Here is a 57671-nt window from a genome sequence, read left to right on the forward strand (position 1 = left end):
TTTGACGACGCCAACGTCGAAAGTAATAACAACCAATCAGATCAAATTTCTGAAAACAATAGCCGCGAGCAGGATAAGCCAAGGATTAAAGACGTGAGAAATCCGGTAATCACAGAAGAAAATTTTGTGAAAGATGCTGAAAATGCTGTTCCTCCCTTAGCCTGGAAAGACCAGAAAAAAGCCTACGATGATGCCTGGGAAAATAACAGGAATCAGCAGCTTGATGATATTTAACTAAAAAAAATCCACTGTGAAGTGGATTTTTCTGATTTAAAAAACATTCTTTTTTTCTAAACCTCAAATATTTTTACAGGTTTTTTGTCAAAACCGATAGCTACCAATGTAAAATCTCCTGCAACAGCTTTTTCTCTTTTATCTTCGTACATTTCTTCGGTAAAAACTTCGATATTAACTTTGAGGCTGGAGTTTCCCACATATTTAACTCTTCCAATCAGTTCCACTAGCGTATCTGCGGGAATAGGTTTTTTAAAATCGATCCGGTCGCAGCTCACTGTCACAAAAGATTTTCTTGCAAAACGGGTCGCTGTCATAAATGCAACTTCGTCCATCATTTCCATTACCGTTCCGCCAAACATGGTGTTGTGATGGTTGGTAATATTCGGAAAAACTACCTTAAATACACGGGTTTCAGAATTTTTAATTTTCTCTTCGTAATTCATTGTTATTATTTAATCATTAAAAAATAGAATTGAACAGAAAAAAACGGATGTACCGTCAATAGAATTTCTGCTTCAAATCGCGAAAGCATTTTAAATTTCAAAGCAGGGATCTGACTTACCGTTTGGTGCGGATTACAGTTGCGCGACAGTTCATGAGTTTCACATGATTCACCTGGCGGATTGAAATAATGCTGCGAATATAGATTTTTTTTTGGCTCTAATAATATTAAACAGCGTATTACAGTCAAAAAAACATGTTCTAATTTGAACGTTTCAGGGACTTACTGAATTATTTTGGCTGTGGAATCATTTTTGCGGTAATTCAGAATCAAAAATATTTATTATGATACCCGAAAAAAACACCCACGAACAGAATGAAAAACTGAAAGAAATGAATTATAATCCGGAAGAAGATATTTTCAATAAAGAAGATCATCTCCCGTTAGACGGTGATGGAAATCCTGTTTTAAATGAATCTCCAAAGAATCTGGACGAAGACCTGGACGTTCCGGGATCTGCTGATGATGATCAGATGGAGGAAATCGGTTCGGAGGACGAGGAAAACAATTATTACAGCCGAAGCGATAATTCGGACAATCATGAGGAAACCAACGACGATGTTTTATAATAAAACATTGAGCTTCCTTTTTGTCTGAGTGTCTTATTTAATATCTAATTCTCTTCTTTGTGGAAGAGAATTTTTTTTATGCCATTTTTCTTAGGATTATATTTTCCATTTTCAATATCTTTAAAACTTAAATCATAAACTTAGAACTTTGAATACTGACAAGACCTTTCAAGAGCAAATTCAACAGGGAATTCCTAATGACCTTCCCCAGCCAAAACCATACGAACCTCAAATAAATCATGCTCCGAAGAGAAAGGAAATCCTTTCCGACGACGAAAAAAAACTCGCTCTAAAAAATGCTTTGCGGTATTTCGAGCCAAAATTTCATGCCGAATTGCTGCCGGAATTCCGTGAAGAACTTGAAATCTACGGACGGATTTACATGTACCGTTTCCGTCCGGATTATGAAATTAAAGCACGCCCGATTTCCGATTATCCCGGAAAATCGGAGCAGGCAAAATCGATTATGCTGATGATTCAGAACAATCTGGATTATGCGGTTGCCCAACATCCCCATGAGCTCATTACTTACGGCGGTAACGGTGCGGTTTTTCAGAACTGGGCACAATATCTTCTGACGATGAAATATCTGTCGGAAATGACCGATGAACAGACTTTAACAATGTATTCCGGACATCCGATGGGGCTTTTTCCGTCCCACAAAGACGCGCCAAGAGTGGTGGTGACCAACGGAATGGTAATCCCCAATTATTCTAAACCCGATGACTGGGAAAAATTCAACGCGCTGGGTGTTTCGCAATACGGGCAAATGACCGCCGGAAGCTATATGTACATTGGGCCGCAGGGAATTGTTCACGGTACTACCATTACAGTTTTGAATGCTTTCAGGAAAATTAAAAAAGAACCGAAAGGGGGACTTTTCGTGACCTCCGGGTTGGGTGGAATGTCCGGAGCGCAGCCAAAAGCAGGGAATATTGCTGGCTGTATCACGGTTTGTGCGGAAGTAAATCCAAAAATTACGCGAATCCGTCATGAGCAGAAATGGATTGATGAAATCCATGAAAACATTGATCTTCTCGTTGAAAGAGTAAGATCTGCACAGGCAAATAGGGAGACGGTTTCTCTGGCTTATTTGGGAAATGTGGTTGAAGTATGGGAGAAATTTGATGAAGAAAATTTAAGAATAGATATTGGCTCCGATCAGACTTCACTTCATAATCCATGGGCTGGAGGTTATTATCCGGCAGGTATTCCGTTTGAAGAATCCAATAAAATGATGGCGGAAAATCCTGAACTGTTTAAAGAAAAAGTTCAGGAAAGCTTAAGAAGACATGCTGCAGCCATTAATAAACATACAGCAAAAGGAACCTATTTTTTCGATTACGGAAATGCATTTCTTCTGGAAGCAAGCCGTGCCGGAGCTGATATTATGGCAGAAAACGGCATTGATTTCCGATACCCAAGTTACGTGCAGGATATTATGGGACCGATGTGTTTTGATTACGGTTTCGGGCCTTTCCGTTGGGTTTGTACAAGCGGAAAACCTGAAGATTTGCAGAAAACCGATGAAATTGCAAGGGGAGTTTTAGAAGAATTAATGAAAAATTCACCTGTTGAAATTCAGCAGCAAATGGGCGATAATATTCAATGGATTAAAGGAGCACAGGAAAATAAACTGGTGGTTGGCTCTCAGGCAAGAATTCTTTATGCAGACGCCGAAGGAAGAATGAAAATCGCTGAAGCATTTAATAATGCCATCAAGAATGGAGAAATCGGTGAAATTGTTTTAGGCAGGGATCATCACGATGTTTCCGGAACCGATTCTCCTTACCGCGAAACATCCAATATCTATGACGGATCCAGATTTACAGCAGATATGGCTATACAAAATGTAATCGGCGACAGTTTCCGCGGTGCGACATGGGTTTCCATTCACAATGGCGGCGGCGTCGGTTGGGGCGAAGTAATTAATGGAGGTTTCGGGATGCTGCTCGATGGAAGTGAAGATGCAGACAGAAGATTAAAATCGATGCTTTTCTGGGACGTAAACAACGGAATTTCCCGACGAAGCTGGGCAAGAAACGAAGGTGCAGTTTTCGCGATTAAAAGAGCCATGGAAATAGAACCGAATCTGAAGGTGACCCTGCCGAATTTGGTAGATGACAGCCTTCTTTCATAAACAAAATTTATTCAATAGATAAAACACCCCAAAACCGGGGTGTTTTTTTTTGTATTAAAATTTCATCAATTATATTAATAGTATATTTCTATACCAAAATATTTTGTTTAGTATGAAAATTGTCTAATTTTACTTAAACAAAAAACATCCTATTATGAAAAATTTATTAAAAATGTCCGCTCTGGTATTGCTGTTCGGTTTTTTGATGACCGGATGCGACGACAACAGAAATGATATGGAAACCCCAAAGACGATTTACGAACTGGCAACAGCTGACTCCGATCTGTCGAATCTGAAAGCTGCCATCGATAAAGCTGGTCTTGCAGCTACGTTGAATGCCGGAGGTACTTTCACTGTATTTGCACCATCAAATGCAGCATTCGCGCAGTTTCTTACCGAAAACGGTTTTGCAAGTCTCAATGATGTTCCCGTTGCCGCTTTAAAAGAAATTCTTCTTAATCATGTGCTTTCAGCAAAAGTAATGGCCGCTGATGTTAAAACAGGTTATGTTTCCACACTGGCAAAGGGAAGTGCTTCTTCCACAAGAAATTTAAGCATGTACATCAACGCAGATTCCGGAGTGAAAATTAACGGAATTTCTACGGTAATTAAAACGGATATTAATGCCAGCAACGGTGTGATTCACAAAGTGGATAAGGTAATCGGTCTGCCAACCATAGTTACGCACGCTTTGGCAAATCCTAATTTCAGCACCTTGGTTACAGCGCTGACGAGAAGTGATATGCCTAATTTTGCAGGAATTTTAAGCGGTACTGCAAGTTCACCTTTCACGGTTTTCGCGCCAACTAATGCTGCTTTTGGTGCTTTACTAACAGAATTAAACCTTCCGAATCTTGCCGCGATTCCGAAAACAACACTTGAAAATACCCTTAAATATCACGTCGTTGCCGGTGCAAACGTAGCTTCCACAGACATTACAAATAATATGACAGTAACTACGTTCCAGGGTGGCACTTTTAAAATAACTACTGCCGGCGGAGTGAAAATCACAGATGCCAATAACCGTGTAGCAAACGTTATCGCTACAGATGTACAGTGCAGCAACGGAATTATCCACGCAATCGATAAAGTAATTTTACCATAGTTTTATTTTTTATAGTTAAATGTTTTGATAGGCGTCCCTGAAATAAGGGGCGCTTATTGTAAATTGCAGAAAATTTCCACTCAATGAAGTTAAAATTAGCTACTCTATTCATTTTCATTACATTATATATTTCAGCACAGGTTGGAAGCATTAACATCAACGTCTATGACGAATTTTCAAAAAAACCGGTTTCTGCTGAGGCTAAAATCGTCGGAAATCCTGAAAAAACTTATTCCGGAACTGGAAATATTCTTATTTCAGAGATCAGTTCCGGGACTTACACATTTGAAATCTCAGCAGAAGGGTATAATTCCGCTCTTCTGAACGATATTAATGTCGTACCTAACCAGAATCTAACTTTCTCTTTAGGTTTAACAAAAGCTGCCGCGGAAATTCAGGAAGTAACGATCACCAGAAAAGCGTATAAAACGACAGCCGAAAGTCCTTTGTCCCTGAGAAATATCACCAGTGAGGAAGTGCAGAAAAATGCAGGATCCAACCGTGATGTTTCCAAAGCGATTCTGAGTTTTCCCGGAGTTGGAAGTACCGCAACTTTCAGGAATGATCTTTTCATCCGTGGCGGAAGTTCGGCCGAAAATAAATTTTATATCGACGGAATCGAGGTTCCGGTCATTAATCACTTTCAGACTCAGGGCGCAAGTGGCGGTCCCCGCGGAATTATCACCGTAGATTTTATTAAAGATGTTGATTTCTACAGCGGAGCTTTTCCTGCAAAAAGAAATGGCGTTCTTTCTTCTCTTTTTGAATTTAATCTGAAACAGGCAAGGAAAGACAAACTCGGTTACAAGGCGGTGATCGGATTGGATGACATGCAGCTGATGGCGGACGGTCCGCTTTCAAAAGACCAGTCGTGGAGCGGTTTGTTCAGTGTCAGAAAATCCAATCTTCAGCTGCTTTTCAAAGCGATTGATCTGCCTTTTTTACCGAGCTACTATGATGCAACTTTTAAAGTTTCCAAAAAATTTACTTCCGGAGATGAATTTTATTTCTTAGGAATTGGTGCGATTGATCAGTTTAAATTTAATGATAATGCAAAACCTACTTTTTCAAACTTAACGTTAATAGAAAGACTTCCCAATTCTCCGCAGTGGAATTATACGGTAGGAGCGGGTTACCGACGTTTGGCAGAAAACGGAAACTGGCTTTTCACCTGGAGCCGGAATATGCTCGACAATCAGTCACTGAAATATTACCGCAATATCGAAACGCCTGCTAATCTGCTTTTCGATTATAAATCTCAGGAAAGCGAAAACAAGGTGCGCATTGACAGAAATTTTGCATTGGGTGATTATCAGTTCAGCGGCGGAACCAATATTAATTTCGCTAACTACTATAATAATTCCACCGTTAAAAATGTCACTCAAAATACGGTGAATTTTGATCAGTTTCTGTCAGATTTAAATGTTATTCAATACGGTTTCTATCTTCAGACAGCAAAAAAATTCATAGATGATAGGTTGCAGCTTTCTGCCGGAATCCGTCTTGATGCGAGCGATTATTCTGAAAAAACAGGGAATCCGCTGGAGCAGTTTTCTCCAAGATTTTCTTTGAGTTATAAACTGACCGATCAGTTGGCGCTGAATTTCAACACCGGAATTTTCTATCAGCTTCCGGCTTATACAGCGCTCGGATTTGTGGAAAACGGAAATTTAGTAAATAAAAATACACTTCAATATATTAAAAATTCCCATTTGGTGGGCGGTGTAGAGTATAACGGGAAAAATAATCTCCGTCTTACCGTTGAGGGTTATTACAAGAAATACAGGAATTACCCGTTCTCGCTTCGTAACCAAATTTCCCTTGCGAACATTGGCGGCGATTTTGGAGTGGTGGGAAGTGAACCTTTGGATTCACGAGGTTTTGGTGAAACTTATGGCATCGAATTTTTAGCCCAAAAACGTACTGTAAGTGATTTCTACGGAATTATGGCCTACACGTTCGGTCATTCGAAATTCTCGAATTCGGTCGGAAATCTTCTGCCCTCAAGTTGGGATTCAAGACATATTCTGACTTTAACCGCGGGAAAATATTTCAAGAAAAACTGGAATGTGGGTGCGAGATTCCGCATGCAGTCGGGACTTCCGGAAACGCCTTATGACCTGCAGCGAAGCGCTTTGGTGAATATCTGGAATATCGCAAACGGACCTGTTCAGAACTATAATTTACTCAACACGGCCAGAGGAAATCTTTCACACCAGCTGGATCTAAGAGCTGAAAAAAAATGGATTTTCAAAAAATGGCAGTTTACCGCATATATCGATCTGGTGAATGCTTACGGATCTAAAAGCCCAAGCAATTTGCCGGTTGTTAATCTGCAGCGCGACGGACAGAATAACGGTGTAATCGCCAATCCTAATGCACCGCAAAACGAACAGTATTACCTTCTGGAGACCGGGGAAAACGACCGTTCGACGCCGTTGCCGTATTTCGGATTTATATTTGAATTTTAATTACTTCAAAAACAAAAAGTTATCAACCACAAAGTCACAAAGATTTTGTGGTTTTTTTTTTACTCCGCACTTAGTCCTTTAAAATTTTTAGGTAGAGTTGATTCAGAAGAACTTTCAATATCCTTCATAATCCAGTCGAGCTGAAGGTCTTTTTTCTCCAAAACCTGCTGTGTGGTGAGAAGAATTTCTTTGTCTGGAAGCACGCCTTTTTTGGTACCGGTAAAATTAATATTAGGCTGAATCAGCATTAAACCGATTGGCAAATAAAGTTTGGAACTGGGCAATCTTTTGATGGAGTAGCGGCCTGCAACTGTTCCGTCGTTAGCCCCACCGGTTTCTTCACCCACAAGGAAAGCCCGTTTGTCATCTTTCAGTTTCGACGGCAGAATAGAAGCCGCAGAAAAACTGCTCCCGTTGATTAAGATGTAAATTTTTCCTTTAAAGCCGTTTTCCTTAGGTTTTTTTAGGCCGAAAATTCCGTTGTTTTTTAAATAAAACTTATCATTCACTTTTTTTACAGAAAGCGCAGATCCCACAAGATAAAACGGATAACCAACAATTGCAATCGGGTAAGTAAGTACTGAAAATTCAGAAAAATAATCTGCCTGAAATATCGATGAACGTGAGGTGATTTCAATGTCATTGATAAATTTAAACCGCTCAGAAACTAAATAGGAATACAGGTTATTGATTTCCGAAAGGGAACCGCCAAGATTATCGCGGATGTCTAAAATTAAATATTTTGCCGGTGAGTTTTTCAGCGCCGCAAAACTTTCTTTATAAAATTTTCTGGAATAGGTCCCGGAAAAAGTCTTGATTTTCATGTATGCCACGGTGCTGTCCTTCGTTGGAAACTGCAGATCACGGTTGAAACTTTTGGTTACAATATTATAATCTTTCGTTTTTCCTTTTTCACTTTTCGTTATTTTTTTAGTGGCTGCTTCTTCCTCTTTCTTTTCTTTTTTTGTGATTTTTTCCCGGTTCAGGTAAAATGTTTTTACTTCATTCTGGAATTTTGCTTCTATTTTCACGCTGTCGAGAATACCGAATTCAGCGGTGAAATAAGAAGGCCATCTTCTTGCGAGGATATATTTTTGAAAAGTCTGGTTTTCGCCGTCGCTGTTGACGTATGGTTTATATTTTTGCAGAAGCTCTTTCACCGGAATATCCTTAATGGTAAGTATTTCTGTCCCCACATTCATATTGGGAATTTTGTCGGGATTGTCTTTTACAAAAATCCGGTCGCCATCCAGCACGAAATTGTATCGGCTGAGCAAGCCTTTCTGGTTTTTAAGATTTTTGATTTCTTTCCGTGTCAGACGTTTTTCCAAAGGCACAATGCGCAAATGTCCTTCTTTGATATCTGCGATAACCGGAGCCAGTTTCTGATAAAATTCATTTGGTTTTAAAGGTTTGGTAATGGTCGTTTTTAAGCTGTCAAATTTATAATTCAAACGGTCTTTAGAAATATACCAATAGAGATTCGGGTGAAGTTCCTGAAGTTTTTTGTTCGCAAAATCCACATCCTGACGGAGTTTTTCAGGAGCGATAGAAATTTCGTGTTTTTCGTTATATTTTTTTACGGAAACACACGAAGTGAGTATCACAAGGAGAAAAAGGAGGGCAGGAGTCTTCAATTCAGATAATTTTGATAAAAATAAATATTTTAAATGAGATTTAAACTTAAATCATTTCACAAAAAAAACTCTGCAAATATTGCAGAGTCTGTTTAAATTATTCAGAATTTTTTATCCTAAAACCGTTACGGAATTTTGAAGCATTTCATAAATGGCATCTTTTCCATTTTCTGGTTTTACATTGACAGCGCGGGTTCCGTTGAAATGTAAACAGGTCACATATCCAAGCTGAGCAGCATCTAGGCAGGTAAATTTTACGCAGTAATCTAATGCTAAACCTACAATTTCAAGCAGTTTAATGTCATGGTATTTTAAAAAGTCATCAAGACCGGTTTTTACAAAATGGTTATTGTCCTGAAAACCACTGTAACTGTCAACATCTGTATTTTTTCCTTTCTGAACGATGTGCGTTACTTTATCCCGGTTCAGGTCTTTAGGAAATTCAGCTCCAAAAGTTCCCTGCACACAATGATCCGGCCACATAAACTGAGGAACTCCGTTTAAAATAATGGTTTCGCCGACCTTTTTTCCGTTGTTGGAGGCAAAGCTTTTATGGTTGGCAGGATGCCAGTCCTGGGTGAGCACGATCTGGTCATATTCATTTTCTTTCATCAGGAGGTTGATGTAAGGAATAACCTCATTGGCTCCGGGAACGGCAAGTGCACCGCCTTCGCAAAAATCGTTTTGTACATCAACTATAATCAGGGCTTTTTTCATATTTTCACTTCTAATTTTATAATAACTTTAAGAAATCAATCAAACGGGAGTTTGATATTATGTTGTAAATTTACGAAACTGAAACGCAAAATTTCAGCCAAAACTATTAATCAGCCAAATCGTCAAAACCGTAAAATATAATGGACAACTTAGAATATAAAAAGTATCCGATCGGGAAATTTCAGTATCCTGAAAAAATTTCAGATGTGGAGTTGGACGGTCATATCGAAGTCGTGAAAGATTTCCCCGGAAAGTTAAAATGTTTAGTGGAAAAGTGGAGCGATGATATGCTTGATACCCAATACCGGGAAGGAGGATGGACGGTTCGGCAACTGATTAACCATCTCTCAGACAGCCATATGCAAAGCGTTGGAAGGTTTAAAATGGCCTTAACAGAAGATAATCCCACCATAAAACCTTACGATGAAACAAAATGGGCCGAGCTGCAGGACAGCAGAAGTGAGCCGATAAAAGCAGCGCTGCTCATCCTGGAAGGTCTGCACTGCAGATGGATTCATTTGCTGAAAACAATGACCAATAAAGAGTTTGACAGAACCTATTTCCATCCGGACTATAACAAAAAAATCAATCTCAGAGAAAACCTGGCCTTTTACGCGTGGCATTGTGATCATCATTATGCGCATATCGAAAACCTGAAAAAGGAAAAGGGTTGGTAAAAAGAAAGTCGCTTTTAAATCCGGATGATCTGGATGAAATTAAAGAAAGAATTTTAAGCATTAATGAAGGTTCTGAAAGAAAGTGGGGGAAAATGACCGCTGCCCAGATGCTGCGCCACTGCGACCGTATTTTACAGGTGGGTTGCGGAAAAATAATTCTTCCCAAAACCCCTTTTTTTGTGAAAAAAGCTGGAGTAATAGCAAAAATAGAAATGAAAATCTTCAATAACGGGATTCCCCGGAATATGCCGACTTTCAAAGAATTGGTCATTAATGAAAACTGTAATTTAGAAAAAGCCAGGTATGAGCTTCTGTCCTCGTTAGATGAGTTTGTAGAGAATTGTGAGAAAAATAACGTAGTTTTGGACCATGTACTTTTTGGTCAGATGACAAAATATGACTGGGGTTTCCTGCAGTATAAGCATCTTGATCATCACTTAAAACAATTTGGATTATGAGTTTTTTTAATAAATTTTTTGGCGGAAGTGAAGAAGAGAAATCTTCATCCACATTCTGGAATTATATTGAATCTGAAGAAGATTTGAACAAAGCAATCGAAGAATCGTCAGAGAAAAGAGTGGCTATTTTTAAACATTCTACGAGATGTTTTATCAGTAAGACGGTTTTGAAAAATTTTGAAAGAGAAGTACAGAGTTCAGATAAAAATGTGTCCTATTATTTTCTGGATTTGCTTGCATACCGGCATATTTCCAACAAAATTGCCGATGATTTCGGGGTGCAGCATCAAAGCCCGCAGCTGATTGTTCTCGAAAACGGAATTGCGGTAAATAATGCTTCCCATCAAGGCATTTCAGTATCTTTGACCTAATATTTGTATTTATTTTAATGGAAAATATTGAAACTTATTTATCGGAAATTTTAGAAATTCCGAAAGAAGCGGTTACCAAATGCAGCAGTTTTTATGAGACCAGGAAAGTCGCAAAAAACGAATTTCTTTTGCAGGAAGGAGAAGTATGTAACGGAACTTACTTTGTAGAAAAAGGTTTGCTGAGAATGTATTCGATTGACAAGAACGGGAAAGAACACATTATACAGTTCGCACCGGAAAAATGGCTGATGTCGGACAGAAGTTCCCTTTATTTCAATGAGAAATCGAAATACTATATTGAAGCGGTAGAAGAATCTGAAATATTGCTTCTTAAAAGTGATTTCTTCACGAACATTAATATGGAATTTCCCAACACTGCTGAAAATAATGATTTGCTTCTTCAGAAACACATTAGAAATCTACAGAACCGCGTAAATTCCCTATTGGCGGAAACGGCCGAGGAAAGATATATGAATTTTATCAAAATGTACCCCGATATTCTGTTTCGTGTTCCGCAGTGGATGGTGGCCTCTTATCTCGGTATTACACCGGAAAGTTTAAGCAGGGTTCGGAAAGAACTGGCGAGAAAAAATTTTCAGACATCTTGATAATAAAAAATATTTCATTTTTTTTGTTTTCTGTATTGCAACCATTGTACAATCATTGAAATTGCAACGAATATTTGAAACAGATATAAACAAATAGTGGCAAAATCGAATTCAAAGCTCGGTTCTCCATCTATTATAAAAACCATTATAATAATCATTGCTATGGACGGGAAAAAAATGGTAAAAAACAGAAAAGGATAATTTTTTTTATTCCAATAAAAAAAAGGAATACGGCCTCCCATAAAATGTCCAGGATTCAAACTGTTTTGATGCCAATCATCAAAGTCTTTTTGAAAATTGTCGTCAACTTCCACTTCATTTTCATCTAATTTCAAATCTTCAATGATTTGTAATATTTTGTTCCTTTCAAATTCATCTGAGGAGATGCTTAAATTTTCCAAGTCGATAGCATGCAAAATATTATGTTCTTTTAAAATTGAATGAACAAATTCTAGGTTAGAGACGAATTTAAAATTTTTAATAACTTTCATAAATTATAAATAAAAAAAGCAGGCTTTTTAAAAACCTGCTCTAATTTATAAATATTTTCTTAAAAAATTATTTCCCTAAATAAGATTTCAAAATCTTACTTCTGGTATTGTGTTTCAGTCTTTTGATGGCTTTTTCCTTAATCTGACGGACTCTTTCTCTCGTCAGGTCAAAAGTTTCACCGATCTCTTCCAAAGTCATCGGATGCTTGCCGTTCAGTCCGAAATATAAACGAACCAAATCCGCTTCTCTTGGAGTTAAAGTCTGCAATGCTCTTTCAATTTCAATCTGAAGAGATTCCAGCATCAGATCCTTATCCGGACTTGGTGATTCACCGGAACGCAAAACGTCATACAAGTTAGAATCCTCACCTTCTACAAGCGGCGCATCCATCGACAGGTGTCTTCCGGAGTTTTTCATTGATTCTTTAATATCGTCTTCGCTCATGTCCAAAACTTCAGCCAACTCTTCCGGGGAAGGCGGTCTTTCGTTTTCCTGCTCAAGGTGTGCGTAAGCTTTGTTGATTTTATTGATTGAACCAATTTTGTTAAGCGGCAATCTTACAATTCTCGACTGTTCTGCCAAAGCCTGTAAAATCGACTGACGGATCCACCAAACGGCGTAGGAAATGAATTTAAAACCTCTGGTTTCATCATATCTTTTCGCAGCTTTCATCAGACCTAAGTTACCTTCGTTAATCAAATCGGGTAAAGAAAGTCCCTGGTTTTGGTATTGTTTCGAAACTGAAACCACGAAACGCAAGTTCGCTTTGATGAGTTTTTCCAGGGCAACCCTGTCTCCTGCACGAATTTTCTGTGCTAAATCTACTTCTTCATCGGCGGTAATCAAATCCACTTTTCCGATCTCCTGTAGATACTTGTCAAGCGATGCAGTTTCTCTGTTGGTAACCTGCTTTGTAATCTTTAATTGTCTCATTATAAAATTCTGTCCACTTTAGGACTGCATTATATTATACGACAGCGAAATGCAAAAGGTTACAAAAAGAACAAAATAAAACGATAACTTTAGTTTTGGGCGACATTTTCCGTCTTCCGCTCCTGCTTTTTTACAGAATTTCCCCCTGCTTTTCCAGCACCTGAAAATTCTGTAAAAAGAGCTCCGCTCAAGCCGGGTCGCGGGTTTCGCGGTTTCGAAGACGGTTGTTTAAGGAAAATTCTTGGATACAAAGACAAAATTTTCTTTAATTTACAAATCAAGATTCTATCGCGCGCGCTTCGTACGCATTGCTTTTACCTTAGTTACCGATTCATCCTGCACGAAATTTTCATATTCTTCACTTTCGATCGGAAAAAGAGCAACTTTACCTTCCGCATTGTGATGAACCCCGAAACCGTATCTTTTCGTTAAGGCCGAAGATCTGAAACACGCCTGACCTTTAGAGAAAAATTCCTTTCTTGCCTCTTTTCTTTCACCTTCAGCAATATCGTTTTTCTGAGCATAACATTCAAACATCACATCGTCTGAAGTATATTGATAAGGATTCTGAGAAACCATTTCAAACTGAATATCCGCTAAAGTTCTGTTTCTTTTTACCGGCGGAATTTCGCTTTTCAACACCGGTGAATCTTCTGCAGTTTCTATAAAGGTATCTTTGTAATTCGTTGTATGAATTTTCATATTTAAAAGTTTTAAATTGGGTGTAAATGTATAAAAAACCTTAACGATTTAAAATTTGCCTGTCGTAAAATTTATGGTAACGGATGTATTTTAATTATTTAAAAATCAAAAAGATAAAGACAAAAAAAACTCATTCTGATGATTTCAGAATGAGTTTGAATAAATTAATTTAAGAGCGTCAATTATTTAATAATTAATTTATTAGATGTTTTTTTACCTTCCGACTGATGCACCAGAATATAAACTCCCGATTTAGCTTTTACAGATACTGTATTTTTACCTTTTGCCACAATCCCGGAGTAAATAACTCTTCCCGACATATCCGAAATCACAATATTCCCGGATTTTTCTGAGTCAAAAACGAAAGTTCCGTTGCTAGGGTTAGGGTAGATGCTGCTTTTGGAAAGTGCAGCATCGCTGGCTGACAATGGTAAAGCACACATATACGGTGCATAAGTTACGGTTCCTAAAGTTGCATTGTCCACGCTGTGTGAAATTACAGCCTCTACCATCGCATCGTCTGAAAGTTCACCTTCTCTCCAGCAGTTATTGGTTGCGCTGATCGGATTCGCTGTGTTATTATACAGTGCGTAAAGCTGTCCTCCGTTTCCATTATTAAAGAAGATATTTTCTCCCGTACTTCCTAATGTGCCACCGCCAAGGTCAGCACGTGCAGTACCGATTATCGTAATTCCCCAGAGGCTGCCTCTGATCTTATTTCTTTCCACTTTAATCGCCATTACCTGACTTCCGCTTCCTGAAAGCGAAATTCCGCTTCCGCCACTTGCCGGAACAGGTTCCGTATTATTGTCTGTAAGCGTATTATTTGAGATCGATCCGGAGGAATTATTTCCGGTCACTGTGATTCCGTATCTATTATCTTTGATGATGTTGTCTTCAATCTGTGGATGATTTTCAACTCCCAATAATGTTGAAACGGACACTCCGCCCACTTTGGTTAAAGTTCTGTCACCGATAATTGTATTGTTTATTATTTTGGTAATTCCAGTTCCGCTTGGTCCCATGTTAACCTGCGGACGGTTGGAGTTTCCTTTCGTATTGCCATAAAGATAATTCCCTGTAAACTCCAGAGCCACTCCCTGATTTGCACCTGATGCAACTGCAGGCAAGTCGTTTTCAATGAACTGTGAGTTTTTTACAACAGGGTTACCGGTAGAAAAATTAAGTGCCGCTCCTGTAACCAACCCGGATTTAAAATATCTTACAATAGAATTGTCCATTAGGAAATTTCCGGTTAAAGCCTGTATGCCGCCGCCATATTCAAATGTCGTGTTTCTGATGGTTACAGTAGATGTTGATTCGAGTCTGATTCCTTTAAAAATAACAGCAGGATCAGTCGCTGTAATTAACACATTTCCAGCATTGGTATCATAAATCCCAGCGATTGTAAGCTGCTTGCCGCCGTCTATTTTCAGCGTTGCATCTTCATTCATTAAAAGCGTGTCGCCATTGCTGATGGTAATATCAGCCTTCATCTGATAACTTGTTCCGTTATTTACCAATACTGTGGGTGCCGCAACTGAGAGCGATGCAAGATTATACGTAACACCAGTCCCCGGACTTACAAATTGTGAAAAAACGAGTGTTGAGGACAAGGATAGAAAAAGAAAAGAAAGTTTTTTCATTATAAATTAATTTTTTTCAAATATAAGGTTTATTACGTGCGGAATAAGAGATTTGAATGTTAAAAAATCAGTTTTAAATCTTTATTTTTGACTAAAATTGCTGTATTATGAAGTTTTCACCTATTATCATCGGAACTATGCGCTGGGGAATTTGGGGTGCCAATCATTCTGCGAAAGGAGTTCAGAATCTCATTGAAACTTCTTTTGAAGAAGGTTTAACAACTTTTGATCATGCTGATATCTATGGAAATTACACCACAGAAAAACTATTCGGTGATGCTTTTTCAGAAATGAAAATTGACAGGGCAAAAGTGCAGTTTATTTCTAAATGCGGCATCGAAATGCCTTGTGAGAACAGAAATTTCAAAATTAAATCCTACAATTATTCCAAAGAACATATCTCGAATTCTGTAGATAAAAGTTTAGAAAATCTGAAAACAGATTATCTTGATCTTTTGCTGCTTCACCGTCCTTCACCGTTTATGAATCCTGAAGAAATCGGGGAGACCTTTAATCTATTGAGAGATCAGAAAAAAGTCAGGCATTTTGGGGTTTCGAATTTTTCGCCTTCCCAGTTTGATCTTATCAATGATGCATTTCCTTTGGTGACCAATCAGGTGGAAATTTCGGTCAGTCAAACGGGCGCTTTTTATGACGGGACGCTTGATCAGATGATGCTGAAAAAACTGCAGCCAATGGCCTGGTCTGTCATGGGAAATTATTTTACTGAGAAATCTGAACAGAATACAAGAATCAAATCAGTTTTAGAGGAAATCTGCTCAAAATATGATGCAGAAGAAAACCAAATTCTTTTAGCGTTCATTTTGAAGCATCCATCCAAAATACTCCCTGTTATCGGGACTTCACGAAGAGATGTGATTAAAAAATTCAAACAGAGTTTATCGATAAATTTGGATCGGGAAGATTGGTTTAAACTGCTTGAAGCAGCAGAAGGAGAGGAAGTTAGATGAAAATAATAAGAAAAAAAATTGTTTTTTAAATTTATGTTGTATCTTGCACCCGTTTTTATATCCGAAATCAATCTTTGTTCATCAATTGTTGAGTTTCATTTATAATTTCAACAAGTATTAATTTTTTAATTTTTTTTATGATGAACATTTTTGTTTCAAACATCAATTACTCTACAAGAGAAGAGTCATTGCAAGATCTTTTTTCAGAATTTGGCGAAGTATCTTCTGCTAAAATTATCACAGACAGAGAAACCGGTAGATCTAGAGGATTCGGTTTCGTAGAAATGAGCGACGAAGACGGTAAAAACGCTATCGAAGCTTTAAACGGAAAAGAATTGGACGGTAAAGAACTTAACGTTTCTGAAGCTAAACCAAGAGAAGACAAACCAAGAAGAAGTTTCGACAATAACCGTGGTGGCGGTTACGGTGGAGGAAATCGTGGAGGCGGAAGCGGATACGGTGGAGGAAATCGTGGCGGTTCAAACTGGTAAGATTTGTCTACAAATAGTTAAGCGGCTTTTAAGCCGCTTTTTTTATTTAATCAATATCAGTACTGATTCCGAATTGATTAAAAACTGGTCTTTCGTATCAGCAGTTTTGCTCAAGATCACCGAATCAAACATCATCTTGAATTCATAATTTCCTATTACTTTTGTTATGAATAAATCATCAACCTTTATCTCTCCGTTATTTGGGTAATTTTCAAATAATTTCTTTAAATCCGGAACCAAATTTATTTTCTGTCCGTTAAAAATTAAATTTAATTCAGATTTAAACATGCTTACCGGCATTTTTAATTCAACGGTATTATTGTCGAATTCAAAACTGTTGTATTTATAGTTATAAGCTTTAAAAAGGTATTTATAACCGGAAATATCCGCATCAAATTTCTTGGCAATTAACGTGACGTTTTTTTGTACAGGACTGAGTTCTTTTTTAGAAATATCATATTGTACGTTTTTAAACTGATTTCTGAAATCGCTTCTAATTCCCCAAAAGTTGGCTTCATTTAAATTTTTCGCAATCAGTTTCTTGTTTTTTGCCGGAAGTAGATTCAGTAAAAATTCTTTTTCATTCCGTTTGGCCAGAAATTCAAACTTGTTGGAAACTTCGTCTGCAACGGTATCCGATACTTTCTTATTAAATGAAATCTTTCCGTTTTCGAGTAAATTATTTTGGATCAGAATATTGTGCAATTCTGTTTTCTGACTTCTTTTGGCGACAGAAAAAGTATTCAGATAAGGAAAAATTAAAGAAAATAATCCAAAAGCAAAAAGACTCATCGGCACAAATTTGATGGTCGGTTTTTTCGCAAAAACAAAATAGAGAACAACGGCTGTAAGCCATAATGCAATGAGCAGAACAAAATATCTTGGTTCGGTGTAGCCGTATTCTAAGATTCTGGTAAAAATCGCGGTGAACAATAAAACAATCAGCGGAATCAGCGTATAATAGAATATTCTGGAGAACATTTTCACCCAGGATTTCGTGGAATTTTCCTTTAAAGGATGAACAAGTAAAAGTGCTAAAATTCCGACCACAGAATAAGCTAAGATTAAATATGAAACCCAGCCTCTCGGAAGTTCCCAGTTGATCAGGATTTTCGCGGAATAAAAGTAGAGAATAACCGCGTAAATAATTAAAAGCGGAATAAGAATGTATTGGGTGAAAAATTTAAGAATCAAAGGATAAGAGCCATCTTTTTCCAGATCATGAAGTCCGTTTTCACTGAAAAGTAAAAAAATCATGCAGCTCCCGAAAACGGAGAGTAAATAAAAGGTTTCTGCGTAATATTTCTGGTTGAAATTAAAGTCAAAAAGTTTATCTACTGCCAGAATTGCAAGTTCGACTCCGCCCGTTAAAACTCCTGTAAATATTGCGGTTAAGACTACATTGATGAATAAGTTTTTATTGTACTGCCAAAAATTCAGTTCTCTGTTTTTACCAAAGAAAGCAGCGAATGACACCAGAAGATGCGATAAAATAAAAGTGGGAACGAGGATAAAAGCATATTTCTCGGTGAAATCCTTTTCTTTTTCGGGAAGTAAAAGATAAAAGAAAATCAAAAAAATAGTCCCAAGTATTTCGAGTAAAAATGCTTTTCCGATCCTTTGAGAAAGCATTTTCAGAGCAAACATCAGTGATAATCCCAAGCAGCATACCAAGGAGAACCTGATAAAGACAAAATAATTACCATTGGAATTGAAGTTACCGTGTGCAAAACACATCAGCGAAATGGCTGCCAAAAAAGCCATCAGAAGAACCATTGGATATTCGCGGACAATAAAGCCTGTTTTTCCTGAAATTTCTCTAAATTTTTTGAGCATAGTACTGTTTTTAGATCTCTGATTTCAATTTGGAACTCAATAATAACGGTTTAAAACCAAGGAAAGGAACATGAATCCATGCTCATTGAAAAGCTTACTTCTTTTTCTTCTTCTCCTTTTTCTTGCTCTTTTTCTTCGTTTTTTTATCTGAAGTAATTTCTTCAATAAAATCGCTGATTGGGTTTTCGGCTTTTGGTGTTTTTAATTCCAGAAGACGGTTAACATCTGAAGTTTTCAGCAGCTTTTCGTCCAGTAAAGTCTTTACCAGATCAGTTCCCGAATTATGAAAATACTGCTCAACGAAACTCCTCAGCCGGAATTTTTTGTAATCTTCGAAAGGGATCGCAACGGTATATTTAAAGATTCTGCCTTCTTTTTCTGTGGTTAAAAACTCTTTTTCCACCAGGATTTTTATAAAGGTGGAAACGGTATTCTGATGCGGTTTGGGCTCCGGATATTCTTCCATAACCTCCTTCATATAAGCGGAATTCAGTTTCCAAAGAATGTTCATTAAAAGTTCTTCGGCATGCGTAAGCTGGTTTATTTTCATAGGTTTAGTGCTGCATTTGGATATTGGTATAAAGATAAATAAAAGATACGATACCTGCGATTACCGCACCGGAAATCACTTCTTTCAAAGTATGTCTTTTGAGTATGATTCTTGTAATTCCTACCAAAACAGCAATTCCAAACCAAATGATTCCCATCACCGGATTAATAGAAAAGAACAGCGCCGAAACAAAGATGTTGAATGCTGTATGCATGGAACTTTTAACAAAATAATTGCTGATCTGCATCACCAGCAGTAAAATCATGAGAAATATCATAAGGATATCAACCGTTCCGTTTTTTAGATAATCATACAGAAGATATGCGCCTATTGCGCCGGCAATAAAAAAATAAAGGCTCTTTCTCTGGTTGCGGTTGGAGACATACATATTGGTGTAATTGCCTTTTTTAACATTCCAGAAAATCCAGAGAGAAATTGGCAGCATCGTCAGCAAAAGTATTGGCATGAAACGCATTGCAGCTTCTTTTGCCGTGTAATTCTCCAGACTTGAATAAAGAAAATAAAGAAAAAGCGAAACGAGCGGATTGAAAAAATTTGAAATGAATTTTGAAATTCCGTTCAGCAACGGAGTGTCGGTTTTGAACATAAAAGTAATTATAGTTTTCAAAAATAGTTTTTTAATCTGTTTATAACTAATATTTATCATCTTATGCTAACCGTAAAGACAAAGATTTTTATTATTTTTGCTGAATATTTCGATTAAACATGAAAGAATTTTCAAAAGAAGTGTACCTGCAATGGTATGAAGAAATGACAATGTGGAGAAGGTTTGAAGATAAATGCCGTTCTCTTTACCTCAAACAGAAAATCAGAGGGTTTTTACATTTATACAACGGCCAGGAAGCAATTCCCGCAGGCTTCGCTCATGCAATGGATCTTACCAAAGACAGCATGATCACAGCTTACAGATGCCACATACATCCTATGGCAATGGGAGTGGATCCGAAAAGAATTATGGCAGAACTTTGCGGTAAGGCTACGGGTACATCCGGCGGAATGGGAGGTTCTATGCATATTTTCAGCAAGGAAAAAAGATTCTACGGCGGTCACGGTATTGTGGGCGGTCAAATCCCTTTGGGAGCAGGAATCGCTTTTGGAGATAAATATTTTGAAACTGGCGGAGTAAATATCTGTTTCTTCGGAGATGGTGCTGCACGTCAGGGCTCACTTCACGAAACTTTCAATATGGCAATGAACTGGAAACTTCCGGTGGTATTCGTCGTTGAGAATAATCAGTACGCGATGGGAACTTCTGTAAAAAGAACTGCCAATCACGAAGATATTTACAAATTAGGTCTTGGTTACGAAATGCCTTGTTTTCCTGTAGACGCAATGGATCCTGAAAAAGTAGCTGAAGTTGCTTTTGAAGCTATTGAAAGAGCGAGAAGAGGAGACGGACCAACGTTCATCGAAGCGCGTACTTACCGTTACAGAGGACACTCCATGTCGGATGCGGAGCCGTACAGATCGAAAGATGAAGTTGCTGAACATAAAAAAGACGACCCTATCGAAATCGTTAAACACCGTATTTTGGAAAATAAATGGGCGACAGAAGATGAACTGACTGCAATGGACGAAAAATCTAAAGATTTTGTTGAAGAATGTGTGGAGTTCATGGAACAGTCACCATATCCAACTGCTGATAAAGTTTACGAATATGTTTACGCTCAGGAAGATTATCCATTCCTCAATAAATTAGAAAATAACTGATAATTTAATTTGAATTCCGAAGTTTGGATATGGTAATGCCATTTTTCAGATATTCGAATGTCAAAACTCAAATAATAAAAAAATTATGGCTGAAGTAATTACAATGCCGCGTCTTTCCGATACAATGACGGATGGTAAAGTGGCTAAATGGCACAAAAAAGTTGGTGATGCGGTGAAAGAAGGCGATATTTTAGCTGAAATTGAAACCGATAAGGCTGTTCAGGATTTTGAATCTGAACACAACGGAACCCTTTTATATATTGGCACTGAAGAGGGAGGTTCTTCTCCTGTAGATTCTGTTTTGGCAATTATCGGCGAGGCAGGTGAAGATATTTCTTCATTAAAAGGCGGCAGTGCCTCTTCATCAATTCCTGAAGAAAATAAAACGGAGCAGAACGTAACCGACGTTGAAACCTCAAAGCCTGTTGAAAAAGAAGAGGCTGCTTCTGCAGATATTCCTGCAGGCGTTGAAGTAATCACAATGCCGCGTCTTTCTGATACCATGACGGAAGGTAAAGTAGCTAAATGGCACAAAAAAGTTGGAGATACCGTTAAGGAAGGCGATATTTTAGCGGAAATTGAAACGGATAAGGCCGTTCAGGATTTCGAATCTGAATTTAACGGAAGCCTTTTATACATCGGAACCGAAGAAGGAGGTGCAAGTCCTGTGGACACTGTACTTGCGATTATCGGACCTGAAGGAACTGATGTTTCTTCCATCGTTTCAGGCGGCGGTAAAAAAGCAGAATCAAAGCCTGCAGCCACAGCAAGTGAATCTAAGCCTGCTGCAACTCCTGAGGTTAACCAGCCTTCAGCTGCTGCTGCATCCGGTGAAAGAGTAGCAATTTCTCCCTTGGCTAAAAAAATGGCGGAGGATAAAGGTATTGATGTGAATTCGCTGAAAGGAAGCGGCGAAAACGGAAGAATCGTTAAAAAAGACGTGGAAAGTTTCACTCCCGGTGCTGGGTCTGCAAACGCAGCAAAACCTGCCGGTGCGGAAGCGAAACCAGCTCAGCCTGCAATGAACTTCGTTCAGGGAGAAGATTCCGAAACGCCAAACTCTCAGGTTAGAAACATCATCGCGAAGAGACTTTCTGAAAGTAAATTTACCGCGCCGCACTATTATCTGATTGTTGAAATCGATATGGATAAAGCGATTGAGGCAAGAAAAGAAATCAATTCTTTACCGGATACTAAAATTTCTTTCAACGATATGGTGATTAAAGCTACGGCGATGGCATTAAGAAAGCATCCTCAGGTGAATTCAACATGGCACGCAGATAAAATCGTTCACCACGGAAACATCAACGTGGGTGTTGCAGTAGCAATTCCTGACGGCCTGGTAGTTCCTGTTTTGAAAAATGCAGACCAGATGAATTATAACCAAATTTCAGCTTCAGTAAAAGATATGGCAGGAAGAGCAAAATCCAAAGGTCTGAAAGCCAATGAAATGGAAGGTTCAACATTCTCCGTATCCAATTTGGGAATGTTTGGTATTGAAACTTTCACTTCAATCATTAACCAGCCGAATTCAGCAATTCTTTCGGTAGGTGCGATCATCGAAAAACCTGTTGTGAAAAATGGACAGATAGTGGTTGGAAATACCATGAAATTGTCTCTTGCATGTGATCACAGAGTGGTTGACGGTGCAACAGGAGCACAGTTCTTACAGACTTTAAGAACTTATCTGGAACAGCCTTTAACGCTGTTGCTCTAAGTTTTTTATAATATGTTCAAGTCCTTTCAAATTTATTTTTGAAAGGATTTTTTATTTGTAGACCGGTTCTTTTCAACGGGCAGTCGCTGAAAACCCATATAAAATGTCTTCTAAATTCAAACATTTTCACTATTTTTGAAACCATGATAAAAGCACGCAATATTCATAAATCATACGGAGATTTAGAGGTTTTAAAAGGAGTTGACATCCATATTCTGGAAGGTGAGGTGGTTTCAATCGTAGGAGAATCCGGTGCGGGAAAATCTACGCTTCTGCAGATCCTGGGAACTTTGGATACACCTACCAATCCAAAAGATTTCGATACAGAAATTGCTTTGGCAGGAAAATCTTTTATCAGCATGAATGACAGGCAAATCTCAAAATTCCGGAACGAAAATATTGGTTTTGTCTTTCAGTTTCATCAGCTTTTACCCGAATTTACGGCGCTGGAAAATGTTCTGCTTCCGACAAGAATTTCAGGAAAGAATGAAAAAGAATCTCTGGAGAAAGCTTATTCGCTTTTTGAGGATTTAAATATTGCCCACCGTCTGCATCATAAACCCAGCGAAATGTCTGGTGGAGAAGCGCAGAGAACAGCAGTTGCGAGAGCACTGATCAATTCGCCGAAAATTATTTTCGCAGATGAACCCACCGGAAATTTAGATTCCAAGAATGCGGACGACCTGCATCAGCTTTTCTTTGATTTAAGAGACAAATACAACCAGACTTTTGTTATCGTTACCCATAATACATACCTCGCAGACACTACAGACAGGAAATTGGTAATGAAAGACGGCCAGATTATATAAGTAATCCAGTTCGGGGATTTAAATTCTATAATTTTTATTAACTTTAAAGGTAGAATTTCTATTATGCCCGATGAATCTTGAATTGATATGTCCATAAAATTTCTTGCAGAAGACGACAGACCAAGAGAAAAATTTTTACTGAAAGGTAAAAATTCACTTTCTGATGCGGAACTGCTGGCGATCATTATGGGGAGCGGAAACCGCGAAGATTCCGCGGTAGAACTTGGGAGGAAAATTCTTAATTCGGTAGGGAACAACTGGCATAACTTATCTCTACTTTCCATTTCAGATTTAATGAAGTTTAAAGGAGTCGGGGAGGCTAAGGCGATTTCTATTGCAACAGCCCTTGAAATCGGCAGAAGACGTGCAGCGCAGGAAGTTCCGGAAAAAATCCAGATCAGCGAAAGCAAAGATATTTACAAAGTTTTGAAGTCTTATCTTTCCGACTTACAAACGGAAGAATTCTGGGCAATTTTTCTGAACCAAAACAACCGCATTCTGGGTAAATCCAGACTTTCATCCGGCGGAATCAATCAGTCGATCGTGGATGTGCGGATTTTATTCAGAACTGCTTTAGAGTATTTTGCCACCGGTATTGCCATTGCGCATAATCATCCGTCCGGCAATCTCAAACCCAGCCAGGATGACCTTAAAATCACCAAACAGATCAATGAAGCCGGAAAAATGATGAACATTCAGTTGCTGGATCACTTAATCATTTCCCAAAATTCTTATTTCAGCTTTGCCGACGAAAATTTATTATGATTAGAAGACTGAAATACAGCGAAATAGATTTTTCCCGATATCAGAAATGCATAGAAGATGCGGTGCAGCAAAATTTTTATGCAAAGAAGGAGATTCTTGATAAACTTTGCGAAGAGTGGGAATTACTCATTTTCGGGGATTACGAATATGTTATGCCGGTTCCGGTGAAGAAAAAGTTCGGTTTCAAGTTTGTTGTGATGCCGCTTTTTTGTCAGCAGCTTGGGATCTTCGGGAAAGCACAAAACGGAAGAATTGAACAGCAGTTTCTGGACTTTCTTTTAAAAGAGTACCGGATCGTTTATTACGCTTTCAATTTTCAAAATTTGTTTGAACAGAATTTAAGAAAGAAAAAGAATTATTTTATTGAAACTACGGAGTACCAGCTTTTAAGAAAGAATTATTTTAAAGGCAGAAAATCTACGGTAAAAACTGCTCAGTATCTTAATTTTAAAGAAGTTATGATTGCCGAAAGTTTGGCTTTTATCCGCAATAATTTCAAGGGTTTAGATAAAAAGAAAGATCTGGAAAAATTTTTTCATTATCTGCAGTTTCTTCACGAAAGTAGATTGCTGAAACTTTTTGGTTCATTTAAGGATAATAATCTTACCAATTTAGCCATTGTGATTGACGGTGAAAACCGTAATTCATTACTGGGACTTGTCAACGATGAAAAATTTAAATTGGATAACGGTGCTTCTTTTCTTATTGACTGGATTCTTAAAGACAGTATACACCAGAAATCATTCGATTTTATGGGCAGCAGCATTAGAGGAATAGAGGTTTTCTTTAAAAGTTTCGGTTCGGTGCTGCAGGAATATGCTGTCGTAGAAAATTCCAAAAAAGATTTACTGAAAAACTTCTTCAGTAAGTAGCAAATTATTAGTAATTTTGCAACCTCATTATTGCCCATGACTGAATCACCGTATTTCCCGTATGCGTTTGCTTTGCTGCTTGCATTACCGTTCCTGATTTTCATCAGACAGTTTGTTTTCAGCTATATTAAACTCAAAAACCAGGAAATAAAATTATTAACGGTAAAAGGAAATTCGGAACAGAGAGTACATGCCTATGAGAGGCTCACTCTTTTTTTGGAACGCCTGAAGCCCTCTAATTTGGTAACAAAATTTGACCGGAATCTCGCTCCGCACGAATATATTTTCCTGATCGAAAAGACAATCAATGAAGAGTTTGACTACAATGCTTCGCAGCAGCTTTATTTAACCCCAACGACGTGGAAAAATATTGTAACCTGTAAAAATAATGTCCTTCATTTAATTCATAAAACCTACGAAAACCTGAGTGATCAGTCTACTTTGGATGATTTCAAAACTGTTTTGCTGATGAATTATATGAATGAAGAGGATTTTATTTCGAAAAGTATTGAAGATTTAAGAAAAGAAAACTTAATAGTAAATTAAAATAAATAAATGATACCAAATTTTAAAGCACATCCATGGCACGGGATTTCTGCAGGTGCAGAAGCGCCGGATGTTGTAAATGTTTTTGTAGAAATTGTTCCTTCCGATACTATAAAATACGAAATCGACAAGCAGAGCGGTTACCTTAAGGTTGACCGTCCGCAGCAGTTTTCCAATATTATTCCTGCGCTTTACGGATTTATTCCGAGAACATACTGTCATGACGAAGTGCTGAATCTTGCAATAGAAAGCGGTGCCGCTGATGTAACGACGGGTGACCTTGATCCGCTGGATATTTGTGTATTGAGCTCTCATAACATTCATGCAGGCGGAATGCTGATGGAAGCAATTCCAATCGGCGGTTTCAAAATGATTGACAAAGGCGAAGCTGATGATAAAATCGTTGCAGTAATGAAAGGCGATCATGCTTTCGGCCACTTCAGAGATGTTGAAGAACTTCCTCAGGCTGAGATCAAAAGGCTGATGCATTATTTCCTTACGTACAAAAATCTACCGGATGAGCCTGCTAAGTGTAGAATTCAGGAGGTTTACGGAGCGGAGCACGCAAAAAAAGTAATCAAAGCTTCGCAGAAAGATTACGCTGATAAATTTGGCGGATAATATATAAATTAATTCAGTTTTAAAAGGACAGATGCACGCATCTGTCCTTTGTTTTTTAGCATTTAATTATACATAATTTAAAATAATTGTGTATTTTCGGTTAAGATTTTATTTAACAAAATGTTAACGTCTAAAAAATAATCTATGAATTTATTTATTTTAGTACCCATCTTTGGTATTATTGCCTTAATCTACACTTTTATTCAGAGTTCCTGGGTAAGTAAACAGAACGCCGGCAGCGACCGTATGAAAGAAATCAGCGGACACATCGCAGACGGAGCAATGGCCTTTCTGAAAGCAGAATACAAAATTATGATGTATTTTGTTGCCATTGTAGCAGTTTTACTTGCACTGATGGGAGCTTCTAATGCCAACTCACACTGGAGCATTGGTCTTGCATTTGTTTTCGGGGCGATACTTTCGGCATTGGCAGGATTTATCGGGATGAAAATTGCGACCAAAGCAAACGTGAGAACAGCGGAAGCAGCAAAAACATCTCTGTCTAAAGCTTTGAAAGTTTCTTTCACCGGGGGTTCCGTAATGGGAATGGGTGTAGCCGGACTTGCTGTTTTAGGTTTAGGTTCATTATTTTTAATTATTAAACAGATCTTCGCCCCTGACGCGATGGTAGATACCCATGAAATGGAAAGAACAATCGAGATTCTTACCGGATTTTCTTTGGGTGCTGAATCTATCGCACTTTTTGCGAGAGTGGGAGGAGGAATTTATACAAAGGCAGCCGATGTGGGTGCCGATTTAGTAGGAAAAGTAGAAGCCGGAATTCCGGAAGATGACCCAAGAAACCCTGCGACCATTGCAGATAATGTGGGAGATAATGTTGGGGATGTTGCCGGGATGGGAGCTGACCTCTTCGGTTCTTATGTTGCCACTGTTTTGGCAACAATGGTATTGGGTAGAGAAACCTTCTCTCAGGATGCATTCGGAGGATATGCACCTATTCTTTTACCAATGTTAATTGCCGGTACAGGGATTATCTTTTCAATGATCGGAACCTTATTTGTGAAAATTACTGAAAATACAGACCTGGATACTGCACCAGTGCAGAATGCACTGAATTTAGGAAACTGGGGAAGTATCATTCTTACTGCACTTTCTTCTTATTTCCTGGTGAATTACCTCATGCCGGAAACAATGACCTTAAGAGGTCACGAATTCACCAAGATGGGAGTATTTGGAGCGATTATCGTAGGACTGGTGGTAGGTACTCTGATGAGTATCATCACCGAATATTATACAGCAATGGGAAAAAGACCTGTTAAGAGTATTGTCAAACAGTCTTCCACAGGCCACGCCACCAATATCATCGGCGGACTTTCAGTGGGGATGGAATCTACTTTATTACCAATTTTAGTTTTAGCAGGAGGTATTTACGGATCTTTCCTTTGCGCGGGACTTTATGGTGTTGCAATTGCCGCGGCCGGTATGATGGCTACTACAGCGATGCAGTTGGCAATCGATGCTTTTGGACCTATCGCTGACAACGCAGGAGGAATTGCTGAAATGAGCGAATTACCGAAAGAGGTCCGTGAAAGAACAGATATTCTAGATGCCGTTGGAAATACCACCGCAGCAACAGGAAAAGGCTTTGCAATCGCTTCTGCAGCTTTAACAGCGCTGGCATTATTTGCGGCCTTTGTGGGGATTGCAGGTATCGACAGTATTGATATTTACCATGCCGATGTACTTGCCGGCTTATTTGTCGGCGCTATGATTCCGTTTATCTTTTCGTCTTTGGCAATCAAAGCGGTAGGGGAAGCGGCAATGGCGATGGTAGAAGAAGTTCGCCGTCAGTTCAGAGAGATACCGGGTATTTTGGAAGGCAAAGCAACTCCGGAATACGAAAAATGTGTGGCAATTTCTACAGATGCCTCCATCAAAAAGATGTTGCTTCCGGGCGCAATAGCACTTATTTCGCCGCTTTTAGTAGGTTTCATTTTCGGACCTGAAGTGTTGGGAGGATTTTTGGCAGGGGCAACCGTTTCCGGTGTATTGATGGGAATGTTCCAGAATAATGCAGGTGGTGCGTGGGATAACGCTAAAAAATCGTTTGAAAAAGGAGTTGATATTAACGGGAAAACCTATTACAAAGGATCAGAACCTCATAAAGCCTCTGTAACAGGAGATACTGTAGGTGATCCTTTTAAAGATACTTCAGGGCCATCTATGAATATTCTGATCAAACTGATGTCAATTGTATCATTGGTTATTGCTCCGACATTATCTGTTTTACATAAGGAAAAAATTGACGAGAACAGAAGAGTGAAGCTTGAGACTCTCAACAAAATGTCAGGAATCACTACCGGAACTGTACAGGGAATGGATGCAGGAACTGCAGTTGTACCGCAGGTTAGAGGAACTTTAAATGCAGACGGTGATTTTGTTTATGATACCGGAGATCTTCAGCAGGTAAAGTTATCCGATAAAAGCATTGCAATGGGCAAAAACAGCCAGTTATATGCTCTTTACAATGGAATAAAACTGCAGGATAAGACCGTTTTAGATGCAAACAAATGGTACACCATTGAAAACCTTTATTTCCAGACGGGAAGCAGCGATCTGAAGCCCGGATCAGAAACGGCGCTGACTAATTTGGCTGAAATCATGAATGCCTATCCAAATCTAAAAGTGAAATTAGGCGGCTATACTGATGATACAGGTAATGAAGAAAGTAATATGAAATTATCGAATCTGCGTGCACAGACTGCAAAACTGAAATTACTCGAAATTGGAATTGCAGGCGACAGAATTGAAGCCGAAGGTTATGGCTCACAGTTCCCGGTATGCGCCGCAAACGATACCGATGAATGTAAAGCACAGAACAGAAGAATCGACGTGAGAGTTTTAAACTTCTAAAAAAGACCGATCAACATTAGATCCCGGCTGCAAGTCGGGATTTTTTTTGTCCGGTTTTATAACGGTCATCTGAACCACTGATTCGTGAAAAATTTCTACTTGTCAATAAAAGGGAAAATTTTTTAATTTTTTTTCCGTTATTTTAGAAGAAAATAAAATGTCAGAAGCCTGCTGCACCCGAATATTTCTCGCAGCAGTTTTAAATATTGGCAAGCAACTTGAATAGCAACCGTTATGATTGGAAGATATTTTTTACTCTTGTTTTGCTTTTGCTTTCTGAATTTCAGTGCACAGTCAAAAGCTGATAATGTGATAGGGAACTGGCTCGCAACAGATAACAGCGTTGCGGTGGAAGTGTATAAACTTAAAGGGGAATACCGCGCAAAAGTTCTTTGGTTTGATGATACCAAAGGAAGTGGCAAGCCCATGCATCTGCGCTGCGACACTGAAAACCCCGACCCGAAAATGCGGAGCAGAAAAATCATCGGAATGGAAATTTTGGAAGGATTAAAATACAATCCTGCTTATCAGTCCTGGGAAAACGGAAGAATTTACGACGCCACATGCGGCAAGTATTGGGATTCTTCCGCAAGTTTGACACAAGACGGCACATTGAAAGTCCGAGGTTACTGGAAGTATAAATGGATCGGAAAGTCGATGTCATTTAAAAAGATAAATAATACGACATTTACAAAACTATAAACTATAAACTAAAAACAGAAAACAGTAAACTATGAATTTAATTATCCGACTTCTCGTCACCGCAGTGGTGGCATTTTTTCTCACCAAAGTTTTATCAGGAGTTCATTTTGACGGTTTTTCCACCGCACTGATCTTCGCCATCGTTTTAGGAGTGCTGAATTTAATAGTCACTCCCGTTCTCAAAATTTTAGGTTTACCATTAACGATTATTACCCTGGGACTTTTTTCGCTGGTAATCAACGCAGTGGTTATCTTAATCGCCGATTATTTCATTGACGGAATGAAAGTGGACGGTTTCTGGTGGGCATTTATCTTCAGTATTGCATTATCCCTCATTACTTCACTGCTTAGCGGCATTTTCAGTTCCTCTAAGGATTAATCATCATTACTTCTTGATAAACCTGATATATTGCAATCCTTGATCAGCATTCATCAGTTTAAGAAAATAAAGTCCGCTGCTCAGTTTGGAAACGTTTACCTGATTATTCACTAACATTTTGCTTTCAAACAGTTTTCCGGACGCGTCAGTGATCTCGTAACTTAAGAATTTTATTTCCGAATCTACTTTCAGGATTTCCTGAACGGGGTTCGGAAATATTTTTATGGATACTGCTTTTTGGGCAACTTCACCGGAAGCTAATAAACAAGCAGGTGGATCAGTAATTAAACCATTGGAAAAATCATAAAAAATATCGGTCGCTGTTATAAGACTCGGAGAAGTTTCCCAGAATGGCGAATAAACGAGACAGTTATTAAAAGTAATATGTCCAACAGCAAAACTTGCATTAATTTTCTTCCAGCCTTCACATGCAGATGGCATTTGTTGGCCAGGTTCCCAAAAATCGACCATTGTTCTCGGTTCGATGATATTCGAGTAAGCGCAGGAAGAAGTCCAGCTAGCCGGCGGTTTAAAGAATAATCTGGGAGTCGGGTAGGTACCGACATAATATTTCACCGTTTCTACTGGAGATGTTATGCCGTAACGGACAGAGAAAGCCTTAAAAGTTGTTGTTTGTGAAACCGGAATCGCAATCTGATTTACAGCGGATGGCGAACTTAAATTAGGTTCCGTTCCGTCAACAGTATAATAAATCATCGAGTTATCGCTGTAGATGGTTACAGTTCCCGAGTTCTGAAACCAAGCTTCGTAAGGCGCAAACATGCTGCTTTGCGAAAATAAAAATGTCAGCGCAAACAGGAAAATAAGAGATAGATTTTTTTTCATTTCAAAATGTTATGGCTTATAAAATTACCCATTTAATTCCTAATTGCTTTACAAATATTTAATTATTGATTACTTTTGATTATCAATTCTCCATTATGAATAAATTTTTGATCTCACTTATCCTGTTTTTTCTTGCCGGAAATATTTTCGGGCAGCAGCTTTATTATCCGAGAAATATCAAAAAGGCTTACGCAAATCAAACCCGCTCCGAAGACGGTAAACCCGGAAAAAACTATTGGCAGAACGGAGGAAATTATAAAATAGATTTTCAGGTCAATACCGATCAGAAAACAGTTTCAGGAGCAGAAACTATTGATTATTTTAATAACTCTCCTGATACGCTGAAAACCGCGGTTATCAGATTTGTCACCAATCTTCATAAACCGACTTCACCACGTTCCGGAAAAGTTTCTACCGACTTTTTAAGCGAAGGACTGAAGATCAAATCACTTTCGGTAAACGGAACAGTTTACAATGTAAAGAGTGATGACTGGGAGACTTTTTATGAACTCAAACTCACTGCACCAATGTTGCCCAAATCGAAAAATGAGTTCAGAATTGTCTGGGAATACCCATTGTCAAAGGAAAGCAACAGGGAAGGTCAGATTGATGAGGACACTTTTTTCTGTGCTTATGCTTATCCTCGGATTTCAGTATATGACGATTATAACGGCTGGGACAGGCTTCCGCATATGAACCGTAACGAGTTTTATAATGATTTTAATAATTATGAAGTTTCCGTTACTGCTCCGAAAAATTATGTCGTATATGCTACCGGAGTTCTGAAAAATCCTGAAGAAGTTTTGCAGAAGGAAATTTTAACCAAGTTTAAAAGATCATTAACAAGTGACGAAATCGTGCATGTAGCTACAAAAGAAGAGATGCTCCATCAAAAAGTAACGAAACAGAATCCTCAAAACATCTGGAAATTTTCCGCGCAGAATATTACTGATTTTACTTTCGGTTTGAGTTCAACTTACATCTGGGACGCTTCAAGTGTCCAGCTAAAATCTAAGAAAGTCAGTGTTCAGGCAACCTACAACGCGGGAACTGCCGATTTTGAAAAATATGTCGAATGGCAGAAATACTGCATTAAATGGTTTTCGGAAAACTGGCCCGGAATTGAATATCCTTTTCCGACCATGACTGCTTTTCAGGGTTTTGCCGATATGGAATATCCAATGATGGTGAATGATACGGCGATTCCGGATAATTTCGCTGATTCCAGACAAACGGTAGATCACGAAATTGCGCACACTTATTTTCCTTTCTTTATGGGAATCAATGAAACGCGGTATGCTTTCATGGATGAAGGCTGGGCGACCGCACTCGAATATTTGATTGGTGAAGACGAAAACGGCAAAGAATTCAACGATAAAATGTTTACTGATTTCCGCGTCAAAAGATACATCAATGATCCTTCCGCAGAGCAGGATCAGCCGGTTATCTCAATGAGTACGCAGGTTTCCGGAGCCGGATACGGCAATAACTCATATATTAAACCTGCGTTTTCTTATCTGGCGCTGAAAGATTTGCTTGGGGACAAAATTTTTAAAAAATCGCTTCATTTTTACATGAACACCTGGAACGGAAAACATCCGGTGCCCTGGGATTTTTTCAACAGTATGAATGCCGGAAGCGGACAGAATCTGAACTGGTTCTGGAAGAACTGGTTTTTCACCAATAATTATATCGATTTAAAGATCAATTCAGCAAAAATTTCAGGCAAGAATGTAAACCTGAATATTGAAAATACCGGTGGTTTTGCCATTCCTTTTGATGTTGAAATTACTTTTACGGACGGAACTGTTTCCACAAAACATTTCACCCCTGCAGTGTGGAAAGATGCGATGACTTTTCAAACCAAAATTCCGGCTTCAAAGAAAGTAAAATCTGTAAAACTCAACGGCGGAATTTATCTTGATTACACGCCGCTTGACAATGTTTTTAATTTTTAATTCAAATGATGATGAAAGAATTTCAAACTGCGAAAATGGATTCAATGACTAAAATTCTCTCCGCTATTTTTGGGGGAATCTGTGTCGGAGCGATTGTAATGCTGCTGTATTTCAGGAAAAGTGGCGAGCCTTATATGTGGATCACCATTGTAATTCTTTCTGCAGCATTGGTTTCTTCTTATTTAATGATACCTAAAATTTTCCTTAATGGAGAAATCATTAACATCAAAAATATTTTTGTGAACATTAAAATTCCTGTTGCGGATATCCATACTATTGAAAAATACGAAAGGATAGGATTTAATATCAGAACTTTTGGGGTTGGCGGTCTTTTCGGATATTTCGGGTATTTCAACGGCAATGATGTCTGGTATGTGACGAACATCAGAAAGAAGATTAAAATCACCATGAAATCAGGAAAAATTTATATGATTTCGCCTGAAAACGCTGACGAATTTATCAGTGAAATTCGGAAATAACAGTTAAGATAATCCCATTAATTATTTATCTTTGTCTGTCTGCAGCCCGCGGACAATAAAACTCACTTTTTATGAAACTTAAACACACCCTTATCGCCATTGTTGCGCCTTTTCTTATGAATGCACAGAATGTGATGACACCGGAAACCCTTTGGACGCTCAACAAGATAGGCGTTTCTGCCGTTTCGCCGGATCAGTCCTGTTTAATTTATAATGTCGGTAAAGTCGATCTGAAGACGGAAAAAACCCACAGAAAAAATTATTTTTTAAATCTTAAGAACGCCGAAGCCACGAATTTGGATTTAGGAAAGAAATCGTTGGTTCAATGGGATAAAAACGGAATTTATGCGCAGGAAGGCGACAAAATTTATCTTTCCAAAGATGCCGGAAAAACCTGGACTGAATTTTACACCATTGGCGAAGTTGATAATATTGTAATTTCTCCGGACGGGAAAAAAATTGCGTTCAGCAAGCAGGTTTTGGTGGAAAAAGTAATGGGAAAGGACAAGTATAGCGACGTTCCGAAAACGACGGCTCATATTTATACCGACTTAAACCACCGTCACTGGGATTACTTCAATGAAGGAAAATACAACCATATTTTTGTGGTAAATACGGCTGAAAAAATCGATGCTGCCAAAGATTTGCTGGAAGGAAAACCCTGGGATGCACCGCAGAGACCTTTCGGCGGAACCGAAGATTTTGTCTGGAGCCCGGATTCGTCACAGCTTTTATATGTAACCAAACCGCTGAGTGGCGCTGAATATGCACAGTCGACCAACACGGATATTTTCGCTTATGATTTAGCTTCAGGTGCGACTAAAAATTTGACGGAAAGCAATAAAGGCTACGATGTAGGTCCTAAGTTTTCCGCGGACGGAAAAAAAATGTTGTGGCTTTCCATGGAAAGAGACGGCTATGAAGCTGATAAGAACGACCTCAAGATCATGGACTGGAAATCAGGCAAAGTGACCAGTCTTACAGCAAAGTGGGACGAAAGCGTTACCGGTACAGCTTTCTGGAGTTCAGATTCTAAAAACATCTATTTTAATGCGGCATATCGCGGAACCCAGCAGCTGTTTTCAGTAGATCTTAAAGGTTCGAAAGTACAGCAGATCACAAAAGGTGATTTTGATATTTCTGATATTTTTGCACAGCAGAAAAATTCACTTCTGGTGTCAAGAACGGATATGAATCACAACGCCGACCTTTATTCCGTGGACTTGAAAAACGGGGAGATGACAAAAGTTACTGATGTTAATAAAGATAATTACGCTAAACTTACCCCTTCAAAAACCGAACTGAAAATGGTAAAAACCACGGACGGAAAAGAAATGGGCGTTTGGTTTGTTTACCCGCCGAATTTTGATCCGAACAAAAAATATCCAACGCTTTTATATTGCCAGGGCGGGCCGCAGTCTGCACTCACGCAGTTTTTCAGCACCAGATGGAATCCTGCTCTGATGGCAGCGAACGGCTACATCGTTGTAGCTCCAAACCGCCGCGGAATGCCGGGTTGGGGAACAAAATGGAACGAAGACATTTCTAAAGACTGGGGCGGACAGGTTATGAAAGATTATCTTGCGGCAACCGATTTTGCCAAAACACTTCCTTATGTAGATGGCGACAGAGTTGGAGCAGTGGGCGCAAGTTACGGCGGATACAGCGTATTCATGCTTGCCGGAATTCACAACAACCGTTTTAAAACTTTCATCGCGCACGACGGACTTTTCGATATGAAATCATGGTACGGAACTACTGAAGAACTTTGGTTTGCGAACTGGGATTTAGGAAAACCTACTGATCAGCCTCTGCCAAAGGCGTACACAGAATTTAATCCTTCAAATTTTGTAAACAAATGGAATACTCCGATCATGATTGTTCAGGGCGGAATCGATTACCGCGTTCCTTACGAACAGGGACAGGAAGCTTTTCAGGCTGCGAAACTTCACGGTTTGAAAACGAAATTTGTTTATTTCCCGAACGAAAATCACTGGGTGCTTAATGCGCACAACGGTTTGGTTTGGCAGAGAGAATTTTTCGAATGGCTGAAAGAAACCCTGTAGATCTTACCGATAATTAAAACAATAAAAAAGCTTCTGACCAGTCAGAAGCTTTTTTTATAATATTCACCGAAATTTATTTCCGGTGTTTACAACTGAACCTTTACTTTAAAACCTGTATTCAGTTTCATCGTAATTTGATCAGCAGTTGGGGTGCTTGCCTGAATTTCAAAAATCAAAGAATTTTGACTTGTCTTAAAATAGTTCAGCAATTCTTCATCAGGTACCGAAAAAGTTATCCTATCCGGATTGGTGTTATTGTAGGCGGTTGCAATCAGAATTTCTGGCTGATTGGGTGCTTTTAAATAAATTCGTGCATTTTTGATGACATTAAGTTTTGTGTCCAACGTCGAACTTACATAATCGATGCTTAAAGTATTCAGTTTCACCGATTTCAGATTATTGATAGAGTAGTTCGGATTGTTTTGTTTGATTTTAGCATCCAGATCAATATTCATCGCAATTTCGGGAGTTCTGGTATACGATGTGGTGCTCACCGCCGCAAACGGAACGACAATTGTTGATGTAAACGGAACGTCAAAAGGAGGTAAAACATCCAAAACCGTATTGACGATATCTCTGCAGCTGGTCGTAAAAAACAGAACCAGCATTCCCATAATTAATGATAATTTTTTCATAACTAAATTTTTTAATATTTTTAACTCCTGCATTTATCGTTCCAATTGTATGGAGGAATCGTCTAAAAATGAATAAACAACAGATGGAGAACCGAATAGCCTCTTTCAAACCAATTATTTCCGAAGACTCAAAAATACTGATCCTGGGTTCCGTTCCAGGCGTGAAATCATTGGAGATGCAGCAATATTATGCACATCCGCAAAACCAGTTCTGGAAAATTATTTTCGAATTGTTTCAGGAAGATTTCACCGCTGATTATTCATCAAGAATAGAAGTGATCCGCAAAAATCATCTCGCACTTTGGGATGTGATTGATACCTGCGAAAGGAAGGGGAGTTTAGATTCCAATATCGTCAACGAAGAAGCGAACGATATACGGAAACTGTTAAATGATTTTCCTAACATTAAAGCGGTTTTCAGTAACGGCCAGAAATCATTTAAGAATCTTCAGAAAATTTTAGGGAAAGACTGTGAAATTCCCGTATTTGTTTTACCTTCGACAAGTCCGCTGCATACCATTTCCTTTGAAAAAAAACTGACGGAATGGAAGATTTTAAAAACATTTTTATGAAAAAGCTTTATATTTTCACTGTCTTTTTTCTTTTCATTCTGGGAAACTCTCAGACCTATTCATTTGATTTTCTGACCAATTACACTTTTGAAAATACGGATAAGAAATACAGTAACGAATCGGTTAATTATTTCAATTCTGACGATTTCAGTTATTATCTGAAAATTGTAAAATTGCCGGAACGTTTTACAGGGACACTTTATGATACCAATACCAATAAGGCACACTGTTTCACGATTACAGAATCTAAAATGAAGGGTGAAATAATTTTCACCTTTCAATATGATTACTCTTACGATTTAAAACCGAATAGGGCTACTAAGAATTTCCGCGTCGAGTTTACTACACTTCCTGAAACCTAGCCTCAGGAAGTTACCATGAAGTTTTACAGTTCAAAAAAAGCTAAAAAGTCTAATAGCGAAAGTACCTTAATTTTAAAACCTGCCAATAAAAATCTTTTTCCGATGTACCGATTAAGCAGAACCGCTTTATCTGATTCGATGACCGATGATAGCGTCTCAGGCAATTATATTGTGGAGCGTGAATTGATAAAGGAAGGTAAAGCAACCTGTGAATTTGTTCTGAAAGAATATAAAAATGTAAAGCTGGATTTGGTAGTTCCAACAGCCCTGAAATAGCGTCAAATCCTTATTTAGACGATTAAACTTGACAAAGCCTTTTCAATGTCGTATATTTGCAGTCCGAAAATTATTGGGTTTTCGGACTTAATTTTTAAACCGTAATTTAAAAAATGAAAACATCTGATTTCAATTTCCATTTGCCGGAAGAACTTTTGGCAGAACATCCTTCAGAACACAGAGACGAAGCAAAACTCATGGTTCTTGACAGAAAAACACAAACCATTGAGCATAAATTATTCAAAGATGTAGTTGATTATTTTGATGAGCACGATTTGTTTATATTTAATAACACGAAGGTTTTCCCTGCAAGACTTTACGGAAACAAAGAAAAAACAGGTGCAAAAATCGAAGTTTTCCTTTTGAGAGAACTTGATAAAGAAACGCGTGTTTGGGATGTTTTGGTAGATCCTGCAAGAAAAATAAGAATCGGTAACAAATTATTCTTCACTGAAGACGAATCTTTGGTAGCTGAAGTTATTGACAATACCACTTCCAGAGGACGAACTTTAAGATTTCTCTATGACGGTTCTTACGAAGAATTCCGAGCAAAACTAAAAGAACTTGGTGAGACTCCGCTTCCTAAATACATCAAAAGAGCAGTAGAACCTGAAGATGCTGAACGTTACCAAACGATTTACGCAAAACATGAAGGTGCTGTTGCTGCTCCAACTGCAGGTTTACACTTCTCAAAACAGCTGATGAAGAAACTTGAAATCAAAGGAATTGATTTCGCTGAAGTGACCCTTCACGTTGGTTTAGGGACATTTAACCCGATTGAGGTGGAAGATCTCAGCAAACACAAAATGGAATCTGAAGAAGCGATTATCGACCAGAACAATGCCGATATTATCAACAAAGCTGTTGCTGAACAGAGAAGAGTTTGTGCGGTAGGAACCACTACGATGCGGGCTTTGGAAACTTCGGTTTCTTCCAACAAAAAAATAGGACCTTATCACGGCTGGACGAATAAATTTATTTTCCCGCCTCACGATTTTGGTGTTGCCAATGCGATGATTACGAATTTCCATACTCCAAAATCTACGCTGATGATGATGGTTGCTGCTTTTGCCGGAAAAGATTTCCTCATGCAGGCTTATGAAGAGGCGATTAAGAATGACTACAAATTCTATTCTTACGGAGACGCAATGCTGATTCTTTAAGAATACTTAATATTTAATATTTCTCGCAGATTTTGCTGATGCCGCAGATGGAAAAATCTGCTAAATTTGCACAATCTGCGAGAGTTTTATTATATGAAAGACATCCGAACTTTATCCTTAGAAGAATTACAGAATTATTTCGTTTCATTGGGCGAAAAACCTTTCCGTGCAAAACAGGTTTATGAATGGCTGTGGAGCAAAAATCTGCATTCTATTGATGAAATGACGAATCTTTCAAAAGAATTGAGGGAGAAAATCTCTCAGGAATATACCATCAATCCGATTTCGGTTGACCAGCTTCAGAAATCCACCGACGGAACCATTAAAAACGGCGTGAAACTTCATGACGGACTTTTAGTGGAATCTGTTTTGATTCCTACAGAAACAAGAACGACAGCCTGTGTTTCATCTCAGGTTGGATGTTCCTTAAACTGTGAATTTTGCGCAACCGCAAGACTGAAAAGAATGCGGAATTTGGAAGTCGCAGAAATCGTAGATCAGGTCGCGCTCATCGACAGACAAAGCAAACTCTATTTCGACCGGCCGCTTTCCAATATCGTCTTTATGGGAATGGGCGAGCCAATGATGAATTACAAAAACGTTGTAGAGTCCATCAGAAAAATTACCAAACCTGACGGAATGGGAATGTCGCCGCGACGGATCACCGTTTCAACTTCCGGAATTCCGAAAATGATCAAAATGCTTGCTGATGAAGATCTGCGGGTAAAACTGGCACTTTCTTTACATTCAGCCATCGAAGAAAAAAGGAATGAAATAATGCCTTTTTCCGATAAATTTCCTTTAACGGATATTATGGACGCGCTGAAATACTGGTACGAAAAAACGGGAAATACCGTTACTTTCGAGTACTGTGTGTGGAAAGGAATTAACGATAAGGACGAAGATATTAAAGCGCTGATCAGATACTGTAAACAGATTCCTTCAAAAGTGAATTTAATTCAGTACAATCCAATTGGCGACGGCAAATATGACCAGTGCAACAAAGATGCGGAAGAAAACTATGTCCGTCAGCTGGAACGCGCCGGGATTACCGTTTTAATCCGCAGAAGCCGGGGAGGAGACATCGATGCAGCCTGCGGACAGCTGGCCAATAAATCAGGTGAATAATGTTTAGCCACAAAGGAAAAACCCGTACCGAAAAGCACAATCTTGGGATTGCTTCCCTGCTGAGTTTCGTTGCAGGTTTGGTAAATGTGGTAGGATTTTTTTCTGTACAGAAGCTTACCACCAATGTTACCGGGCATTTCGCCTATTTCGTGGATGAGAGTTTCAAACAGGATTTCCGTAGTGCTTTTCATGTCGCACTGTATATATTTTTCTTCTTTTTAGGGGCTTTCATTTCCAATTTCATTGTTGAAATTTATTCCCGGAAAAGGGAAAATCTGATTTATGTAATCCCCACTTTAACAGAAGCACTCATTCTTGCCGTTATTGCATTCACCGGAAATGTTCTGATCAAAGAATCGCCGGATTTAATAGCGTTCAGTCTCTTGTTCGCGATGGGGATGCAAAACTCACTGGTGACCAGTATTTCCCATTCAGTGGTAAGAACAACCCATTTAACAGGACTTTTTACAGATATGGGAATTGAATTTTCCCAACTTTTCTTCTATAAAGATCAGGATCACAAAAAGCGGCTCATCAAATCCATAAAACTGCGTTTAACAATTATCTGGATGTTCTTCGGAGGTGGAGTTGTGGGAGGCATTTTATACGGAAGTTTTGGGATCAAGGCTCTGTTTTTCGGAACTGTAATACTGCTTTTTGGTCTTTTATATGATTTTATTAAAATCCGGATGTTACTTTTAAAACGGAAAATGTAATGAGAAAAATCCTTTTACTGTTCCTGTTTGTTGCTTTTCAAATCAGTTTTGCACAGCAGAGCGGTTTTCTTAAAATCAAAAAATTTAAAACTGCAGTGCTTTCAGATACTTTGAAGGAAAATTCAGGACTGAATTTTTTTAAAGGAAAACTTTACACTTTTAACGATGGCGGAAATTCATCAGAAATTTTTGAAATCGACAGGACTTCAGGGAGAATCAGAAACGTATTCAAAACAAATCTGATTAACCGGGACTGGGAAGCAATGGCAAGTGATTCTGCGAACCTATTTATCGGCGATTTCGGCAATAATACCGGAAAAAGAAAGGATCTGAAAATCTATAAAATTCCGTTTGACGGCGCAAGAATTTCGGATTCCATAAAAACCATTTCCTATTTCTACCCGGAGCAGAAAGATTTTAGCAGCCGCAATCTGAATAACGATTTCGATGCGGAGGCGATGATTTTCCTGAATGGAAAAATCCATGTGTTTACCAAGGAATGGGCTTCAAAGGCTACGACGCATTATATTATTGATCCGCAAATTTCAGAAAACCAGCCCGCACTGAAAACCGAAACTTTTAAAACTGATTTTGTAGTAACCGATGCTGCTTATTTTCAGAAAAAGCTATATTTAGTTGGATATACCAAGAATACGGAAGTTTTTCTCTCCGTATTTAATGAAACTGAATCCGGAATTTTCTTTAAAGACAAACCTGTAAAATATTATCTCGGAAGTTCTCTGTCAGTCGGACAAATCGAAGGGATAGAAGTGGATGAAAACGGAATTTATATTTCGGGAGAAGAATTCAATACCCCTTTGGGAAAAGTAAAACCGAATTTCTATTTTATTCCTCACAATAAACTGAAATGATGTCGCATTATTTTTTAAATCCTCCTTCTGAGCTGAAGTTATTATGGATGAAAGCTTCATATCTGCGCGAAAATTAATTATATTTGTCATTATTTATCAATCACCATCCTTATTTTGTAGTTTGTGGCGAATATTGTAGAAGAAATCAGAAAACCGATTAACAGTGAAATGAAACTTTTCGAGCAGAAGTTTTATGAATCCATGCAGAGCAATGTTCCGCTTCTTGATAAGGTTACCCGTTTTATCGTGACGACTAAAGGGAAGCAGATGCGGCCGATGTTTGTGTTTCTCTGCGCGAAATTAATCGGGGAAGTCAACGAAAAAACCTTCCGCGGTGCTTCGATGATTGAGCTGATTCATACCGCAACTTTAGTTCACGATGATGTGGTGGATGAAAGTTTTAAAAGGCGTAATTTCTTTTCCATCAATGCGTTATGGAAAAATAAAATCGCAGTTTTAGTCGGCGATTATCTTTTGTCAAAAGCAGTTCTGCTTTCTACTGACCATAAAGATTTTGATCTTCTTGCCGTAATTTCCCGTACCATCAGGGAAATGGCAGAAGGAGAACTTCTACAGCTTGAAAAAGCAAGGAAACTGGATATTACTGAAGAAGTATATTACGAAATTATACGGCAGAAAACGGCAACTTTAATTGCAGCCTGCTGCGAGATTGGCGTGCTTTCAAATAATGCTGACGAACACCTGGCAAAAAAGATGATGGAATTCGGTACACTTACCGGAATGGCTTTTCAGATCAAAGACGACCTTTTCGATTATCTTACTTCAAATATCATAGGAAAACCTGTAGGCATCGATATTAAAGAACAGAAAATGACGCTTCCGCTGATTTACACTTTAAAAACCGCGAGCGAAACCGACCGGAAGTATTATTTCAACACCATTAAAAGGTACAATAACGATACGAAACGCGTAAAGGAACTGATTGATTTTGTGAAAAAATCCGGCGGTCTGGATTACGCGGTCGGCGTGATGAAAGATTTTCAGCAAAGGGCCAAAAATATTTTGAATGAATTCCCTGATTCTGAAGCTAAAAGTTCGCTCCATCTGATGCTGGATTATGTGATTGAAAGGAAGTTTTAACCCTTTTCCACCAATTTTTTCTGTAAAAGCAAAGCGTTATTCAGCGCAGCCACTCCCCAGGTATTGTTGAAAAACACATATACCGTTCTGTTTGCTTTCCTGATGGTCTCAGCGAGTTTTGATATTTCATCTTCTGAATATTCAGATTTAAAAAGCACCGGAACGCCGTGAAGCCTGTAATAAGCAAACTCATCATTATTCAAGGTAAATTCATCAGGAATATCTTTTGGAAAACTCACGCCGGAGAAGACGATGTTTTTCTTTTTTAATGTTTCAAGCACTTCGTCATTCCACCAGGATTTGTGACGGAATTCGACCACATTCAGATACTGCCCGTCAACTGTTTCAAGGACTTTCTCTAAATTTTCATTACTGAAATGAAAAGTGGGCGGCAGCTGAAAAAGAAAACCTGCAAGCTTTTCCCTAATTCCCGTGTGAATATGGTTGCAAAAATCTAACGTTTCAGTCGACATCTCTGCAAGTCGTTTGATGTGGGTGATGGTTTTGGGAATTTTCACAAAAAATTTAAAATCGGCGCCTGTTTTGGTATACCAGTTCTCTAAAGTCTGTGGGCGCGGTCTTCGGTAAAACGTAGAGTTGATTTCAACTGAGTTGAATTTTTCTGAATAATGATTCAGCTGGTCCTTTGACGGCAGATCTTCCGGAAAGAAATATCCTTTCCAGTCGCGGTTCGAAAAGCCGGAACATCCGATGTAAATTTTATGCTTCATTCTTTATAAGTCCTTCAGTAAGTGATTTCCACTGGAATTTACTGCCTGCGATCATTCCGCCAACCGCTACCAAAGTGTTTCTTATTTTTTCCAAAAAACTGAGGTGTTCCGTGTTCGGTACTTCATTTCTGCCGTGAACCTCTGCAAAAATGATATTCTTTTCTCTACGGATGAGGAAATTAGAAGTGGCTTTGGGGTCAAAAAAATGCGCAGTTGCCTGGTCGGGTTTTGTCGGATCGGAGGTAGGGCGTACTCTGATATAAACACTATGAAAATCACCTTTCTGTTCTTCCTCCAAATGTTCTACCTGCACCCAGTCATAGCCGTCCCCGGTTGGATTATGCAGGCCGGGAATTTTGATCCGGAAAAAATCACCAATCTTTGGCTCATCCAGAATAAGTTTCCCATTCCTGTCCCGGAGAGAAAACTCAGCTTTCTCTTCCCCTGAAAAAAGTTCCCAGGAATTCACATCAAGAAACCTCTTCTTCACGGTCTCAAAATGTATTCTGGCTAAAACTTCGTTTTCCATCTCAATTTCTGAAACGGTATCGGATTTTGATCCGGTATTCTGTGACGGAATCTGAGTTTTCATCTTGTAAATTTATTTATGTTCAGATTTACTCAATAATTATTCTTGAGGTGAAAATAGTAAAAAAGATCAGCCGTAAAAAAAGCGGTCATAATACGACCGCTGATTTTTTATTTTGCTTTTACGTTGATTTCGGATTTTGCCAGCTTGGTTAAATCTTTATCACATGTTTTTTCCTCTTTCAAAGTTTCAAGGAGTAGTGCAAGAACTTCTTTATGACCCAGCAATTTGGCGTAAGTTGCCAATGTACCGTAAGAAGCTATTTCGTAATGTTCCACTTTTTGGGCGGCGGCGATGATGGCAGCGTCACGAACCGGTCCGGGTTCTGTTTCTTCAAGAATTCCTTCAGCTTCTTTAAGCAAACCGTCCATTGCATCACATTTTACAGCCTGCGGTTTCAGTTTTAAAGCTTTGAAAGCATCTTCAAGACGGGTAACCTGACCTTTCGTTTCAGCCAGATGCCCGTTTACTGCTTCTTTAAGTTTAGCAGAAGTGGCGTTTTTAGCCATTTTCGGGAGATTTTTAACCAATGCTTTTTCAGCCCAGTATAAATCCTTCATTCCGTCAACCATAAAATCTTTCAGTTTGTCCGCCGCGTCAGATTTGGGCGCAACTTTACCTTTTGGAGTCTGTTTCTTTGCCATAGTAATTTATTTAATGTTTGTTTGAATTAAATTTTATTCAATTTTAATACCAAATCTGGAGCCATATATGGTTTTTTATGACACATTAATAAAATAAAGGCCTCTTTGTGATTCTTTAACGATTAATTTTCAGGTTCACGTTATTCAGTCTCAGGGAATTTAAAATAACCGATACCGAACTGAAGCTCATCGCTGCGGCTGCGATCATCGGGCTTAAAAGAATTCCAAAAAACGGATACAGTAAACCTGCGGCAAGCGGGATTCCAACTGTATTGTAGAGAAAAGCGAAGAAAAGATTCTGGCGAATATTTTTCAGCAGCGCTTCGCTCAGGATTTTGGCTTTTGCAACTCCGAGGATATCACCTTTCAGTAGGGTGATTGCTGAGCTTTCAATGGCGACATCGGTTCCGGTTCCCATTGCAATGCCCACGTTGGATTGGGCTAATGCAGGAGCGTCATTAATTCCGTCACCGGTCATGGCCACAATATTTCCTTCTGTCTGGAGTTTTTTTATCGCATTCAGTTTATCCTGAGGAAGCTGGTTTGCAAAATATTTTTTAATACCAAGTTCAGAGGCAACGGCTTTTGCGGTGTGTGTGTTATCACCGGTCATCATAATTACTTCCATTTTGTGGTGGTGAAGGAATTCGACGGCCTGTTTTGAACTTACTTTAATTTTATCCGAAAAACTTAGAAATCCAAGAACTTTTCCACCGGAAGAAAGGTAGGAAACCGTTCTTGCTTCATCCTGTTTTCCGGTAACTTTTTCTTTTAGATTTTCCGGAATCTCAATGTTGAAATGGCTTAACAATGCTTCGTTTCCGAGCAATACCGTTTCTCCGTTTACGGTTCCTTTAATTCCTTTGCCGGAAATGTTCTCAAAATTTTCGACGCTTAAAAATTCTGAATCTACTTTTTTAAACTCATGTAAAACTGCACCGGACAATGGATGTTCAGAATTCTGATTGAGCGAAGCTGCCAAATTCAGCATAAGATTTTTATCTGAATTTTCTGCAGCGAATATCTCATCAAGACTTGGTTTTCCTTCCGTAAGCGTTCCGGTTTTATCGGTGATGAGGATATTCACTTTCTGCATCTGCTCCAGGGCTTCTGCATTCTTAATTAGAATTCCGTTTTTAGCGCCTTTCCCAATTCCGACCATCAGACTCATTGGCGTTGCCAATCCTAAAGCGCAGGGACAGGCAACAACCAAAACCGCTACGGCATTAACAAAAGCCATTATCAAACGGTTTTCACCGCCGAAAAGATACCAACCAAAAAATGTTAGCACTGACACAGCAATGACCGTTGGAACGAAAATCTTAGAAACCCTGTCCACCAATTTCTGGATCGGAGCTTTGCTTCGGCTTGCATCGTGAACCATTTTGATAATCTGAGCAAGCAGGGTTTCATCGCCTATTTTTTCGGCTTTCATAATGAAAACCCCGTTTCCATTAACCGTCCCGGAACTTACCCGGTCGCCTGAAGTTTTTTCTACAGGAACAGGTTCTCCGGTAATCATGCTTTCGTCCACCGCAGAATTTCCTTCCGTAATTTTGCCGTCCACGGGAATTTTTCCGCCTGGTTTAACCCGCAACAGATCGCCGATTTTCACCTGAGAAAGCGCAACTTTCTTTTCATTTCCGTCAATGATTAAATAGGCTTCATCCGGCGAAAGGCTCATAAGTTCTTTAATAGCGTTTCCGGTTTTTTTGTGAGCGCCTGCTTCCATTAACTGTCCTAATATCACCAATGTCAGAATCACATCTACTGCTTCAAAATACAGCGGTACTTTTCCGTCATGTACCATTTCGTGAGGGAAAATATTTGGAAAAAGTAATGCTACGATGCTGAACAGAAAAGCGGCCGCAACTCCCAATGCAATCAATGAGAACATGTTGAGATTCCAGGTTTTAAAAGAAATCCAGCCCCGTTTCATAATAAACCAACCTGCATAGAACAAAACAGGAAGCGTCAAAACTAATTCTAAAATTCCCTGAAGCCGATGAGAGAAAGGAAAAGTGAAAAACATACCGCCCATAGAAAGAATGAAAACAGGTACAGTGAGCACCAATGCCGTGATGAATTTTTTCTTTAAAATAGTAAAGTTTTCATCCTCATCATCATTTGATTCAGTAAGAACAGGAACGAGATCCATACCGCAAATAGGGCAGTCTCCGGGCTCATCTCGAACGATTTCGGGATGCATCGGGCAGGTGTATTGAGTAGGTTTGGGTTTTTCGGGATATTTCACCAAATCCATACCGCAAACTGGGCATCCGACATTAGAATCATAAACCTTATCGCCTTCACAGAACATCGGACAATAATATTTTCCGGCATGATCTTCAGCGTTTCCAACCGTGGGTACCAGATGGTGAGAATGCGCATGAGTTTTATGCTGACCATGCGTTTTTGGTACTGAATTTTTAACCAATTCATCTGTAATTTCTTCCAGATGCATGTGACAGACAGGACAGCCGGTATCAGAACCATAGGTTTTATCACTTTCACAAAACATCGGACAGAAGTATTCTCCTACCTTGTTTTTGAAGTTTTCGGGAAGATTGGTTTTTGAAAAAGTGGCAGGTTTATTTTTATAATCTTCTCTTTCTTCAATCGGAACGAGAAACATATTGCAAACAGGGCAGCGTTTACCGGGGGTAAAATATACTTTTTCGCCTTCACATTCCATTGGACAGTAGTATACTGAACTAGGAGAGATCCGCTCGGATGGGTGAATGGGCTGATGATGATTTTCCATAATTAAATTTATGTTTCAAATTTCCTGAATTGAATTTGAAAGCTGTTATAAATATAAGGAAGAATCTTACAGAATTCAGATTTTATCGAGAGGAATGCGGTTTTTCTGTTTCAGTTTTTTAAATTCAGAAGGGGAAAATCCTGTGGTATTTCTAAATTGAGAAGACAAATGCTGTACGCTTCTGTAACCGAGTTTAATTGAGATTTCGGTCAAAGAAAATTCATCATATAAAAGAAGTTCCTTTGCTTTTTCAATTTTCTGAAGGATGAAATACTGTTCAAGCGTTACATTTTCATTTTGAGAGAATAATTTGGAAACTGCACTGTATTCTTTATGAAGCTTTTCGGACAGAAATTTTGACAGCACAAAATCTTCAGGAATATCCAAACCGTTGATTTTCAGGATCACAGATTTCTTTACTTTTTCGATCAGCTTTTTCGAAGAATCCTCCAGGATTTGAAAACCAATTGCTTTCAGACGGTCATCAAGTTTCCGAATCTCTGCAGAACCGAAATCACTTTTTGTTTCCACTTCCCCTAAATCGATGGTTGAAATTTCCAGTTTTAAATCATTAAAAACCTGTTCTACCGCAGTGATACATCGGGAACAAACCATGTTTTTAATAAACAGTTTCATTCTTCCATATTATTCAGACGGTCGGAGATGAATTCAATTTTTGTCTTGCCGTGTCGGGTGGGTTTTCCTTCTTCATCTACGCCCACAAATATAATTTTATCAATTGTGATAATGGTTTGGCGCGTCATCATGTTTCTTACATCGCAGGTCAGCGTAATGGAGGTATTCCCGAAATCGGTCGCCTCAATTCCAATTTCGATGATGTCACCCTGTTTTGCGGAACTGATAAAATTGATTTCAGAAATATATTTGGTAACACATCTCGGCGTTTCCAGCTGAACGATCGCATATAATGCGGCTTCTTCATCAATCCACTGCAACAGTCTTCCTCCGAAAAGGGTGTGGTTTGGATTTAAATCTTCAGGTTTAATCCATTTTCTTGTATGGTAATTCATTTTTTAACTGTATTTGATTATTAATTATTCCTGGAAGGTTATCGGGTGAAAACCAATTTTGTTTTGGTTGAAAGTTTCTCATCAATCCGGTAGCCTTCAAGATTGAACCCTTTTACGCCGTTCAGTGTTTTTACCTGATTTTGTGCACAGTAACGAATCACCAGTCCGCGGGCATGTTTGGTGTAAACGACAATAGTTTTCAGTTTTCCTTCTCTGATCTCGTAAAAATCGAAATCGATCACCGGTACATTCAGTTTCTTTTTATCAAGGACTTTAAAATATTCCGAACTGGCCAAGTTAAGGATAATGTCTTTGGCTTTGAGTTCGCTGTTGAGCTGTTCCGTTATTTTTTCGCGCCAGAATTCATAGAGGTTTTTATAAGAGTCAAAGTTGAAATTTCTGCCCATCTCCAAACGGTAAAGCATTACTTTATCGGAAGGTTTCAGCAATCCGTACAGACCGGAAAGCATTCTGTAATTTTTCTGAAGATAAGTTACGGCATTTTTATCTAAAGTTTTGGCATCAAGTCCGCGGTAAACTTCGCCTGTAAAAGCAAACATTGCAGGTGCAGACTCCTTGGAACCCGGTTTTGCTTTCCATTTCTGGTTTCTTTCCCAGTTTTCATCTGCCAGTTTTGACGAAATTTCCATGAGTTCAGACAAATATTTGGGTGATTTTTCTTTTAGAAAGGAATGAATAAAGGAGGCTTCATCAATGAATTTCGGTGTTGTGGTTTTGAATAATTCCGTGGAATTTTCAATGTTCATGAGTTTGGCAGGTGATGAGATGATTTTCATTGAGATATGTTGAAGATGAATTTTGATACTGATGTTTGATTTTTGCCTGTACCCGCGTCCCGACCTGAGTGGAGCTCTTTTTATCTGGTGGCTGAGCGGAGCCGAAGCCAGCAAATAAAAAAGCGGGAACGGAGGGCGGATAAAGACGCCCCAATCATTAAACTTCGCCTTTTCCCTGACGGATGATTTCTGGTTCTCCGCTTGTTAAATCCACAATCGTAGAGGCAACATTATCGCCATAACCACAATCGATCACAATGTCGACGAGATGATCGTATTTTTCAGCGATCAGTTCGGGGTCGGTCGAATATTCGATCACCTCATCGTCATCCTTGATGGAAGTAGAAGCGATCGGATGTCCTAATTTTTCTACAATAAGCTGCGGAATCGGATGGTCCGGGACACGGATCCCCACCGTTTTATTGCCTTTATAGGCGAGAGGGAGACTTTTGTTGGCTTCCAGAATAAAAGTAAAAGGTCCGGGAATCTTACTTTTCAGAAAACGGAATACGGAAGTGTCAATGGGCCTGGTAAAATGGGCAAGATGGCTTAAATCATTGCATATAATGGAGAACTGCGCTTTATCTAACTTTATTTTTTTGATGTGCGCAAGCTTTTCCATCGCCCTGATGTCGAAAATATTGCATCCAACAGCATATACCGTATCGGAAGGGTAGATGATGATTCCACCGTTGTTCAAAGTTTTAACTACTTCAGCGATAAGGTTTTCCTGAGGATTATCGGGATATATTTTCAGAATTTTTGCCATATACAAATTTAGGAAAAATAGATGAATAAAGAATTTCCGACAAATATTTGTGAGTTTAGAGAATAGTCGTATATTTGCACCACAATATCGCGGGGTAGAGCAGTAGGTAGCTCGTCGGGCTCATAACCCGGAGGTCGCACGTTCGAGTCGTGTCCCCGCTACTAAGCAAGAGAATCACAAATGTGGTTCTCTTTTTTTGTGCTTATGTATGAGCTTGTTATTTGGAGTCGAATGCCCGGAGATTCGGTTCTTACCCGTGAGCAAGGACAACAGAAGAACAAGGCGGCTGTGTTTTCCTGTATCTAATCCTAAACAGAAATTATTTAAAAATAATTCATAGGGTTCTGTCTTCAATCTGAAGCAGTTACAGCAATACAACCGTTAAAGCCTTTAAAAACATTAAAAAAATGCGTAAATCAATTTTGAAAAGCGATAAGATTGCGTATATTTGCACCACAATATCGCGGGGTAGAGCAGTAGGTAGCTCGTCGGGCTCATAACCCGGAGGTCGCACGTTCGAGTCGTGTCCCCGCTACTAACTAAAGACTGTTCAGAGGAACAGTCTTTTTTTTATATTTAGTTATGCAGGATCTTCCAGGAAAAGCCATTTACGATTTCCATTTTACCACCGCCAGAAAGAAACTTTTTGTGCATGACCAGTTCGGACCGAAAGTGGAAATGCCTGTTTCCTATTATTTCAGATCTTTAAAAAAAATGCCCGAGCTGGAACAGAAAGCCATTACAAGGTGTAGAGGAAAAGTGCTGGATATTGGCGCAGCAGCCGGTTCACATACACTTGAAATTCAGAAAAAAGGGCTTGATGTTTCTGCTATTGAAATATCTCCAAGCGCCTGTGAAGTGATGAAAGCGCGTGGAGTGCAGCATATTTTCTGTGAGGATTTCTTTGAGTTTGACGGACCGAAATTCGATACGCTGCTTCTGCTCATGAACGGAATCGGAATCTCATCAACGCTTGACGGCTTCAGAAAATTCCTGAAAAAGGCAGAAACGCTTTTGAATGAAGGTGGACAGATTATATTTGATTCCTGCGATATTTCCTATATGTACGAAGATACCGAAATGCCCGCGCATCATTATTACGGGGAGGCCAAATGCCGGTATGAATACAGCGGGCAACTTACCGACTGGTTTGAGTGGCTTTACCTCGACAAAATAACGATGCAGAAAATCGCTGCTGAATTGGACTTTCATTCTGAAATCATATTTGAAGATGAACACAGCCAGTATTTAGCTGTGCTCACGAAAAGTACCTAAAGCTTTTCTGCATCATAATCGCTTTCATTGCTTAATCTGTCGATTGATTTTATAGCCAGAGTATTGAGTTTTTTTCCGTTTCTGGAGGATGGGAGGGTCTTGGAACTGTTTCCCTTATCCATGATCTCAGTTTCCCAGGAGTCACCGTATTTAGCAAAAAGCACCCATCTGAACACTTTTTCCGCCTCTTTTGAACTCCAGTTAATCCGGTAAGACTCTCCTGATTTTTCAACTGAAAGTTTTGGGGTCACCGGTTTTTTAGTGCTGATCCATGGCGTTGCAGGAACCAGAGCATTCTCTCTGTAAAGATTTTTAACGGCACTCAGCATTTCTGGGTTTTTCTTGAGTCCGTCAGTGCTGTAGTGAATTTCTCCTGCAGTATTTTTCGGCAGCACTCTTCTGATGGTATTCATCTGACCTGTAATTTCAGCTTGTCTGTTATCTGATTTCACACCTACCGTATTCAGGCCGGGCCATAGATGAATATTCTTGATGTTCTCATCTTTCCACCACTTCAGAAGTGCGGAGAAACTTTGTGCACCGCCTTCTTTCCAGTAAAGCTGCGGCGAATAATAATCGCACCAGCCTTCGTTCAGCCAAAGTTTTGCATCGGCATACAACTCATCATACTGTGAAGAACCTGTAACTCCTGCGGGAAATCCTGGTTTCCAAATACCGAATGGAGAGATTCCGAATTTCACATAGGATTTTTCAGCATGGATTTCGTCGTGTAATCTTTTGATAATTTTATTGACGTTTCCTCTCCGCCAGTCTCCCTTTGAAAGGGTACCGCCTGAACTTTTATACCGGTTCCAGGTGCGGTCATCAGGAAAATCTTTTCCGCCGTGATATTCTTTATAGGGGTAAAAATAGTCATCGATGTGTACGGCATCAATATCATAGCGTTTTACCAAATCTTTGATCACGTCTGAAACATGATTCTGTACCCGTTCGTCTGAAGGATCCATCCAGTACATTCCGTTTCTCAGCCTGTACACGCTGTCCGACATCACTGAAGCCATACTGGATGATGTTACGCTGCCTCCCGTCGTATGGTGGGCACGGTAAGGGTTCATCCATACATGCAGTTCCATGCCGCGTCTGTGGGCTTCTTCAATCCAGAATTCCAGAGGATCGTAATAAGGGGACGGCGCTTTACCGGTTTGTCCGGTTAAGAAATAAGACCAAGGTTCAAGATCGCTTTTATACATCGCATCTGCAGAAGGCCGTACCTGAAAGATCACGGCGTTGAAATTGGCACTCTTCAGCATATCGAGAAGCTGAATGGCTTCGTCTTGCTGCTGCTGAGTGGTTAAGTTGTTTCTTGTCGGCCAGTTGATATTGGCGACTGTCGCAATCCAGGCAGCGCGGAACTCGCGGTTCACTTCCGGAAGGTTTAGTCTTAAAGCTTCTTTGCCCGAATAGGGAACTGTGGTGACCGGAGCCTTAGGCGGAACAGGTTTTGTTACCTGGCTGGTTTTGCCCTGGTTTTTTACCTGTGGTTTTTGGGTGGTACAGGAATTAATAAAAACTGCTGATACGATAAGGAGGGTATATTTTAAGTTTCGGATGTTCATGGGACAAAAATACTATTATTATAGGAACTGAAAAATCGGGGTTTGCGTATGTGGATTGTTGAATTATGATAATATTTGGAATTTGGAGAGGCGCAATGTATTGGAGAGACGCAAGGCATTGGAGAGACGCAAGGCATTGCGTCTCTAATTATCATTTATCCCATTTTTGTTGGATTGTCGATAATGTATTGGGAAATACGGTGATACGATTCGATATTGCGGATAATGTGGTCATGAAATCGGGGCTGCCATTGAAAATCAGGGTTTATCCGGCGCGCCGCAACGGTGACGGATGATTTGAATCCGCGTATAATGGAGGCAAGATTTTTGGATTGGGGACCGAATTGGTTTTTGGGGGGATTTGGGGGATTCATAGAGACGCAATGCATTGCGTATATACTATGCATTGCGTCTGTACGATTGTAATCATTATCGCCAATACCGATGATGGCGTGAAAATGATCGGGCATTACCACAAATTCACCCATTAATAGATTCATGTCTTTGCGTATTTCAAATGTTTTCAGCCATTCGGCTTCCACAATGCCTCCAAGAGCCGACAACTGCATTTTGCCACCGGTGATTTTACCGAAAAAATGGGCGCGGTTGTAGGTGCAGATGGTAATAAAATACAGTCCTGCACGGCTGTAATCCCAACTTTGTAAGCGGGCGGATGGGATGCGGTATTTGTTTTTAAACAGATCCATAGGCATCAATTGTGTTTTTTAGAGCGCAATCTAAATTAGGGAAAAAATGTGAATTGTGATTTTTTGGGGATGGGAGACGCAATGCATTGCGTCTGTACTGAGAATGATGATGAGGATGGGAATTAGGATGGGGATGGGAAAGGGGAAGGGGAAAGGAGACGCAATGCATTTCATCTGTACTGAAATGTAAAAAGCACAGGCTGGGGGTCTGTGCTTTTTGGAATTAGATAATGGTTCCGGCGTAGACGGAATTGGAGACCGTGTCGCCTACCATGTTGCGGAAGGAGCTCTTTGCCTACCATCTGTGCCGGTACGTTGGCGGTGTAGGTTCCGGCGGTCCGCTGTGCTGCATTTTCGACAAAGGACGTGAGGGGCTCGTCTTTCGCAGCAATTAGGATCTGAGCCCAGTCGGTTTCGCGGAGCGGATGGCCGGCGGAATTGTCCTGCCAGGTTACAGTAATAGTGTCCGGTGTAGGCAAGGTGATGTTAAGCGGCACGGCGGCCAGCAGAGGTCCCCTCGAAAATGAGATTGATGGATATTGCGGCGTAATGGTTCCGGCGACAAAATCAATCACAAAATTGGTCATGAGGTTGGTCATTGCAAGGTTGTAGCATGATTTCATGCCGACGCGTCTGCCATAATGGTCGCATGCATAGCCTCGGTAAGACTCCATGAACAGCGCACTTTTGCGCATGCGGTGGTGAATGAGCTGCTGTTTTGCGGTAGGTGGTGATGTTCTTTTCCGAGGGCGGATCTTGGAGAATTCGTGTCCGAACATGTTCGCCACTACGATGCGGCCTGTGCGGCCTGAGGTTCCCGATAGCAGGGAGTCATAGATTTTACCCATGATATTAGTTTTTAATTGGTTAATGGTGTAAAGTTGAGGAATTAAAGAATCCATTTTTAAAACGGGACAAAAGTTTCCAAAAGTTTCCACGGTTTTCCATTTTTTTCCATTAAAGGGAAGAAAAGGGCATTTCAGGGCATTTTTGGTGGTTTTATTTTTCAGGTAATCTGTTCTGTAAATGCTTTGTATCAGGGCATTTTTGAGGGGGAGCAGCAATTTTCGGGAAAATAAAATTGGTGGGTTTCTGTATCCCCTGTATATCCTTTGTTTGACCATTGGGTATGTGTTGTATATCCACAGTATCTATACTGTTCGTATACTGTTCGATGTTGGAGTGCCGGATGCTGGGTGTTTTGATGCTGGATGACCGTTGCTTTTGCCATGCGAAAAGGCTGCTTCGGAGCAAGTACCGATGGGTATCAGACTAATTTCCTGCAGGGAGAGGGTAAAAAGGGCAATTACGGTTTCCCGTATTTTTGTGGGGAAGTTTTTTGGTAGATTTGAAAATGGGTAAGGCCATGAAGTGGATCAAAGCGGGAGAGTTTGAACGGGAGGCAGCAAACGAACCAAAAATGTATTATATGGTCACACGAAAGTATTGACTTCGTCGAATTTCATTTCATGCGGCAGCGAGGGTTTGATGATTTATAAGAAAAAAATATATCTTAAAGGACAGAAATAATGTCTGATGACTTCCAGACCAATCCCGACAAAACACGTTGTATTTGTCTGACAAAGTAAACATATATACAAGTTGTCCGCAATGCAATAACAAAAACCGCTGAAATTGAGTGTAGAACAAATTGATAAAATTGATTTTATAAGCACGTCGCCAAACGGGAGTGTTAAATTAACTATTTCTGACCATCTTATATGGGATGAAGAAAATGAGCACGTACTATTACTGCAAGACAAAATAAATTCTTATTTGAATTTTGTTGATAGCGGACAAATATTTGAAGAATATCCCAATTCAAAAAATAAAAATATTGCAATCGGATTAATAATGAAATTTGAGCCAAATGAATATGCATTGAATTTCTTACAAAAATGTAAAAGCATAATTAAAGAACTGAATATTGAATTTAATTGGAAAACTCTAAAATAAAAGCACTGCGTACAATAACTAAGCTTTCGTTTTGTCTGAAAGACAAGAAATGAAAGCCCGTTGAACGGAAGCTCCGGTGGCTTTTCTCCAATATTGGTTCTTCTATGGAGTTATCGTTTTTAGAATTTAGAGATACAAAGCAGTTTTTCAGAAGGACTGCTTTATTTGTGGCATTTGGTAGCCTTTGGAAGTGGTTTTCTGCGGTTTTTTCTTCGCTGCAAAACACAGTTTCCCTTACCCGCAAAGTTTATTTCGCAGAGAAAGGTTGGGTGACGAAAAGAAAATCCTGTGGCGGACCGCGCTGCCCGAAAATGGCAATGGTGACCAGGTTTCCTTCTTTGCAACACCGGCATTTATTGAGCAAAGTCTTGGGTTTTGCTTCCGGAACCCGGATGTTTAAATCAGACTGTAAACTCTGCAGTTTCCCACGTTTCCAGCTGCTGCTTAAAATACCGTAATGGCGGATCCGCACAAACCTTCTGGGCAGAATATGAAGACTGAAGCGCCTGATAAACTCCACATGGGATAGGGTCATCTCCTTTTTTTCGCCACCTTTCCGGTAATCTTTGTAGCCAAAACGAACTTCTTTATCGGTAACTTCTTTGATGCGGTGATTGCTGATGGCGACTTTGTGGGTGTATCTGCCTAAATATTCAATCACCTGTTTCGGGCCACCAAAAGGACGTTTTGCATAGACGACCCAGTTCTTGGTAAAGAGTTTATCCATTAAATTGGAATCTTTTACTCCCGAAGTTCTCAATAAAGCCACAAACTTTGCCCGGAATACTTTGCTCATCGCTTTTACAGAGAAGAGATATTTATCGGTTCGTACTTTCTTTTTCCACTTTCCGTGATGATCAATTCCGCCGCCAGGAACAATGCAGTGCAGGTGCGGATGCAAGCTCAGGTTCTGTCCCCACGTGTGAAGTATCGCAATCATTCCGAGCTGCATTCCTTCCGTTTTGCCAAACTGGTTTAATGTTGCCCAAGCTGCTTCAAACAATGTTTTGTAAATGAGTGTGGGATTTGCAATTGCCAAACCGTTCAGCTCTTCGGGAAGCGTGAAAACGAGATGATAATAGCTGCACGGGAGTAAATCCGCTTCGCGCTTCTGGATCCATTCTTCCCTTTTATGGCCCTGACACCCGGGACAATGCCGGTTCCTACAGGAGTTGTAACTGATGGAGAGGTTTCCGCAACCGTCGCACGCATCGATATGACCGCCCAAAGCTGAAGTCCGGCAGTACGATAAGGCCCGAAGTGTTTTTTCCTGATGAACCGTAAAATTCTGAGTTGATAAACTGACTGCGCGCAGAACGTCGGCTACACTTCTGCCCTTACTTCGGGATTCCATTTTTGCGGTACAAAGCAAATACGGTATCCAAAGGACTGTGAGGCTTCTGATCCGAAAGCTGGCAGACATGAAGATATTCCATGGTCGATTCAATTCTTTCATGACCCAGAAGTTTCTGAACCATGATGATCGGAACGCCGTCTTCCAGCAGATGCGTGGCGTAGCTGTGCCGCAAAGTGTGGGTGTGAACGACTTTGGTGATGCCTGCTTTTTTAGAGATGGTTTTAATCACCCACTGCACGCCGCGCTGGCTGTAGCGGGAATCAAAGCCTGTACTTTTAGGAGTAAGAATGTCAATCTCTTCAATATTTCTATTTTGATTTCCATTGAATAAATATTGATTCGGATTTTCCACTGAAATAAAGGTTTTCAGTCCCCGGATTAAATGCTCGGATAAAAGAACATAACGGTCTTTTTGACCTTTACCCTGAACAATATGCAGCATTTTTCGATCAAAATCCAGATGCTGAAGTTCGATATTTCTTACTTCCATACACCGAAGTCCGCACCCGTAAATCAGACCGATGAGCAGTTTGTGCTTCAGCAACTGGGCAGTTTGCAGCATGCGCCAAACTTCCTGCCGGCTTAAAACAGTCGGCAGTTTATTTACTTTTGGAATGGCGGGAAGGTGTAGAAAACTATAAGGCAAGCCTTCTGCTTTTAAAAGAAACCGCAGTCCATAAACCGTGTGTTTAAAGTAGGTTTGAGAAGGTGTTTTTGATCGCTGTTGAAGTTCGAAGAGATAATCTTTAACTTCTTCCGGATCCAATTCGGTAGGAATTTTACCGAAATGAAGCGCTACGGCAGCAACATGCCTGGAATAATTATCAAAGGTTCTGGGACTTTTTCCCTGTATTGAAATATTTCTTTCGAAACGTTGTATCAGTTCCGAAAAACCATTAACTTCGCTTGAAGCGCGATTCAAAATTTTGTTCGTCCTTACATCCTCCGGAGATTTTTTTTTGTAGCCATAGTAAATGTTTTGATTGTTAAAAAAACAAAATTACTAAAACGGCGAATCGAAAAAGCTACCGGAGGTTTAGTTCAACATGCTATTTCTGTCAGCTGAGTTGAAGTTTACATCATAAAAATTTTCGCTAGTTGAAAACAAACCTCCTTTATTCCCCGGCTTCGCTCAGAAACCAGAATAAAGGAGGTTTTTAGGGATGGAATG

General features: G+C 39.4%; 59 protein-coding genes and 2 tRNA genes (1 of these 61 cut by a window edge). 36 read left to right on the top strand and 25 right to left on the bottom strand.

Annotation, left to right across the window (positions count from 1 at the left end; all coding sequences use genetic code 11):
• On the top strand, window positions 1–234 hold the 3' portion of the coding sequence (locus KSK37_RS02705; RefSeq protein ID WP_217199286.1) for a hypothetical protein. 27 nt of this gene lie to the left of the window's left edge; 234 of the gene's 261 nt are visible here — the last part of the coding sequence; its start codon lies off the left edge, out of view; the stop codon is at window positions 232–234.
• 56 nt (window positions 235–290) lie between these two features.
• Here KSK37_RS02705 and KSK37_RS02710 read toward each other — a convergent pair whose 3' ends face one another.
• Window positions 291–680: an acyl-CoA thioesterase gene (locus KSK37_RS02710; RefSeq protein ID WP_217199288.1), complete on the bottom strand. Its 390-nt coding sequence runs from the start codon at window positions 678–680 to the stop codon at window positions 291–293.
• Between the two features lie 343 nt (window positions 681–1023).
• Here KSK37_RS02710 and KSK37_RS02715 point away from each other — a divergent pair, with 343 nt between their 5' ends.
• From KSK37_RS02715 to KSK37_RS02730, 4 genes are all read left to right on the top strand, one after another.
• Window positions 1024–1308, top strand: a complete 285-nt coding sequence (locus KSK37_RS02715; RefSeq protein WP_088358009.1) for a hypothetical protein — start codon at window positions 1024–1026, stop codon at window positions 1306–1308.
• A 148-nt stretch (window positions 1309–1456) separates the two neighbouring features.
• On the top strand, window positions 1457–3448 hold the full coding sequence (locus KSK37_RS02720) for a urocanate hydratase (protein WP_217199290.1): 1992 nt from the start codon (window positions 1457–1459) through the stop codon (window positions 3446–3448).
• A gap of 154 nt (window positions 3449–3602) precedes the next feature.
• Window positions 3603–4553, top strand: a complete 951-nt coding sequence (locus KSK37_RS02725) for a fasciclin domain-containing protein (protein WP_217199291.1) — start codon at window positions 3603–3605, stop codon at window positions 4551–4553.
• Window positions 4554–4636: 83 nt separating this feature from the next.
• Window positions 4637–7024, top strand: coding sequence for a TonB-dependent receptor (locus tag KSK37_RS02730; protein WP_217199294.1), 2388 nt, complete (start codon window positions 4637–4639; stop codon window positions 7022–7024).
• Window positions 7025–7083: 59 nt separating this feature from the next.
• On the opposite strand, the gene KSK37_RS02735 is transcribed toward KSK37_RS02730, so the two are convergent.
• Complete coding sequence (locus tag KSK37_RS02735) at window positions 7084–8661, bottom strand: S41 family peptidase (RefSeq protein WP_217199296.1); 1578 nt, start codon at window positions 8659–8661, stop codon at window positions 7084–7086.
• Between the two features lie 111 nt (window positions 8662–8772).
• Window positions 8773–9378 carry a bifunctional nicotinamidase/pyrazinamidase gene (gene pncA / locus KSK37_RS02740; protein WP_217199298.1) on the bottom strand — a complete coding sequence of 202 codons (606 nt, stop codon included), beginning with the start codon at window positions 9376–9378 and terminating at the stop codon, window positions 8773–8775.
• A gap of 140 nt (window positions 9379–9518) precedes the next feature.
• On the opposite strand from pncA, the gene KSK37_RS02745 reads away from it, so the two are divergent.
• Genes KSK37_RS02745 through KSK37_RS02760 form a run of 4 tightly spaced genes read left to right on the top strand, consistent with a single transcriptional unit; the run spans window position 9519 to window position 11492 of the window.
• Window positions 9519–10055 (top strand): YfiT family bacillithiol transferase, encoded by a 537-nt coding sequence (locus KSK37_RS02745; RefSeq protein ID WP_217199300.1) that lies wholly within the window; start codon window positions 9519–9521, stop codon window positions 10053–10055.
• Entirely contained in the window at window positions 10049–10513 is a 465-nt protein-coding gene (locus KSK37_RS02750; protein WP_217199302.1) for a DUF1569 domain-containing protein, read from the top strand. The genes KSK37_RS02745 and KSK37_RS02750 overlap by 7 nt, the downstream gene beginning before the upstream one ends.
• Window positions 10510–10884: a bacillithiol system redox-active protein YtxJ gene (gene ytxJ, locus KSK37_RS02755; RefSeq protein WP_217199303.1), complete on the top strand. Its 375-nt coding sequence runs from the start codon at window positions 10510–10512 to the stop codon at window positions 10882–10884. The genes KSK37_RS02750 and ytxJ overlap by 4 nt, the downstream gene beginning before the upstream one ends.
• A 17-nt stretch (window positions 10885–10901) precedes the next feature.
• Complete coding sequence (locus KSK37_RS02760) at window positions 10902–11492, top strand: Crp/Fnr family transcriptional regulator (protein ID WP_217199304.1); 591 nt, start codon at window positions 10902–10904, stop codon at window positions 11490–11492.
• 14 nt (window positions 11493–11506) lie between these two features.
• On the opposite strand, the gene KSK37_RS02765 is transcribed toward KSK37_RS02760, so the two are convergent.
• The 4 genes from KSK37_RS02765 to KSK37_RS02780 all read right to left on the bottom strand — a co-directional run bounded on the left by KSK37_RS02765 (window position 11507) and on the right by KSK37_RS02780 (window position 15265).
• Window positions 11507–11983, bottom strand: a complete 477-nt coding sequence (locus tag KSK37_RS02765) for a hypothetical protein (protein ID WP_217199305.1) — start codon at window positions 11981–11983, stop codon at window positions 11507–11509.
• Window positions 11984–12050: 67 nt separating this feature from the next.
• Entirely contained in the window at window positions 12051–12917 is an 867-nt protein-coding gene (locus KSK37_RS02770) for a sigma-70 family RNA polymerase sigma factor (protein WP_039354162.1), read from the bottom strand.
• Between the two features lie 285 nt (window positions 12918–13202).
• The gene (locus KSK37_RS02775; RefSeq protein ID WP_088357998.1) at window positions 13203–13619 is read right to left on the bottom strand and encodes a DUF6157 family protein; all 417 of its coding nucleotides are present in this window, start codon (window positions 13617–13619) and stop codon (window positions 13203–13205) included.
• 182 nt (window positions 13620–13801) lie between these two features.
• Window positions 13802–15265 carry a T9SS type A sorting domain-containing protein gene (locus KSK37_RS02780; protein WP_217199306.1) on the bottom strand — a complete coding sequence of 488 codons (1464 nt, stop codon included), beginning with the start codon at window positions 15263–15265 and terminating at the stop codon, window positions 13802–13804.
• 107 nt (window positions 15266–15372) lie between these two features.
• On the opposite strand from KSK37_RS02780, the gene KSK37_RS02785 reads away from it, so the two are divergent.
• Together KSK37_RS02785 and KSK37_RS02790 are read left to right on the top strand one after the other, a co-directional pair.
• Window positions 15373–16236 carry an aldo/keto reductase gene (locus KSK37_RS02785; protein ID WP_217199307.1) on the top strand — a complete coding sequence of 288 codons (864 nt, stop codon included), beginning with the start codon at window positions 15373–15375 and terminating at the stop codon, window positions 16234–16236.
• A gap of 140 nt (window positions 16237–16376) precedes the next feature.
• The gene (locus tag KSK37_RS02790) at window positions 16377–16727 is read left to right on the top strand and encodes an RNA recognition motif domain-containing protein (protein WP_088357995.1); all 351 of its coding nucleotides are present in this window, start codon (window positions 16377–16379) and stop codon (window positions 16725–16727) included.
• A 42-nt stretch (window positions 16728–16769) separates the two neighbouring features.
• On the opposite strand, the gene KSK37_RS02795 is transcribed toward KSK37_RS02790, so the two are convergent.
• The 3 genes from KSK37_RS02795 to KSK37_RS02805 form a co-directional block, all read right to left on the bottom strand.
• Complete coding sequence (locus KSK37_RS02795; RefSeq protein WP_217199308.1) at window positions 16770–18563, bottom strand: DUF4153 domain-containing protein; 1794 nt, start codon at window positions 18561–18563, stop codon at window positions 16770–16772.
• 94 nt (window positions 18564–18657) lie between these two features.
• Entirely contained in the window at window positions 18658–19113 is a 456-nt protein-coding gene (locus KSK37_RS02800; RefSeq protein ID WP_217199310.1) for a BlaI/MecI/CopY family transcriptional regulator, read from the bottom strand.
• Window positions 19114–19117: 4 nt separating this feature from the next.
• Complete coding sequence (locus tag KSK37_RS02805; RefSeq protein ID WP_246566178.1) at window positions 19118–19741, bottom strand: phosphatase PAP2 family protein; 624 nt, start codon at window positions 19739–19741, stop codon at window positions 19118–19120.
• A gap of 98 nt (window positions 19742–19839) precedes the next feature.
• Here KSK37_RS02805 and pdhA point away from each other — a divergent pair, with 98 nt between their 5' ends.
• The 10 genes from pdhA (at window position 19840) to KSK37_RS02855 (ending at window position 30129) form a co-directional block, all read left to right on the top strand.
• Window positions 19840–20844, top strand: a complete 1005-nt coding sequence (gene pdhA / locus KSK37_RS02810; protein ID WP_217199312.1) for a pyruvate dehydrogenase (acetyl-transferring) E1 component subunit alpha — start codon at window positions 19840–19842, stop codon at window positions 20842–20844.
• An 85-nt stretch (window positions 20845–20929) separates the two neighbouring features.
• The gene (locus KSK37_RS02815) at window positions 20930–22561 is read left to right on the top strand and encodes a pyruvate dehydrogenase complex dihydrolipoamide acetyltransferase (protein ID WP_217199315.1); all 1632 of its coding nucleotides are present in this window, start codon (window positions 20930–20932) and stop codon (window positions 22559–22561) included.
• Window positions 22562–22704: 143 nt separating this feature from the next.
• Window positions 22705–23370 carry an ABC transporter ATP-binding protein gene (locus KSK37_RS02820; RefSeq protein ID WP_217199316.1) on the top strand — a complete coding sequence of 222 codons (666 nt, stop codon included), beginning with the start codon at window positions 22705–22707 and terminating at the stop codon, window positions 23368–23370.
• Between the two features lie 87 nt (window positions 23371–23457).
• A complete protein-coding gene (gene radC / locus KSK37_RS02825) occupies window positions 23458–24135 on the top strand; it encodes a RadC family protein (RefSeq protein WP_217199317.1) in 678 nt (225 codons plus the stop codon).
• Complete coding sequence (locus KSK37_RS02830; protein ID WP_217199318.1) at window positions 24132–25007, top strand: hypothetical protein; 876 nt, start codon at window positions 24132–24134, stop codon at window positions 25005–25007. Before radC ends, KSK37_RS02830 begins: the two co-directional genes overlap by 4 nt.
• 36 nt (window positions 25008–25043) lie before the next feature.
• Window positions 25044–25553 (top strand): DUF7935 family protein, encoded by a 510-nt coding sequence (locus KSK37_RS02835; protein ID WP_217199319.1) that lies wholly within the window; start codon window positions 25044–25046, stop codon window positions 25551–25553.
• Between the two features lie 9 nt (window positions 25554–25562).
• Window positions 25563–26174 (top strand): inorganic pyrophosphatase, encoded by a 612-nt coding sequence (locus KSK37_RS02840; protein WP_217199320.1) that lies wholly within the window; start codon window positions 25563–25565, stop codon window positions 26172–26174.
• Window positions 26175–26318: 144 nt separating this feature from the next.
• A complete protein-coding gene (locus KSK37_RS02845) occupies window positions 26319–29048 on the top strand; it encodes a sodium-translocating pyrophosphatase (RefSeq protein ID WP_217199321.1) in 2730 nt (909 codons plus the stop codon).
• Window positions 29049–29282: 234 nt separating this feature from the next.
• Window positions 29283–29750 (top strand): DUF2147 domain-containing protein, encoded by a 468-nt coding sequence (locus KSK37_RS02850; protein ID WP_217199322.1) that lies wholly within the window; start codon window positions 29283–29285, stop codon window positions 29748–29750.
• Between the two features lie 31 nt (window positions 29751–29781).
• Window positions 29782–30129, top strand: coding sequence for a phage holin family protein (locus tag KSK37_RS02855; RefSeq protein ID WP_217199324.1), 348 nt, complete (start codon window positions 29782–29784; stop codon window positions 30127–30129).
• A gap of 6 nt (window positions 30130–30135) precedes the next feature.
• Here KSK37_RS02855 and KSK37_RS02860 read toward each other — a convergent pair whose 3' ends face one another.
• A complete protein-coding gene (locus tag KSK37_RS02860) occupies window positions 30136–30975 on the bottom strand; it encodes a T9SS type A sorting domain-containing protein (RefSeq protein WP_217199326.1) in 840 nt (279 codons plus the stop codon).
• 95 nt (window positions 30976–31070) lie between these two features.
• Between KSK37_RS02860 and KSK37_RS02865 the strand changes: the two genes are divergently transcribed.
• From KSK37_RS02865 to KSK37_RS02875, 3 genes are all read left to right on the top strand, one after another.
• Window positions 31071–32933 (top strand): M1 family metallopeptidase, encoded by a 1863-nt coding sequence (locus KSK37_RS02865; protein ID WP_217199328.1) that lies wholly within the window; start codon window positions 31071–31073, stop codon window positions 32931–32933.
• Window positions 32934–32977: 44 nt separating this feature from the next.
• Window positions 32978–33412: a PH domain-containing protein gene (locus tag KSK37_RS02870; protein WP_217199330.1), complete on the top strand. Its 435-nt coding sequence runs from the start codon at window positions 32978–32980 to the stop codon at window positions 33410–33412.
• A 71-nt stretch (window positions 33413–33483) separates the two neighbouring features.
• Complete coding sequence (locus KSK37_RS02875; protein ID WP_217199331.1) at window positions 33484–35478, top strand: S9 family peptidase; 1995 nt, start codon at window positions 33484–33486, stop codon at window positions 35476–35478.
• A gap of 86 nt (window positions 35479–35564) precedes the next feature.
• Here the strand turns inward: KSK37_RS02875 and KSK37_RS02880 are convergent, their stop codons facing one another.
• On the bottom strand, window positions 35565–36113 hold the full coding sequence (locus tag KSK37_RS02880) for a hypothetical protein (protein ID WP_144069810.1): 549 nt from the start codon (window positions 36111–36113) through the stop codon (window positions 35565–35567).
• An 83-nt stretch (window positions 36114–36196) separates the two neighbouring features.
• Here KSK37_RS02880 and KSK37_RS02885 point away from each other — a divergent pair, with 83 nt between their 5' ends.
• The 8 genes from KSK37_RS02885 (at window position 36197) to KSK37_RS02920 (ending at window position 42303) form a co-directional block, all read left to right on the top strand.
• Window positions 36197–36685 (top strand): DNA-deoxyinosine glycosylase, encoded by a 489-nt coding sequence (locus KSK37_RS02885; RefSeq protein WP_088359373.1) that lies wholly within the window; start codon window positions 36197–36199, stop codon window positions 36683–36685.
• Window positions 36682–37047, top strand: a complete 366-nt coding sequence (locus KSK37_RS02890) for a hypothetical protein (protein WP_217199332.1) — start codon at window positions 36682–36684, stop codon at window positions 37045–37047. Before KSK37_RS02885 ends, KSK37_RS02890 begins: the two co-directional genes overlap by 4 nt.
• A gap of 102 nt (window positions 37048–37149) precedes the next feature.
• Window positions 37150–37323, top strand: a complete 174-nt coding sequence (locus KSK37_RS02895; RefSeq protein WP_217199333.1) for a hypothetical protein — start codon at window positions 37150–37152, stop codon at window positions 37321–37323.
• 113 nt (window positions 37324–37436) lie between these two features.
• Window positions 37437–38486, top strand: a complete 1050-nt coding sequence (gene queA / locus KSK37_RS02900) for a tRNA preQ1(34) S-adenosylmethionine ribosyltransferase-isomerase QueA (RefSeq protein WP_088357976.1) — start codon at window positions 37437–37439, stop codon at window positions 38484–38486.
• Between the two features lie 93 nt (window positions 38487–38579).
• Window positions 38580–39614 (top strand): dual-specificity RNA methyltransferase RlmN, encoded by a 1035-nt coding sequence (gene rlmN / locus KSK37_RS02905; protein WP_217199334.1) that lies wholly within the window; start codon window positions 38580–38582, stop codon window positions 39612–39614.
• Window positions 39614–40330, top strand: coding sequence for a YoaK family protein (locus KSK37_RS02910; protein WP_088357974.1), 717 nt, complete (start codon window positions 39614–39616; stop codon window positions 40328–40330). Before rlmN ends, KSK37_RS02910 begins: the two co-directional genes overlap by 1 nt.
• On the top strand, window positions 40330–41202 hold the full coding sequence (locus KSK37_RS02915) for a hypothetical protein (RefSeq protein ID WP_217199335.1): 873 nt from the start codon (window positions 40330–40332) through the stop codon (window positions 41200–41202). Before KSK37_RS02910 ends, KSK37_RS02915 begins: the two co-directional genes overlap by 1 nt.
• Before the next feature lie 123 nt (window positions 41203–41325).
• Window positions 41326–42303 (top strand): polyprenyl synthetase family protein, encoded by a 978-nt coding sequence (locus KSK37_RS02920; RefSeq protein ID WP_088357972.1) that lies wholly within the window; start codon window positions 41326–41328, stop codon window positions 42301–42303.
• On the opposite strand, the gene KSK37_RS02925 is transcribed toward KSK37_RS02920, so the two are convergent.
• The 8 genes from KSK37_RS02925 to KSK37_RS02960 form a co-directional block, all read right to left on the bottom strand.
• The gene (locus KSK37_RS02925; protein ID WP_217199337.1) at window positions 42300–43034 is read right to left on the bottom strand and encodes a DUF72 domain-containing protein; all 735 of its coding nucleotides are present in this window, start codon (window positions 43032–43034) and stop codon (window positions 42300–42302) included. The two genes, KSK37_RS02920 and KSK37_RS02925, sit on opposite strands and share 4 nt — an antisense overlap.
• Window positions 43024–43626: a hypothetical protein gene (locus KSK37_RS02930; RefSeq protein ID WP_217199338.1), complete on the bottom strand. Its 603-nt coding sequence runs from the start codon at window positions 43624–43626 to the stop codon at window positions 43024–43026. The genes KSK37_RS02925 and KSK37_RS02930 overlap by 11 nt, the downstream gene beginning before the upstream one ends.
• 107 nt (window positions 43627–43733) lie before the next feature.
• A complete protein-coding gene (locus tag KSK37_RS02935; protein WP_217199339.1) occupies window positions 43734–44267 on the bottom strand; it encodes a YciE/YciF ferroxidase family protein in 534 nt (177 codons plus the stop codon).
• Between the two features lie 115 nt (window positions 44268–44382).
• The gene (locus tag KSK37_RS02940) at window positions 44383–47031 is read right to left on the bottom strand and encodes a copper-transporting P-type ATPase (RefSeq protein WP_217199340.1); all 2649 of its coding nucleotides are present in this window, start codon (window positions 47029–47031) and stop codon (window positions 44383–44385) included.
• A gap of 75 nt (window positions 47032–47106) precedes the next feature.
• A complete protein-coding gene (locus KSK37_RS02945) occupies window positions 47107–47667 on the bottom strand; it encodes a helix-turn-helix domain-containing protein (RefSeq protein ID WP_217199341.1) in 561 nt (186 codons plus the stop codon).
• Window positions 47664–48062, bottom strand: a complete 399-nt coding sequence (locus KSK37_RS02950) for an acyl-CoA thioesterase (protein WP_088357966.1) — start codon at window positions 48060–48062, stop codon at window positions 47664–47666. Before KSK37_RS02950 ends, KSK37_RS02945 begins: the two co-directional genes overlap by 4 nt.
• Before the next feature lie 38 nt (window positions 48063–48100).
• Window positions 48101–48859, bottom strand: a complete 759-nt coding sequence (gene yaaA / locus KSK37_RS02955; RefSeq protein ID WP_088357965.1) for a peroxide stress protein YaaA — start codon at window positions 48857–48859, stop codon at window positions 48101–48103.
• A 157-nt stretch (window positions 48860–49016) separates the two neighbouring features.
• Window positions 49017–49628, bottom strand: coding sequence for an L-threonylcarbamoyladenylate synthase (locus KSK37_RS02960; protein WP_088357964.1), 612 nt, complete (start codon window positions 49626–49628; stop codon window positions 49017–49019).
• An 88-nt stretch (window positions 49629–49716) separates the two neighbouring features.
• On the opposite strand from KSK37_RS02960, the gene KSK37_RS02965 reads away from it, so the two are divergent.
• From KSK37_RS02965 to KSK37_RS02975, 3 genes are all read left to right on the top strand, one after another.
• Window positions 49717–49789 (top strand) — tRNA-Met (locus KSK37_RS02965).
• Between the two features lie 301 nt (window positions 49790–50090).
• Window positions 50091–50163, top strand: a tRNA-Met gene (locus KSK37_RS02970).
• Between the two features lie 47 nt (window positions 50164–50210).
• The gene (locus tag KSK37_RS02975; protein WP_217199342.1) at window positions 50211–50903 is read left to right on the top strand and encodes a class I SAM-dependent methyltransferase; all 693 of its coding nucleotides are present in this window, start codon (window positions 50211–50213) and stop codon (window positions 50901–50903) included.
• Here KSK37_RS02975 and KSK37_RS02980 read toward each other — a convergent pair.
• The 3 genes from KSK37_RS02980 to KSK37_RS02990 form a co-directional block, all read right to left on the bottom strand.
• Complete coding sequence (locus KSK37_RS02980) at window positions 50900–52480, bottom strand: glycoside hydrolase family 10-like protein (protein WP_217199343.1); 1581 nt, start codon at window positions 52478–52480, stop codon at window positions 50900–50902. The two genes, KSK37_RS02975 and KSK37_RS02980, sit on opposite strands and share 4 nt — an antisense overlap.
• 155 nt (window positions 52481–52635) lie before the next feature.
• Window positions 52636–53193, bottom strand: coding sequence for a transposase (locus tag KSK37_RS02985; RefSeq protein ID WP_217199344.1), 558 nt, complete (start codon window positions 53191–53193; stop codon window positions 52636–52638).
• A gap of 164 nt (window positions 53194–53357) precedes the next feature.
• Window positions 53358–54251 carry a DUF6266 family protein gene (locus KSK37_RS02990; protein WP_217199346.1) on the bottom strand — a complete coding sequence of 298 codons (894 nt, stop codon included), beginning with the start codon at window positions 54249–54251 and terminating at the stop codon, window positions 53358–53360.
• A 571-nt stretch (window positions 54252–54822) separates the two neighbouring features.
• Between KSK37_RS02990 and KSK37_RS02995 the strand changes: the two genes are divergently transcribed.
• Complete coding sequence (locus tag KSK37_RS02995) at window positions 54823–55143, top strand: DUF6572 domain-containing protein (protein ID WP_217199347.1); 321 nt, start codon at window positions 54823–54825, stop codon at window positions 55141–55143.
• A 247-nt stretch (window positions 55144–55390) separates the two neighbouring features.
• Here the strand turns inward: KSK37_RS02995 and KSK37_RS03000 are convergent, their stop codons facing one another.
• Together KSK37_RS03000 and KSK37_RS03005 are read right to left on the bottom strand one after the other, a co-directional pair.
• A complete protein-coding gene (locus KSK37_RS03000) occupies window positions 55391–56497 on the bottom strand; it encodes an IS91 family transposase (RefSeq protein ID WP_425513990.1) in 1107 nt (368 codons plus the stop codon).
• Window positions 56481–57422, bottom strand: coding sequence for a tyrosine-type recombinase/integrase (locus KSK37_RS03005; protein ID WP_217199348.1), 942 nt, complete (start codon window positions 57420–57422; stop codon window positions 56481–56483). Before KSK37_RS03005 ends, KSK37_RS03000 begins: the two co-directional genes overlap by 17 nt.
• Between the last annotated feature and the right edge of the window lie 249 nt (window positions 57423–57671).

Origin of the sequence: Kaistella soli, from assembly GCF_019038595.1 — a bacterium.
Lineage (GTDB): Bacteria > Bacteroidota > Bacteroidia > Flavobacteriales > Weeksellaceae > Kaistella > Kaistella soli.

Coding starts and splice junctions, on each gene's coding strand:
- KSK37_RS02710 (WP_217199288.1), bottom strand. CDS start 680: ATGAATTACGAAGAGAAAATTAAAAATTCTGAAACCCGTGTATTTAAG.
- KSK37_RS02715 (WP_088358009.1), top strand. CDS start 1,024: ATGATACCCGAAAAAAACACCCACGAACAGAATGAAAAACTGAAAGAA.
- KSK37_RS02725 (WP_217199291.1), top strand. CDS start 3,603: ATGAAAAATTTATTAAAAATGTCCGCTCTGGTATTGCTGTTCGGTTTT.
- KSK37_RS02730 (WP_217199294.1), top strand. CDS start 4,637: ATGAAGTTAAAATTAGCTACTCTATTCATTTTCATTACATTATATATT.
- pncA (WP_217199298.1), bottom strand. CDS start 9,378: ATGAAAAAAGCCCTGATTATAGTTGATGTACAAAACGATTTTTGCGAA.
- KSK37_RS02745 (WP_217199300.1), top strand. CDS start 9,519: ATGGACAACTTAGAATATAAAAAGTATCCGATCGGGAAATTTCAGTAT.
- ytxJ (WP_217199303.1), top strand. CDS start 10,510: ATGAGTTTTTTTAATAAATTTTTTGGCGGAAGTGAAGAAGAGAAATCT.
- KSK37_RS02760 (WP_217199304.1), top strand. CDS start 10,902: ATGGAAAATATTGAAACTTATTTATCGGAAATTTTAGAAATTCCGAAA.
- KSK37_RS02765 (WP_217199305.1), bottom strand. CDS start 11,983: ATGAAAGTTATTAAAAATTTTAAATTCGTCTCTAACCTAGAATTTGTT.
- KSK37_RS02770 (WP_039354162.1), bottom strand. CDS start 12,917: ATGAGACAATTAAAGATTACAAAGCAGGTTACCAACAGAGAAACTGCA.
- KSK37_RS02775 (WP_088357998.1), bottom strand. CDS start 13,619: ATGAAAATTCATACAACGAATTACAAAGATACCTTTATAGAAACTGCA.
- KSK37_RS02780 (WP_217199306.1), bottom strand. CDS start 15,265: ATGAAAAAACTTTCTTTTCTTTTTCTATCCTTGTCCTCAACACTCGTT.
- KSK37_RS02785 (WP_217199307.1), top strand. CDS start 15,373: ATGAAGTTTTCACCTATTATCATCGGAACTATGCGCTGGGGAATTTGG.
- KSK37_RS02790 (WP_088357995.1), top strand. CDS start 16,377: ATGAACATTTTTGTTTCAAACATCAATTACTCTACAAGAGAAGAGTCA.
- KSK37_RS02795 (WP_217199308.1), bottom strand. CDS start 18,563: ATGCTCAAAAAATTTAGAGAAATTTCAGGAAAAACAGGCTTTATTGTC.
- KSK37_RS02800 (WP_217199310.1), bottom strand. CDS start 19,113: ATGAAAATAAACCAGCTTACGCATGCCGAAGAACTTTTAATGAACATT.
- pdhA (WP_217199312.1), top strand. CDS start 19,840: ATGAAAGAATTTTCAAAAGAAGTGTACCTGCAATGGTATGAAGAAATG.
- KSK37_RS02815 (WP_217199315.1), top strand. CDS start 20,930: ATGGCTGAAGTAATTACAATGCCGCGTCTTTCCGATACAATGACGGAT.
- KSK37_RS02820 (WP_217199316.1), top strand. CDS start 22,705: ATGATAAAAGCACGCAATATTCATAAATCATACGGAGATTTAGAGGTT.
- radC (WP_217199317.1), top strand. CDS start 23,458: ATGTCCATAAAATTTCTTGCAGAAGACGACAGACCAAGAGAAAAATTT.
- KSK37_RS02830 (WP_217199318.1), top strand. CDS start 24,132: ATGATTAGAAGACTGAAATACAGCGAAATAGATTTTTCCCGATATCAG.
- KSK37_RS02835 (WP_217199319.1), top strand. CDS start 25,044: ATGACTGAATCACCGTATTTCCCGTATGCGTTTGCTTTGCTGCTTGCA.
- KSK37_RS02840 (WP_217199320.1), top strand. CDS start 25,563: ATGATACCAAATTTTAAAGCACATCCATGGCACGGGATTTCTGCAGGT.
- KSK37_RS02845 (WP_217199321.1), top strand. CDS start 26,319: ATGAATTTATTTATTTTAGTACCCATCTTTGGTATTATTGCCTTAATC.
- KSK37_RS02850 (WP_217199322.1), top strand. CDS start 29,283: ATGATTGGAAGATATTTTTTACTCTTGTTTTGCTTTTGCTTTCTGAAT.
- KSK37_RS02855 (WP_217199324.1), top strand. CDS start 29,782: ATGAATTTAATTATCCGACTTCTCGTCACCGCAGTGGTGGCATTTTTT.
- KSK37_RS02860 (WP_217199326.1), bottom strand. CDS start 30,975: ATGAAAAAAAATCTATCTCTTATTTTCCTGTTTGCGCTGACATTTTTA.
- KSK37_RS02865 (WP_217199328.1), top strand. CDS start 31,071: ATGAATAAATTTTTGATCTCACTTATCCTGTTTTTTCTTGCCGGAAAT.
- KSK37_RS02870 (WP_217199330.1), top strand. CDS start 32,978: ATGACTAAAATTCTCTCCGCTATTTTTGGGGGAATCTGTGTCGGAGCG.
- KSK37_RS02875 (WP_217199331.1), top strand. CDS start 33,484: ATGAAACTTAAACACACCCTTATCGCCATTGTTGCGCCTTTTCTTATG.
- KSK37_RS02880 (WP_144069810.1), bottom strand. CDS start 36,113: ATGAAAAAATTATCATTAATTATGGGAATGCTGGTTCTGTTTTTTACG.
- KSK37_RS02885 (WP_088359373.1), top strand. CDS start 36,197: ATGGAGAACCGAATAGCCTCTTTCAAACCAATTATTTCCGAAGACTCA.
- KSK37_RS02890 (WP_217199332.1), top strand. CDS start 36,682: ATGAAAAAGCTTTATATTTTCACTGTCTTTTTTCTTTTCATTCTGGGA.
- KSK37_RS02895 (WP_217199333.1), top strand. CDS start 37,150: ATGTACCGATTAAGCAGAACCGCTTTATCTGATTCGATGACCGATGAT.
- queA (WP_088357976.1), top strand. CDS start 37,437: ATGAAAACATCTGATTTCAATTTCCATTTGCCGGAAGAACTTTTGGCA.
- rlmN (WP_217199334.1), top strand. CDS start 38,580: ATGAAAGACATCCGAACTTTATCCTTAGAAGAATTACAGAATTATTTC.
- KSK37_RS02910 (WP_088357974.1), top strand. CDS start 39,614: ATGTTTAGCCACAAAGGAAAAACCCGTACCGAAAAGCACAATCTTGGG.
- KSK37_RS02915 (WP_217199335.1), top strand. CDS start 40,330: ATGAGAAAAATCCTTTTACTGTTCCTGTTTGTTGCTTTTCAAATCAGT.
- KSK37_RS02925 (WP_217199337.1), bottom strand. CDS start 43,034: ATGAAGCATAAAATTTACATCGGATGTTCCGGCTTTTCGAACCGCGAC.
- KSK37_RS02930 (WP_217199338.1), bottom strand. CDS start 43,626: ATGAAAACTCAGATTCCGTCACAGAATACCGGATCAAAATCCGATACC.
- KSK37_RS02935 (WP_217199339.1), bottom strand. CDS start 44,267: ATGGCAAAGAAACAGACTCCAAAAGGTAAAGTTGCGCCCAAATCTGAC.
- KSK37_RS02940 (WP_217199340.1), bottom strand. CDS start 47,031: ATGGAAAATCATCATCAGCCCATTCACCCATCCGAGCGGATCTCTCCT.
- KSK37_RS02945 (WP_217199341.1), bottom strand. CDS start 47,667: ATGAAACTGTTTATTAAAAACATGGTTTGTTCCCGATGTATCACTGCG.
- KSK37_RS02950 (WP_088357966.1), bottom strand. CDS start 48,062: ATGAATTACCATACAAGAAAATGGATTAAACCTGAAGATTTAAATCCA.
- yaaA (WP_088357965.1), bottom strand. CDS start 48,859: ATGAAAATCATCTCATCACCTGCCAAACTCATGAACATTGAAAATTCC.
- KSK37_RS02960 (WP_088357964.1), bottom strand. CDS start 49,628: ATGGCAAAAATTCTGAAAATATATCCCGATAATCCTCAGGAAAACCTT.
- KSK37_RS02975 (WP_217199342.1), top strand. CDS start 50,211: ATGCAGGATCTTCCAGGAAAAGCCATTTACGATTTCCATTTTACCACC.
- KSK37_RS02980 (WP_217199343.1), bottom strand. CDS start 52,480: ATGAACATCCGAAACTTAAAATATACCCTCCTTATCGTATCAGCAGTT.
- KSK37_RS02985 (WP_217199344.1), bottom strand. CDS start 53,193: ATGCCTATGGATCTGTTTAAAAACAAATACCGCATCCCATCCGCCCGC.
- KSK37_RS03000 (WP_425513990.1), bottom strand. CDS start 56,497: ATGGAATCCCGAAGTAAGGGCAGAAGTGTAGCCGACGTTCTGCGCGCA.